This is a genomic window from Cytobacillus sp. EB106-05-05-XG126, assembly GCF_058791715.1.
On record NZ_JBYTDU010000001.1, the window covers coordinates 137,075 to 194,745 of the forward strand.

The 57,671-nt window shown below is 42.3% G+C and carries 56 protein-coding genes (1 of these 56 cut by a window edge); 48 read left to right on the forward strand and 8 right to left on the reverse strand.

Going from position 1 to position 57,671, the window contains the following annotated elements; translation table 11 throughout:
• On the forward strand, positions 1-1,727 hold the 3' portion of the coding sequence (locus AC3WTL_RS00710) for a peptidoglycan D,D-transpeptidase FtsI family protein (protein WP_492368779.1). Its footprint begins 394 nt before the window's first position; 1,727 of the gene's 2,121 nt are visible here — the last part of the coding sequence; its start codon lies off the left edge, out of view; its stop codon occupies positions 1,725-1,727.
• A 39-nt stretch (positions 1,728-1,766) separates the two neighbouring features.
• Here the strand turns inward: AC3WTL_RS00710 and AC3WTL_RS00715 are convergent, their stop codons facing one another.
• A complete protein-coding gene (locus tag AC3WTL_RS00715; protein ID WP_222501399.1) occupies positions 1,767-1,946 on the reverse strand; it encodes a hypothetical protein in 180 nt (59 codons plus the stop codon).
• Between the two features lie 225 nt (positions 1,947-2,171).
• On the opposite strand from AC3WTL_RS00715, the gene AC3WTL_RS00720 reads away from it, so the two are divergent.
• Complete coding sequence (locus AC3WTL_RS00720; protein WP_222501401.1) at positions 2,172-2,453, forward strand: hypothetical protein; 282 nt, start codon at positions 2,172-2,174, stop codon at positions 2,451-2,453.
• Positions 2,454-2,629: 176 nt separating this feature from the next.
• Here the strand turns inward: AC3WTL_RS00720 and AC3WTL_RS00725 are convergent, their stop codons facing one another.
• Positions 2,630-3,142: a DUF3231 family protein gene (locus tag AC3WTL_RS00725; RefSeq protein ID WP_048012065.1), complete on the reverse strand. Its 513-nt coding sequence runs from the start codon at positions 3,140-3,142 to the stop codon at positions 2,630-2,632.
• Positions 3,143-3,298: 156 nt separating this feature from the next.
• On the opposite strand from AC3WTL_RS00725, the gene AC3WTL_RS00730 reads away from it, so the two are divergent.
• Positions 3,299-3,613: a hypothetical protein gene (locus AC3WTL_RS00730; protein WP_061792988.1), complete on the forward strand. Its 315-nt coding sequence runs from the start codon at positions 3,299-3,301 to the stop codon at positions 3,611-3,613.
• 50 nt (positions 3,614-3,663) lie between these two features.
• Here the strand turns inward: AC3WTL_RS00730 and brfA are convergent, their stop codons facing one another.
• Entirely contained in the window at positions 3,664-3,864 is a 201-nt protein-coding gene (gene brfA / locus AC3WTL_RS00735; RefSeq protein WP_222501403.1) for a ribosome rescue factor BrfA, read from the reverse strand.
• A 262-nt stretch (positions 3,865-4,126) separates the two neighbouring features.
• Between brfA and AC3WTL_RS00740 the strand changes: the two genes are divergently transcribed.
• From AC3WTL_RS00740 to AC3WTL_RS00795, 12 genes are all read left to right on the forward strand, one after another.
• Complete coding sequence (locus tag AC3WTL_RS00740) at positions 4,127-5,209, forward strand: hypothetical protein (RefSeq protein ID WP_252219082.1); 1,083 nt, start codon at positions 4,127-4,129, stop codon at positions 5,207-5,209.
• A complete protein-coding gene (locus tag AC3WTL_RS00745) occupies positions 5,196-7,364 on the forward strand; it encodes a molybdopterin oxidoreductase family protein (RefSeq protein ID WP_492368780.1) in 2,169 nt (722 codons plus the stop codon). The genes AC3WTL_RS00740 and AC3WTL_RS00745 overlap by 14 nt, the downstream gene beginning before the upstream one ends.
• Positions 7,365-7,925: a 4Fe-4S dicluster domain-containing protein gene (locus tag AC3WTL_RS00750; RefSeq protein WP_048012011.1), complete on the forward strand. Its 561-nt coding sequence runs from the start codon at positions 7,365-7,367 to the stop codon at positions 7,923-7,925.
• Between the two features lie 12 nt (positions 7,926-7,937).
• Positions 7,938-8,462 (forward strand): Rieske (2Fe-2S) protein, encoded by a 525-nt coding sequence (locus tag AC3WTL_RS00755; RefSeq protein WP_197216964.1) that lies wholly within the window; start codon positions 7,938-7,940, stop codon positions 8,460-8,462.
• Positions 8,452-8,643 (forward strand): hypothetical protein, encoded by a 192-nt coding sequence (locus AC3WTL_RS00760; RefSeq protein ID WP_048012057.1) that lies wholly within the window; start codon positions 8,452-8,454, stop codon positions 8,641-8,643. The genes AC3WTL_RS00755 and AC3WTL_RS00760 overlap by 11 nt, the downstream gene beginning before the upstream one ends.
• Positions 8,644-8,648: 5 nt before the next feature.
• Positions 8,649-8,960 carry a hypothetical protein gene (locus AC3WTL_RS00765; protein WP_048012056.1) on the forward strand — a complete coding sequence of 104 codons (312 nt, stop codon included), beginning with the start codon at positions 8,649-8,651 and terminating at the stop codon, positions 8,958-8,960.
• Positions 8,947-9,222, forward strand: coding sequence for a hypothetical protein (locus tag AC3WTL_RS00770; RefSeq protein WP_197216962.1), 276 nt, complete (start codon positions 8,947-8,949; stop codon positions 9,220-9,222). The genes AC3WTL_RS00765 and AC3WTL_RS00770 overlap by 14 nt, the downstream gene beginning before the upstream one ends.
• A 5-nt stretch (positions 9,223-9,227) precedes the next feature.
• Positions 9,228-10,733 carry a nitrate/nitrite transporter gene (locus AC3WTL_RS00775; RefSeq protein WP_252219080.1) on the forward strand — a complete coding sequence of 502 codons (1,506 nt, stop codon included), beginning with the start codon at positions 9,228-9,230 and terminating at the stop codon, positions 10,731-10,733.
• 39 nt (positions 10,734-10,772) lie between these two features.
• Positions 10,773-11,423, forward strand: a complete 651-nt coding sequence (locus tag AC3WTL_RS00780) for a sensor histidine kinase (protein WP_222501409.1) — start codon at positions 10,773-10,775, stop codon at positions 11,421-11,423.
• Between the two features lie 286 nt (positions 11,424-11,709).
• Positions 11,710-12,363, forward strand: a complete 654-nt coding sequence (locus tag AC3WTL_RS00785; RefSeq protein ID WP_048011333.1) for a response regulator — start codon at positions 11,710-11,712, stop codon at positions 12,361-12,363.
• Entirely contained in the window at positions 12,353-12,805 is a 453-nt protein-coding gene (locus AC3WTL_RS00790; protein ID WP_222501411.1) for a GAF domain-containing protein, read from the forward strand. Before AC3WTL_RS00785 ends, AC3WTL_RS00790 begins: the two co-directional genes overlap by 11 nt.
• A 24-nt stretch (positions 12,806-12,829) precedes the next feature.
• On the forward strand, positions 12,830-14,557 hold the full coding sequence (locus AC3WTL_RS00795) for a PAS domain-containing sensor histidine kinase (protein ID WP_222501413.1): 1,728 nt from the start codon (positions 12,830-12,832) through the stop codon (positions 14,555-14,557).
• Positions 14,558-14,598: 41 nt separating this feature from the next.
• Here AC3WTL_RS00795 and AC3WTL_RS00800 read toward each other — a convergent pair whose 3' ends face one another.
• The 4 genes from AC3WTL_RS00800 to fbpA all read right to left on the reverse strand — a co-directional run bounded on the left by AC3WTL_RS00800 (position 14,599) and on the right by fbpA (position 16,577).
• Positions 14,599-15,795 carry a chromate transporter gene (locus AC3WTL_RS00800; RefSeq protein ID WP_163144449.1) on the reverse strand — a complete coding sequence of 399 codons (1,197 nt, stop codon included), beginning with the start codon at positions 15,793-15,795 and terminating at the stop codon, positions 14,599-14,601.
• Positions 15,796-15,800: 5 nt separating this feature from the next.
• Positions 15,801-16,109, reverse strand: a complete 309-nt coding sequence (locus AC3WTL_RS00805; RefSeq protein WP_048011337.1) for a PadR family transcriptional regulator — start codon at positions 16,107-16,109, stop codon at positions 15,801-15,803.
• A gap of 152 nt (positions 16,110-16,261) precedes the next feature.
• Positions 16,262-16,399: a hypothetical protein gene (locus tag AC3WTL_RS00810; protein WP_197087755.1), complete on the reverse strand. Its 138-nt coding sequence runs from the start codon at positions 16,397-16,399 to the stop codon at positions 16,262-16,264.
• A 13-nt stretch (positions 16,400-16,412) separates the two neighbouring features.
• Positions 16,413-16,577, reverse strand: coding sequence for a Fur-regulated basic protein FbpA (gene fbpA / locus AC3WTL_RS00815; protein WP_082139028.1), 165 nt, complete (start codon positions 16,575-16,577; stop codon positions 16,413-16,415).
• Between the two features lie 180 nt (positions 16,578-16,757).
• Here fbpA and AC3WTL_RS00820 point away from each other — a divergent pair, with 180 nt between their 5' ends.
• The 18 genes from AC3WTL_RS00820 (at position 16,758) to AC3WTL_RS00905 (ending at position 37,880) form a co-directional block, all read left to right on the forward strand.
• On the forward strand, positions 16,758-17,081 hold the full coding sequence (locus AC3WTL_RS00820; protein WP_163144443.1) for a MerR family transcriptional regulator: 324 nt from the start codon (positions 16,758-16,760) through the stop codon (positions 17,079-17,081).
• A 203-nt stretch (positions 17,082-17,284) separates the two neighbouring features.
• Positions 17,285-18,037, forward strand: coding sequence for a threonine/serine exporter family protein (locus tag AC3WTL_RS00825; RefSeq protein WP_222501415.1), 753 nt, complete (start codon positions 17,285-17,287; stop codon positions 18,035-18,037).
• Positions 18,038-18,061: 24 nt separating this feature from the next.
• Positions 18,062-18,505: a threonine/serine exporter family protein gene (locus tag AC3WTL_RS00830; RefSeq protein WP_113881300.1), complete on the forward strand. Its 444-nt coding sequence runs from the start codon at positions 18,062-18,064 to the stop codon at positions 18,503-18,505.
• Between the two features lie 146 nt (positions 18,506-18,651).
• Complete coding sequence (locus AC3WTL_RS00835; RefSeq protein ID WP_222501417.1) at positions 18,652-20,367, forward strand: ABC transporter ATP-binding protein; 1,716 nt, start codon at positions 18,652-18,654, stop codon at positions 20,365-20,367.
• 226 nt (positions 20,368-20,593) lie between these two features.
• Positions 20,594-22,333, forward strand: coding sequence for a serine hydrolase domain-containing protein (locus tag AC3WTL_RS00840; protein ID WP_492368781.1), 1,740 nt, complete (start codon positions 20,594-20,596; stop codon positions 22,331-22,333).
• Positions 22,334-22,393: 60 nt separating this feature from the next.
• Positions 22,394-24,508, forward strand: a complete 2,115-nt coding sequence (locus tag AC3WTL_RS00845; protein ID WP_492368782.1) for a glycoside hydrolase family 3 protein — start codon at positions 22,394-22,396, stop codon at positions 24,506-24,508.
• Between the two features lie 353 nt (positions 24,509-24,861).
• Complete coding sequence (locus AC3WTL_RS00850; RefSeq protein WP_492368783.1) at positions 24,862-26,121, forward strand: exo-beta-N-acetylmuramidase NamZ family protein; 1,260 nt, start codon at positions 24,862-24,864, stop codon at positions 26,119-26,121.
• A gap of 138 nt (positions 26,122-26,259) precedes the next feature.
• On the forward strand, positions 26,260-27,636 hold the full coding sequence (nagE, locus tag AC3WTL_RS00855) for an N-acetylglucosamine-specific PTS transporter subunit IIBC (RefSeq protein ID WP_492368784.1): 1,377 nt from the start codon (positions 26,260-26,262) through the stop codon (positions 27,634-27,636).
• Between the two features lie 308 nt (positions 27,637-27,944).
• The gene (locus AC3WTL_RS00860) at positions 27,945-28,085 is read left to right on the forward strand and encodes a hypothetical protein (protein WP_156185226.1); all 141 of its coding nucleotides are present in this window, start codon (positions 27,945-27,947) and stop codon (positions 28,083-28,085) included.
• A 162-nt stretch (positions 28,086-28,247) separates the two neighbouring features.
• Positions 28,248-28,682 carry a hypothetical protein gene (locus AC3WTL_RS00865; protein WP_248348107.1) on the forward strand — a complete coding sequence of 145 codons (435 nt, stop codon included), beginning with the start codon at positions 28,248-28,250 and terminating at the stop codon, positions 28,680-28,682.
• A gap of 108 nt (positions 28,683-28,790) precedes the next feature.
• On the forward strand, positions 28,791-29,132 hold the full coding sequence (locus AC3WTL_RS00870; RefSeq protein WP_197216942.1) for a nuclear transport factor 2 family protein: 342 nt from the start codon (positions 28,791-28,793) through the stop codon (positions 29,130-29,132).
• Positions 29,133-29,258: 126 nt separating this feature from the next.
• Positions 29,259-30,134 carry a carbon-nitrogen hydrolase family protein gene (locus AC3WTL_RS00875; protein WP_163144428.1) on the forward strand — a complete coding sequence of 292 codons (876 nt, stop codon included), beginning with the start codon at positions 29,259-29,261 and terminating at the stop codon, positions 30,132-30,134.
• A gap of 3 nt (positions 30,135-30,137) precedes the next feature.
• Positions 30,138-30,815, forward strand: a complete 678-nt coding sequence (locus AC3WTL_RS00880) for a GNAT family N-acetyltransferase (RefSeq protein WP_404322275.1) — start codon at positions 30,138-30,140, stop codon at positions 30,813-30,815.
• Positions 30,816-31,272: 457 nt separating this feature from the next.
• On the forward strand, positions 31,273-32,631 hold the full coding sequence (locus AC3WTL_RS00885) for an LVIVD repeat-containing protein (protein ID WP_248348105.1): 1,359 nt from the start codon (positions 31,273-31,275) through the stop codon (positions 32,629-32,631).
• Between the two features lie 258 nt (positions 32,632-32,889).
• Entirely contained in the window at positions 32,890-35,856 is a 2,967-nt protein-coding gene (gene fdhF, locus AC3WTL_RS00890) for a formate dehydrogenase subunit alpha (protein WP_248348103.1), read from the forward strand.
• The gene (locus tag AC3WTL_RS00895) at positions 35,849-36,415 is read left to right on the forward strand and encodes a helical membrane plugin domain-containing protein (protein ID WP_492368785.1); all 567 of its coding nucleotides are present in this window, start codon (positions 35,849-35,851) and stop codon (positions 36,413-36,415) included. Before fdhF ends, AC3WTL_RS00895 begins: the two co-directional genes overlap by 8 nt.
• 225 nt (positions 36,416-36,640) lie before the next feature.
• Complete coding sequence (locus AC3WTL_RS00900) at positions 36,641-37,546, forward strand: HD-GYP domain-containing protein (RefSeq protein ID WP_226617541.1); 906 nt, start codon at positions 36,641-36,643, stop codon at positions 37,544-37,546.
• Positions 37,547-37,559: 13 nt separating this feature from the next.
• Complete coding sequence (locus AC3WTL_RS00905) at positions 37,560-37,880, forward strand: hypothetical protein (RefSeq protein ID WP_048012068.1); 321 nt, start codon at positions 37,560-37,562, stop codon at positions 37,878-37,880.
• Between the two features lie 158 nt (positions 37,881-38,038).
• On the opposite strand, the gene fdhD is transcribed toward AC3WTL_RS00905, so the two are convergent.
• The gene (fdhD, locus tag AC3WTL_RS00910; protein ID WP_163144411.1) at positions 38,039-38,836 is read right to left on the reverse strand and encodes a formate dehydrogenase accessory sulfurtransferase FdhD; all 798 of its coding nucleotides are present in this window, start codon (positions 38,834-38,836) and stop codon (positions 38,039-38,041) included.
• Between the two features lie 175 nt (positions 38,837-39,011).
• Between fdhD and AC3WTL_RS00915 the strand changes: the two genes are divergently transcribed.
• From AC3WTL_RS00915 to AC3WTL_RS00985, 15 genes are all read left to right on the forward strand, one after another.
• Entirely contained in the window at positions 39,012-39,380 is a 369-nt protein-coding gene (locus tag AC3WTL_RS00915; RefSeq protein ID WP_048012041.1) for a Na-translocating system protein MpsC family protein, read from the forward strand.
• A 308-nt stretch (positions 39,381-39,688) separates the two neighbouring features.
• The gene (locus AC3WTL_RS00920; protein ID WP_252219069.1) at positions 39,689-40,996 is read left to right on the forward strand and encodes a C40 family peptidase; all 1,308 of its coding nucleotides are present in this window, start codon (positions 39,689-39,691) and stop codon (positions 40,994-40,996) included.
• A gap of 541 nt (positions 40,997-41,537) precedes the next feature.
• Entirely contained in the window at positions 41,538-42,230 is a 693-nt protein-coding gene (locus tag AC3WTL_RS00925) for a FadR/GntR family transcriptional regulator (RefSeq protein ID WP_048011045.1), read from the forward strand.
• 62 nt (positions 42,231-42,292) lie between these two features.
• Entirely contained in the window at positions 42,293-43,615 is a 1,323-nt protein-coding gene (locus AC3WTL_RS00930) for an FAD-binding oxidoreductase (RefSeq protein ID WP_252222456.1), read from the forward strand.
• Positions 43,616-44,974 carry a (Fe-S)-binding protein gene (locus AC3WTL_RS00935; protein WP_163144403.1) on the forward strand — a complete coding sequence of 453 codons (1,359 nt, stop codon included), beginning with the start codon at positions 43,616-43,618 and terminating at the stop codon, positions 44,972-44,974.
• Entirely contained in the window at positions 44,971-46,431 is a 1,461-nt protein-coding gene (locus AC3WTL_RS00940; protein WP_252219065.1) for an FAD-linked oxidase C-terminal domain-containing protein, read from the forward strand. The genes AC3WTL_RS00935 and AC3WTL_RS00940 overlap by 4 nt, the downstream gene beginning before the upstream one ends.
• A gap of 180 nt (positions 46,432-46,611) precedes the next feature.
• Positions 46,612-48,789 carry a malate synthase G gene (locus AC3WTL_RS00945; protein ID WP_248348097.1) on the forward strand — a complete coding sequence of 726 codons (2,178 nt, stop codon included), beginning with the start codon at positions 46,612-46,614 and terminating at the stop codon, positions 48,787-48,789.
• A 335-nt stretch (positions 48,790-49,124) separates the two neighbouring features.
• Complete coding sequence (locus AC3WTL_RS00950; protein ID WP_492368786.1) at positions 49,125-49,904, forward strand: fumarylacetoacetate hydrolase family protein; 780 nt, start codon at positions 49,125-49,127, stop codon at positions 49,902-49,904.
• Positions 49,905-49,948: 44 nt separating this feature from the next.
• The gene (locus tag AC3WTL_RS00955) at positions 49,949-50,725 is read left to right on the forward strand and encodes an IclR family transcriptional regulator (protein WP_048011067.1); all 777 of its coding nucleotides are present in this window, start codon (positions 49,949-49,951) and stop codon (positions 50,723-50,725) included.
• 253 nt (positions 50,726-50,978) lie between these two features.
• Positions 50,979-52,769, forward strand: coding sequence for an L-lactate permease (locus AC3WTL_RS00960; protein ID WP_248348096.1), 1,791 nt, complete (start codon positions 50,979-50,981; stop codon positions 52,767-52,769).
• A 160-nt stretch (positions 52,770-52,929) separates the two neighbouring features.
• On the forward strand, positions 52,930-53,328 hold the full coding sequence (locus tag AC3WTL_RS00965; protein ID WP_248348095.1) for a GntR family transcriptional regulator: 399 nt from the start codon (positions 52,930-52,932) through the stop codon (positions 53,326-53,328).
• Positions 53,312-54,208, forward strand: coding sequence for an ABC transporter ATP-binding protein (locus AC3WTL_RS00970; protein WP_197249373.1), 897 nt, complete (start codon positions 53,312-53,314; stop codon positions 54,206-54,208). Before AC3WTL_RS00965 ends, AC3WTL_RS00970 begins: the two co-directional genes overlap by 17 nt.
• Positions 54,162-56,138 carry a DUF6449 domain-containing protein gene (locus AC3WTL_RS00975; protein ID WP_492368787.1) on the forward strand — a complete coding sequence of 659 codons (1,977 nt, stop codon included), beginning with the start codon at positions 54,162-54,164 and terminating at the stop codon, positions 56,136-56,138. Before AC3WTL_RS00970 ends, AC3WTL_RS00975 begins: the two co-directional genes overlap by 47 nt.
• Positions 56,139-56,171: 33 nt before the next feature.
• Positions 56,172-56,693: an RNA polymerase sigma factor gene (locus tag AC3WTL_RS00980; RefSeq protein ID WP_226617545.1), complete on the forward strand. Its 522-nt coding sequence runs from the start codon at positions 56,172-56,174 to the stop codon at positions 56,691-56,693.
• Positions 56,694-56,830: 137 nt separating this feature from the next.
• Complete coding sequence (locus AC3WTL_RS00985) at positions 56,831-57,598, forward strand: 3-hydroxyacyl-CoA dehydrogenase (protein WP_248348092.1); 768 nt, start codon at positions 56,831-56,833, stop codon at positions 57,596-57,598.
• Positions 57,599-57,671: the final 73 nt, after the last annotated feature.

A 57,671-nucleotide genomic window follows, 5' to 3' on the forward strand; every position in this document is an offset into this window, starting at 1 on the left:
AAATAACTGATAAGGAATGGAAGCTTTTTAAAGAAAAAAAACTGGATGATAAGCAAATCTATAAGCTGCAGCTAAAAAGAATCACAGAAGAAGACCTGAAGCAGCTGAGCAAGCAGGACCTGGAAGTGCTGGCCATTTTCCGTGAATTTACGAGCGGCTATGCGATGACACCGCAAATTGTTAAGAATGAAGGGGTATCACAAAAAGAATATGCGGCGGTTAGCGAGAATCTTCAATATCTTCCAGGTGTCAATACAACCACTGACTGGGACCGGACTTATGCTTTTGACAGTACGCTGCAGACAGTGCTTGGGAAGGTTACGGATTCCGGTGAAGGACTGCCGCAGGAAAGGCTGGATTATTTCCTGTCCAGAGATTACAGCAGAAATGAACGTGTAGGAAAGAGCTATCTGGAAATGCAATATGAAGATGTTCTGCATGGCCAAAAATCAAAGGAAAAGCTTATTACGAAAAAAGGGGAAATTCTCGGGAGTGAATTGGTTTCTGAAGGCCAAAGAGGTAAAGATCTTGTCCTGACAATTGATATGGATCTTCAGAAGGCTGTGGAAGAAGTTTTGGAAGAGGAAATTTGGGCTGCCAAGCAGACCCGGGGAACTTATTTAATGGATCGTGCGTTTGTCGTCCTAATGGATCCGCATACAGGTGAAGTCCTGACAATGGCAGGAAAGATGATTGGCAAAGATGATAATGGCAAAACCGTTCTGCAGGATTACGCGCTGGGTACCATTTCATCTTCTTACAATGTGGGATCCTCTGTAAAAGGGGCAACTGTTCTAACTGGCTATAAAACGGGTGCAATTACACCCGGAACGACCTTTTTGGATGCACCGATGAAAATTGCAGGAACCCCGCAGGTGAAAAAATCATGGTTTAACTTTCAGGCAATCATGAACGAAACAAGGGCACTGCGTATCTCCTCAAACGTATATATGTTCAAAACAGCCATTGAAATTGCGGATGCACGTTATGCTTATGATCAGCCTCTTGGATTTAAAAATCCTAATGCATTTGAAGATATGAGAGAATCTTTTGGCCAATTTGGCCTTGGTGTCAGAACTGGCATTGATTTGCCGAATGAGGCAATAGGCTATGAAGGTCCTCTCAGATTGCCGGGATTCCTGTTAGACCTTGCAATCGGACAGTATGATACCTATACTCCAATGCAAATGGCCCAGTATATATCAACGATAGCCAATGGAGGATATCGCATTCAGCCGAGGCTTTTAAAAGAAATCCGTGAGCCGGCAACGGAGCAGGAGGAACTTGGCCCAATCTGGAAGGATATCCAGCCGACTGTCTTAAATACGATAGATGTAAGCGAAAGAGAGCTAAGCACTGTTAAAGAGGGACTAAGGCAGGTGATGCAGCATCCTGAAGGAACTGCATATAGAAGGTTCGCAGACGCACCATATTCCCCTGCAGGAAAAACTGGGACAGCGGAAGCATTTTATGACGGCCCGCTCAAAAAAAGGGGTGATAAATTAATAGATGTTATGAACTTGAGCCTTGTTGCCTATGCGCCCCATAATAATCCTGAAATTGCCATGTCAGTCATTGTACCATGGGCATACCAGGGAAGAAGCGGGCATACAGCAAATTATGAAATTGGCAGAAAAGTATTAGATGCCTATTTCGAGCTGAAAAAGAAGCGGATGTCCGGTGCAGAACAGCAGACGCCTGCCGAAGAAGGTTCAGAAGAAACCTGATATTTTTTGGCCTAAGACGGCTGGACAAAAAGCCTTTCCTTATTGGGAATGGCTTTTTTTATACCTGAATTTATTTTTAAAGTGTTTGAATTTTTCCTTAATCAAAATCGGTTTATCATTTTTTCCAAAGACTTTGCGATTAACCATGAATTGAATCGCTTCTTCCAGAATAGCAAGGATGATAATAGGGATGAAGATTACCAGAAACCAAAACCACATTGCTTCTGCTCCTTTCGTCTGATCGCATACAATTTATTTATATTCAGTAATGTACAGATAATGATGCGAATGGAAAAATAAGCCATTCATTATCCTGGCTTAACTATTTCCTGGTTGTTTTGTTAAATAACCTATTTATACTAAAATAAACTTCTGCTTCTTTAAGGTAATGTGTAGTTTAATGAAAGAGCATTCGGGAAAATAAGGTAAAAAGGAGGTCTTGACATGAAAACAATCAATGTAGAGCTTCAATATGATGACCAGGAATTAACTAATAATCATACAAAAGCATTTGATCAATTGAAGAGCCATCTCGAAGGAACAGGATTTAAAGTGGTAACGATTATGGAAAATGATCAATATCTTAAGGAGAATTCCGGCCTTCCTAATCAAAAGAAAAACAAAGTGCTGCCATCCCAGCCTGAAGGAGCAGAACCTGATATTAATTCCAGCGGTGCGGGAGGCATGGTCTCCCCTGATTCCAGTGAAAGCAAATATTCTGAGTAAGTCATGAGCCTTAGTTCTTTGCGGACTAAGGCAATTGGATTGATTGGGGGAGAATTTTTAATGAGGTTTGGGGTCGTAAAAGCAGAAAACTGCTTTCATATCCTTACGAAACAATAAGAGAGCAGACAATGTACTCTGCTCTCTTTTCCATACAGCGATGTTTTATATGCAGCCCATTAGCAATTATCTGATTTGTGAAGGTGAAGCGGCGGTGGTATGAGCCATCCTTTTTCTTTGTTCATTCGAAGAACCTTTAAGCCTAAAGCAGCTTTCTGAGTATGAAATTGGCCAAACATGCCTGCAATGTCTTCACGGATACATTGGCCCATAATTGTACTGCAGCCAACCAACCCTGCAGCCAGGTCTCCTGCTAATTTTGCAGCTACTTCAGGATCCATAAATCTGGCACCGGCAGGAATATCGTTTACACAAGCATCAGGTCTGTCAGGCGGTGCGGGAGGAAGACCAATCCCGTTTTCCTTTAACATCGCTTCGATCTGCTCTTCCTCCTGCTTGCAGAGGCGAATAGCTTCCTGAAGCATTTTCTTTAAGTCCTCATCTCCAGAGTGGCTTACCATTGTCTGGTATGCAGAGGCCATTCCTTTTCCTGCGAGCAAGTAAGACCATGTGCTAAAAACTTCACCATAATGCATAGGCTCGTCCTTTGGATTTCCGCTTAATATACCCATAGTATACCTCCTGATAAAATTCATTAGTGTGCCACCTTCCTTAAAATGCACAGGTATATCATGCCCATCATGAGCATGAAAATGTAATGGATATTAAATGGTTAAACTTCGTCTATTTGTGGTAAATATCGTATAAAAGCAGAGGAGATGAAAATTATGGACCAAACAAAAAATACCTATTATATTGATATTGAAAATGCGCAGATTTACACCGAACCGGTAGAAGCTGCCGAATGGCAGTTTAAAATATTTGCTACTGACGAAGAATTGGCTCAGTTAAATGAATACATTAACGAGAATTATGATGCAGATCTTAAAACATTTGCCCGAGCCCATGTACCATTCCTGGAGTACCACAAAGAATCGAAAAATGATGAGTACGATGCATCCATGGAAGGCATATATAAAATGATTTATGATCTGGGTGATGATGAAGCCAGGAAACATATAAAAGGAATGGGAATATTGTAATCGGAAAAATGCAGCTGGTCTTTAAGCGGACTGGCTGTTTTTAAATAAAATTATCCATAAAAAGAACCGTCTATTCTGCTTTCATCAGAATGACGGTTTTTATATTTGTTCCTGTATAGTTGTTCTTTTTTAGTTTTTGTTTTCCTTGTACGCATGTCACTAAACACAAATGGGCTCCGATTGCATTCAGGGTTTCTTTTTCCCTCACGCACTGCTTTTTCCCTTACCTTCTTAGCAGATGATTTTGCCATATTAACAGCTCCTTTTGTTAGGATTGTATCATTAATTCCTAGATAATTCCATCCCCGGCAGACAGGTTTACTGCCGTTCAAAAAGACCGTGAATGGTCTTTTTTTTGTCAGCAGCTTTGTACTTTGAGTATCTGTCATTTCCCGAATTTTTTAAGATAGGGGAATTTCCACCTCCGAATGGGGAAGTTCCCCGATATGGAAAAACTCCTCCCGCTTATACAATTAGGTTAAGGTAATTGTTTGTGAATGAGGAGGAGTTATTATGCAGGCAAAAGCTGCAGTCAATCAAAAGTCAGGGAACACATTAAACAATGCGTTTGCATCACATTTTGCCAAGTCAATGTTTTTATCTGTAACAGCATTAGCTATTCTATCTTTTATTGGCACAAGAATGTTTACACATGTTGACTTGAACCTGTACGGATATATGGTCGGAACGATCGTGTTTATTGGAGGGTTTTTCTATAGATTCATCGCCTGGGGCGAAAGGCCGCCAACAAAGCTTATCCTGAAAAAAGGATTGAAACTGTTAGTTAGAAAGTCAACGCCAAAGACATCTGTTGAGCATCTGGCAACATACAATTTTATCTGGAATAGGGGAATTTACCGATGGACTCAGCACGTGCTGATCGGCTGGGGCTGTATCTTATCCTGCTTCGTTACATTCCCTCTCGTATTCGGCTGGATGTATTTCACGATGGATGACAATGGCCATTACAACATAATTGCAATGGGCATGAAGGTAATGACTGTCCCGGCGGATGGCATTATCGCCAACCTTTCTTACAACGCACTGAATATTACAGCAGTAATGGTAATCGCCGGCGTTTGCATGGCGCTTTACCGCCGCCTGAAAAATATGCAGGCAAGAGCAGAGCAGAAATTCCTGTATGATTTCTTGCCTTTATATATGCTGCTGCTAGTTAGCATAACAGGGCTGGCTTTAACCTTTATGAATATCTTTTTACACGGGGCGGGACAGCCGGCAATGTCACTGATCCATCAATGGTCAGTTATCATTACACTGATTTACCTGCCATTTGGAAAGCTTGCACATATTCCTTTCCGCCCTATGAGTGTTTTGGCAAGGAACTACCGGGAACATTATGCCGAACGGGGCATGAAGGAATGCAAGGTCTGCGGAGATCAGTTCGTTTCAGTTGAACAATCAAAAGATGTCGTCGATGTACTCGGCGTGAATGCTATTGAATTTAAAGCAAAGGAAGGTCATCATCTTGCAGAAATGTGCCTCCCTTGCCGAAGAAAGTACCGGATTGCACAATTTTCAGGATTCCCTACTCATGAAGTGAAGGTCAAGGAGGCAAACCAGAATGCAAAGGGATAAGTTTTTTAAAGAAATTGAGAATCTAAACCATCCGAATGAAAAATTAATAAAAACACACTGCAGCTATTGCGGTATGCAATGCGGAATGAATTTGAGAGTTAATACACAGACAAACAAAATCATAGGGGTTGAACCCCGTTATGACTGGCCGGTTACTGTCGGGAAAATGTGTCCGAAAGGGGTTACCGCCTACCAGCAGACTAACCACAAAGACCGCCTGCTGAAGCCGCTGATCCGGGATGATGCTTCTTTGAAAGGAACGGCAGAAGGGTTCCGGGAAGCAAGCTGGGAGGAGGCATATGATTTGATCGCAAAGAAATTCAAAGAGCTTCAGACAGACTACGGAAAAGATTCACTCTCCGTCTTCAGCGGAGTTTCCATGACAAATGAAAAATGTTATCTGACAGGCAAGTTTGCCCGTGTTGCTCTGGGAACGCGCTATATAGACTATAACGGCCGTTTCTGTATGTCCAGCGCAGCCGGCGGATTCCTTCGTTCATTCGGGGTAGATAGAGGCTCAACATTGCCTTGGACAGAGATTCATGAAACGGATTGCCTGTTTATCGCTGGAAGCAATACAGCTGAATGCCATCCAACCTCCATGTTCCGTATTTGGAACGTTCAGGAGAGAGGCGGTTATATCATTGTGGTGGATCCCCGTGAAACGCCAATTGCAAGAAGGGCTGATCTTCATCTTGATTTGCAGCCTGGAACAGACCTTGCACTCGCCAACGGGATTGTAAATCAATTGATTGAAATGGGCTATATAGATGAAGAGTTCATTAACAAACATACAAACGGATTTGAAGAAACAAAGGATCTTGTAAAGGATTTTACACCTGAATATACAAGCATGCTGACTGGTGTGGCGCCTGAAAAAATTATTCGCGCTGCTGAAATATACGGAAAAGCTCCAAATGCGGTTGTTATGTTTGCAAGAGGTGTGGAACAGCAGCATAAGGGTGTTGATAATGTTTCCGCCTACACAAACATGGCTCTTGTAACAGGAAAAATCGGCCGCCCTAAAGCCGGAGTAGCTACATTCACCGGACAGGGCAATGGACAGGGCGGAAGAGAGCACGGGCAAAAGTCAGATTTGCTTCCAGGCTACCGGAAAATTACAAATCCAAAACATGTTGAAGAAGTATGCAATGTATGGGGCATTACACCTGAAGAAATGCCGCAGCCTGGTGTATCTGCTTATGAAATGATTGAACTGATGGAGCAAAAGACGATTCGCGGTTTATACCTTCTATGTTCGAATCCGGCTGTATCAGCACCAAATCAAAATTTTGTGAGGAAAGCATTTAAAGCCTTGGATTTCATGGTCTGCTCCGATTTCTATCTTTCTGAATCGGCAGAGTTTGCAGATGTGATCCTGCCGGCAGTTACCTGGTCAGAGGATGAAGGGACAGTAACAAATATTGAAGGACGTATTATAAAAATCAACAAAGCACAGGAGCCTGTTGGTGAATCAAAGCCGGACTGGCAGATTCAAGTGGAGCTGGCTGAGCGGTTAGGCAGAGGAAAATATTTTTCTCACCTGAAAACAGCCAGAGATGTTGCAGATGAGTTCAGGCTGGCAACTAAGGGCGGCTATGCTGATTATTATGGTGCCACATGGGATAAGATCGATAAGCAGGATGGAGTTTTCTGGCCTTGTAAAGACGAAAAAGATGAAGGTACACCACATATGTTCCTTGATAAAAAGTTTTACCATCCAGATGGCAAAGCGAAGATATGCGCCCTGCCATACCGTCCGCCAGCGGAAGAACCGTGTGAAAAATATCCGCTCCGTTTAACAACTGGCCGTGTGGTTTACCATTATCTATCAGGAAATCAGACTAGGAGAATTCCTTTCCTTCACGATATGTGTCCTGAACCATATGTGGAAATCCATCCGGAAACAGCATCAACATATAATATGGAACATGAAGAAAGAGTCCGTCTGTTTACAAGAAGAGGCGAGGCTATCTATAAAGTCAAAATTACGGAAGCCATCCGCAAGGATACAGTCTTTGTTCCATACCATTTTGGACATGAAGACTCTATTAATCTATTAACGATTGCAGCGTTAGATCCAATCTCCCGTATGCCTGAATTCAAGGCATGTGCTGCACAGCTGGAAAAAGTCGAATTAAAGAAGGTGCAATAAATGAAAAAGAGGCTGTATTTGGAACTTGAAAACTGTATAGGATGCCGTTCTTGTCTGGCAGCATGTACACAATGCGGGGGGCACGAGGAGCGCAACAGAAACTATGTGTATGATGTAAATCCACTTGTGAACCGGCAGACGATGCCTCTCATGTGCCTTCACTGTGAAAACCCGGCATGTGCGCGAAGCTGTCCTGCCCAGGCCATTCAGATTCATGAGACAGGCGCTGTGCTGTCTGCACTTGTCGAAAAGTGTATTGGCTGCCAGAACTGTACAATTGCCTGCCCATATGGCATACCAAAGTTTGATCACGAGGAGAACTTAATGTATAAATGCGATCTATGCATTGATCGTACAAAAGATGGAATTCCTCCTATGTGTGCGAGTGTGTGTCCATCCAATACACTTCAATGGCTGACAGATGAAGAAATAGAAAACAAGAAGAAGCAATTTAACCTTGATAACGGCAAATGGGTTACAAGCATGCCATATCTTGAAGGTGAAACAAACGTAAAAGTAAATCTGCCGGGAATCCTGCAGGGGATTACAAAGCTGTTTTAGGAGGGGTTAGGGATGTCTGATAAGAATAACAAGATTCCCTTTAATGAAGATAACTATACGCACAATATCGAACGGAATAACGAAAGAAAACTGGATAGACGGGGATTCATGAAAACTTTGGTTGGTGCGGCCGGTGTATTTGCGGTTTCCTCCCTTCCCTGGGGGGCGGTAGCTGCCAAAGAATTGATGGGGCTTGGCGAAAAGGAATATCCTCATAAGAAAATAACCGAAGTAAGCAAGCTGCCAATCGGCGATGCTGTGGAATTCAAGTTTCCCGGAGATCATGATGATGCAATATTAATCCGCTTATCAGAGAAAAAATATGTTGCCTATCAGAACGCGTGTACACATCTGCGCTGCCCGGTATTCTGGGTGAAGGAGCAGGGTGAAATGATTTGCCCTTGCCACCACGGCAAGTTCGATGTGGAAACTGGTGCGCCGACTGCGGGACCGCCAAGAAGGCCGCTTCCGGAAATACAGGTTAAGGTGGAGAATGGCGCAATTTATGCGGTGAGGGTGAAGCGTTATGAATCGTAGATACCTTGGAGTCATTATTTTGGCAGCGATATTAATGATGAATATTGTCTTTACTCAATATATGGTCCACCAATATTATTACGAAAACTATGAAAATGTACTGATTTTCGGCGGGCTGAATATTGTTCTTTTTCCCCTGGCTGTATTCGCTTATAAAAAGACGATTAACATGAGGGCGTGATTCATATGAACAGTGAAACATATCTTGATTTTTGTTTTGTCAGAGAACGATCCGGGGATTTTGCTCCGGAAGTAGACCAGATTCTCTCCGATCTCTTTAAGGGAGTCCGCCTGAACTGGTACTTGGATGAAAAGTCACATGAAGGCATGGACATTGTTGTAGCAGAGGTAAAAGGCATGAGCAAATGGCAATCGGAAGAGGAAACCATTGAATTTATAGAAGAAAATGCAGGAGAATCTTTCTGGAAATATCTGCAGGGATACCAGATGTATGTTTATCCTGCCAAAAGAGGGTGCGGAAGCTGTGGAACTCATTAAAAAAGAGGATCTGGACGGATTTGTCCGGGAGAAGGTTCAGGTGGCAATCTTAGATGAAGATGGAAGTGACAAAGCACAATTTGTTCCTAAGATAATTGAAAAAACCGGACTTTGTCCTGATGGAACACACTTGCGGATTTATTTTGATCATATGAACTTTTTTGCGGTCCCGCTGACCTCTTCTGCAGAAGCATCTGAGACCCAGTGGGCGGCAATTGATCAGGAAGCCGGATTAAAATATGTAATTAAGAAGAGAGCGTGAACAAAGTGATAAAAAAAATACAGCTTCCATTGCAGACGTTAAACTTAGTGGCCGGATTTATGGTTTGGGTGCTGATATCCTCCCTTATGCCGTTTATAAAGGAAGACATCAATATTCCATCCGATAAGCTTGCCCTTGTAACAGCTGTTCCGGTCATCCTCGGATCGCTGCTTCGGATACCTTTGGGGTATTATGCTAATCAGTTTGGCGCAAGAGTAATCTTTATGCTGAGTTTTGTTCTTCTATTATTTCCAGTCTATTATATCAGCATAGCAGATTCGATTACTGATTTGCTTATCGGGGGATTATTCCTCGGCCTTGGAGGAGCGGTATTCTCTGTTGGGGTTACATCTCTTCCGAAGTATTACCCAAAGGAGCGCCATGGGTTTGTAAATGGCATTTACGGGGCAGGCAATCTTGGAACAGCCATCACTGCCTTTGCAGCACCAGTTGTTGCCACGAAATTTGGATGGTCTCTAACTGTACAAATTTACCTTGTTCTGCTGGGGATTTTTATTGCGGCTAACTTCTTACTGGGTGATAAAAAAGAAGTTAAGGTACAGACTCCGCTTCTTGAGCAAATAAAAGGAGTCTATAAAAATGAAAAACTATGGCTATTGAGCTTATTCTATTTTATTACCTTTGGATCATTTGTGGCGTTTACTATTTATTTGCCAAACTTCCTTGTAGCTCACTTTGAACTTGATAAAGTTGATGCAGGATTAAGAACAGCAGGCTTCATTGTTCTTGCAACTGCCATGAGACCAATAGGCGGCTGGCTGGCTGACCGTTTTCACTCTTTAATTTTGCTGATGTTTGTTTTTGGAGTCTACACCATTTCTGCGGTGATACTATCACTATCTCCTTCAATCACATGGTATACATTCGGATGCTTAAGCATTGCTCTATCAGCAGGAATTGGAAACGGGGTCATATTTAAGCTTGTGCCAATGTACTTCCAGAAGCAGGCCGGTATCGTAAATGGAATTGTGTCTGCGATGGGCGGTCTGGGCGGATTTTTTCCTCCGCTGCTTTTGACTCTCCTATTTAACATTACAGGGCATTATGCAATTGGTTTTATGGCATTGTCTCAGGTCGCGCTTGCCAGCCTGATTCTGGTTGTTTGGATGTATTACCAGGGAAGGATGGAAATTGCGAGCCAGGTTATTGATCATACAATTGAAGGGATTCTGGTTACAGATAAGAACGGAAAAATTATTTCTGTAAACCCTGCTTTCACAGAAATTACGGGTTATAAACAAGAGGAAGTTGTCGGAAAAAATCCGAGTATCCTTAAATCAGGAAAGCAGTCTAAAGGCTTCTACCAGGACTTGTGGACTTCTATAGAAAACAATGGGTTCTGGCAAGGGGAAATATGGAATTCCCGCAAGGATGGGGAAGAATACCTCCAGTGGCTTACCATTAGTGCAATTAAAAATGATGCCGGTGATGTAGTCCAATATGCAGGCATGTTCAGCGATATTTCCAGCCATCGGGTAAAAAAAGCTTAATAAAAGCAAAATAATATATTCAAAAGGAGGAGGGATGAAATGGAAACCCAGCCAGCAAAGAAAAATATCAGTTCATATATTATCCAAACTCAGGAAGATGAGATCAAGCGCATCGCTCTGGAGCTTCATGAAGGGGTAGGGCAGACGCTTTACAGCTTATATACAGGCATGCAGTTCATTCAGACAGCTGTCGATCAGCCTGAGATGAAGGGCCATATAGGGGATATGGCTCAAATGATGGAAAAAACGATTCAGGAAATCAGGCTTCTGGCTGTGGAATTGCATCCCCCTGCTTTAGGAACCCTCGGTCTGTTGCCTGCCCTGAAAAGTTATCTGAAATTATACACTTCCACATATGGAATCATCGTTGATCTTCAAAATGAGGGAAAGGAAGTGCAAATCAGGGAACAGGAAAGGATTACACTGTTCCGTGTTTGCCAGGAAGCCCTGGCTAACATAGCAAGGTATGCTGACACAATGAGTGCAGGCATTATTCTTCGGTGGGAACCGGGAAAGCTTTCAATCACTATTCAAGATAAGGGGAAGGGCTTTGACGTAGATGCCGCGATGAAAAACTCAGCAGGCATTGCGGCCATGATGGAGAGAATGCTGTTAATCAACGGCATATGCGTCATCAGCTCAAAAATCGGTGAAGGGACTTCAATAGATATCACCCTTCCGTTATACTAAGATTATACTTAACAAGGGATCTGCATATAGCGGCTCCCTTGTTGCCTATTTCAGATTTTTATCGCAGTCTTACTGCCCGTAAAGGCCCGATTGGTGAGATACAGTGAAACTTGCCGACGCGCAGGCAGAGGCTTAGTTGAATCAATCGGGTTCGTAGTGTCGATTGATTGAAGCGCTAGCGGAGATCTTAGCGACACTAGAACGCGACTAACAATCAGTGGGGGATAAAGCCCCCACTGATTGAAGTTTCACTTTATATACGGACAAAAGCTAAGGGGGAGCGGGCTTGATCAATATTTTACTTTGCGACGACCACGCGGTGGTCAGGATGGGATTGAAAATGCTTTTAAATAACCATGATGACATGCAGGTGGTTGGTGAAGCTTCTGAAGGCAATGAGGGGATTCAGCAGGCACTGGAATTAAAGCCGGATGTGGTTGTCATGGATTTAAGCATGCCCCATGGGAAAGATGGCATGTCGGCAACCTCAGAATTAAAAAAACTAATGCCTGAAATAGCGATCCTTATTTTAACCATGCATGATGATGAAGAATACTTATTCAGGGCGATTCAAGCGGGCGCTTCCGGGTGTATTTTAAAGAGTGCACCCCATGATGAACTGCTCGCAGCAATCCGGTCTGTTGCAAGCGGGAATGCGTATTTGCATCCTTCTGCAACCAAAAGGCTAATGGAAGAATATATCGGAAGTGTGAAGCAGGGGAACACCGATACATTCAACCTTCTTTCCGACAGGGAGAAAGAAGTTCTTACATTAATAGCCAAAGGGTTTTCCAATAAGGAAATTGCTGAACAGCTTGTGATCAGTGTCAAGACAGTTGAAACACATAAAGGTAATTTAATGGAAAAGCTTCAGATGAAAACCAGGCCGGAGCTCGTTTCTTACGCCTTAAAGAAAGGGCTGCTTGGCTATGGAATATAAGGGGTGCAGTCCCAGAGAAAGCGTCCAAATCGATCAGGCTTGTGAGAAGGTGCTGACTGAGCTTGAATGTGATTTTGTTGGATTGGCACTGCAGAATACGGATGGCCCGGATGTAAAATGGCATTATGCCGCAGGAAACAGCAACGAGAAATATAAGCGGATAACAGTAAGGTACGGCAAAGGCATCGCAGGAAAAGTGATTTCAACTGGAAGGCCGATGTATGTGGACAACTTTCCCGAAAATATTGCCGGGAAAGCATTGGAATACCCGATTATGCTTGCTGAAGGACTGAAGCATGCTTATGCTGTTCCCATTCATTTTAAAGGAATCCCCAAGGGGGTCCTCTTGATCGGGAACCGGTCGGGACAGCCTATAAATGAGATTAGGCAAAGTACAGCAAGGGATGCAGCCAGGACACTTGAAAAAAAGCTGAATGGTTAAAATAATGCAACTGGAGGAACGTAAATGGACAGGAATAATCAGCTGGCGAATAAGAGAGAGATTGCTCCTGATTCCAGTGATGCAACGATTCTTGTAAATAGATTTGGGAACATCTCTTATGCGAACGGGCAGGCACAAGAGCAATTTGGATATAGCGAACAGGAGCTGCAGGGGAAGAGCCTGGAGGAATTGCTTCCTGAGATCACTCTGCTTGAAACAGAAGAGGGCAAAGTGGTTCACCAGTATGGACAGCACCGTAATGGTGGCGTATTTTCCATTTTTTACAGAATTAATTCTTTCAAGCTGGCAGAAGAAAGCTTTTATCTAATCGTTTTTCACTCAGTCAAAGACCGTTCCCGCTTAAAAAAGCAGCAGTCATATCCGTTAAAGGAATTAGTTGACCTGCAATTTGCCCTGGATGAATCAACCATTGTCGCCTTTACAGACAGAAAAGGGAAAATCACCTATGTGAATGAAAAGTTCTGTGAGGTATCGAAATATTCGGCAGAAGAGCTGATAGGCAAGGACCATAGAATTATAAACTCCTCATACCATTCCAAGGATTTTATGGAAAATCTTTGGACTACTATTTCGAGCGGGGAAGTCTGGCGCGGAGAAATTAAAAACAAAGCCAAAGACGGTACTTATTATTGGGTAGATACTACGATCGTTCCTTTTATTGATGAAAAAGGGAAGCCGTATAAATACCTGGCCATCCGGAAGGAAATAACTGAATATAAGCGTGTTGTCGAGGAGCTGAAAAATTCCGTAAACGAGCTAATCGATTTAAAGTTTGCCCTGGATTCTTCATCCATTGTGGCCATTACAGATCAGAAAGGCACGATTACGTATGTGAATGATCAATTCTGCAGCATCTCAAAATATTCAAGGGAAGAATTGCTGGGACAGGATCATAGAATTATAAACTCAGGGTACCATTCCAGAGATTTTTTCAGAGATTTATGGAGGACCATTACTTCCGGGAGGGTATGGAAAGGCGAGATCAAGAACAGAGCTAAGGATGGAACTTATTATTGGGTGGATACCACGATTGTCCCATTCCTTAATGAAAAAGGGAAACCCTATCAGCACCTTGCTATTCGACATGAAGTCACACAGCGAAAAAATGCAGAAGAAGAGCTGCAGAAAATGATGACAAGAATAATAGATGTTCAAGAGGATGAGCGGAAAAGGCTGTCACGGGAACTTCACGACGGAATAGGACAAAATTTGTACAGCCATCTGATTACCATTAATAGGCTTCAGGCCGAAATAAGCCATCCGCTGCTTGATCAAATGCAGGATGAGGCTACTGAAATCATTGAAGAGCTGCGGGATCTTTCATGGGAGCTTCGTCCCTCAGTGCTTGATGACCTGGGTCTGATACCTGCAATCCGGTCCTACCTGGTCCGTTTTTCAGAACATCATAATATCAATGTCCATTTTGATTGTTACCTGGCTTCCCGCCTTAGTTCAAATAAAGAAATCACCATCTATAGAATCATTCAGGAAGCACTGACAAATATAAGAAAATATGCTGAGACAGATGAAGCAGCAGTTACAATCAGGCAAATGGAAACAGAAATCCGCATTGTCATTGAAGATAAAGGCAGAGGGTTCAATGTTAATGAAGTTTCAAGAGGAGTCGGCCTTTTTAGCATGGAAGAGCGGGCAAAAGCTGCAGGCGGTTCCATAAATGTTTATTCAGAAGAAAATAAAGGCACAAAAATTATACTTGAAATTCCGTTATAGAAAAAAGCTGCCGAGTTTTGGCAGCTTTTCTTGATGCGTTTCTAAATTACATATCCTAATAAAGTTCCGCCGATCGCTCCTGTCACAACAATGATCCAAGGCGGCAGTTTCCAATAAACAAGCATGCTGAATAATACTGCGGCAAAGGCAAAATCCGCCGGCTCCAGGATGCTGCTGGTCCATATGGGATGATAAAAGGCAGAGATTAAAATGCCGACAACTGCCGCGTTCACACCCATTAATGCGCCCTTGATGTTAGGATTGCGGCGAAGTGTGTCCCAAAATGGGAGTGTTCCTAAGATCAGCAGAAAAGCAGGCAGGAAGATTGCAGCCGTTGCAAGCAAACCGCCCTGCCAGCCGTTCATCACTGCTCCAAGATATGCAGCGAAAGTAAATAACGGCCCCGGTACTGCTTGAGCTGCACCGTATCCTGCCAGAAAGGCTTCTTCACTTAGCCAGCCTGTTGGGACGAATTCTCGTTCCAGCAAAGGAAGGACAACATGACCGCCGCCGAAAACCAGAGATCCTGAACGATAAAAGCTGTCAAATAAAGCAACCCACTCCACTGCGGTTAGCTCCCTTAAAATAGGAAGCCCTATTAAAAGGCTAAAAAACAACACTAAACAGCCAATGGCAAAGCCTTTGGAGATTGGGAACTCCATCGGTGCATTATCGTTATCTGCATGCTTTTTATAGATTAAAAATCCGATAAAACCAGAGACAAGGATGACCGCAACCTGCGTAATGGCTGTCTGCCATAAAAGTGTTGCAATAATTGCAAGCAGTGCCAGCGTTTTTCGGGGAAGGTCAGGTACAAGCTTTTGTGCCATTCCCAGGACAGCGTGAGCCACTACGGCCACCGCGACAATTTTAAGGCCGTGAATCCAGCCGGCTTCTGCCGGATTAATGCCTTGAAGAAGAATGGCGAAAATGATCAGAGCGATGACCGATGGCAAGGTGAAACCAAGGAAAGCCATTATGCCGCCGGCTGCTCCAGCCCTCATGACACCAATGCCAATTCCGACCTGGCTGCTTGCAGGACCGGGAAGGAACTGACAAAGTGCAACTAAGTCTGCGTAGCTTTTCTCATCCATCCATTTTCTTCTGCGGACATACTCATCGTGGAAATAGCCGAGATGAGCTACAGGTCCCCCGAAAGAGGTTAGTCCAAGCCTTGTTGAAACCATTAATATTTCCAGTAAAGTTTTAAGGCCAGTTTTGTTTTTTTTCATATGCATCTCCTTTAATCCTTAATTTCTTTAAAAAGCTCATAAGCTTTTTTTCTCGCTTCTTCCAGAACCATAATCCCTTTTTCAGTTGCGGTATAATACTTTCTGATTCTGCCATCGACATTTTTCTTTTCCTGTTGAAGGAGCCCGTCTGACTCCATTGAATGCAGGATCGGATACAATGTTCCGGAACTGATGCTGTATCCATGCTCTCTCAGTTCTTCAGCCATCCATGCGCCGAAGACAGGGTGCTCCTTTGCATGATGAAGAATATGGATTTGAATAAACCCCAGAAAAAGTTTTCGCAGTATTTTATCTTCCAAGCAAAAGCCTCCCTTGTTAATTTCGAAAATCGATATCGGATTTCGATAATTGGATGATACCAAAATAAAGGTGACAGGAAAAGGGGAGTAACTAAAATTTACAAAACTTTAACATAGGCATAAAAAAGAACGCTCTTTAAAGCGTTCCATTATCAGCTATTCTGTTCATTTCTTAGAATTTCATAAGCCTGATAACCGGCTTCTGCCGTTAACTTTTCCCACAGCTGATCACGCAGTATATCGAGTTCAATAATCCTTCTCGCCAGATCTATTGTATTTTTTGATTCCATAATGGCCCCCTGATTAATAACGGAATGAATTGCTGTTTTTTTTAAATATATCCTCAAGTTCCGTTAGGGTCAGCTTTTGTAAAGCAGGTTCAGAATGCTGATATTCGCTCCCTGATTTGACCAGAAGATCAATTAGATATTGGCGTTTTTTCTCAATGGCTTTCCGTAAATATTGCATTACTGTCTCCTCTTTTCTTTGAGTTTTTGTTTATTCTAAAATAATTGCAGCTCTAATTCAGTTGTTATGTTAATTTTTCTGACATGGTTTTTACTATTTTGTTAGATTTTCTGACAGTGCAGGTGATAAAGATTGAAAAATTAGTATAATGAAAGAAATTGGTATATAGAGGTGATGTGATTGGATAGAGAAACATCTTACAAAACCAGAAAAGTCATTTCGATTGGGACGGTCAGCGAGCTGACAGGACTTAGTGAACGGCAGATTCGTTACTACGAAGAGAGGAAATTGGTATTCCCTGAAAGGTCAGAAAGAGGGAGCAGAAGATATTCTTTTCTCGATGTGGAGACGCTCATTGACATAGCCAACAAAAGGGAGGAGGGAGTCCGAACAGAAGAAATCCGCTCTGAATTGAAGCGAAAAAAGAAAAAAGACGATAAAGCATCACGGGCAAAAATGATTCAGGGTCAGATTAATGCGCAGTTTGGGATACCGAAGAAATAAATGAGAAAGTGATTATTCTGCAGGCAATAATCGCTTTTTTTTATTCAATTTCTATTCAGGCTTATAAGGTATGCTCCGATCTTAGCGAACATTTTTATATTAAATATTAGACAAAAGGTCTTTCTTTCGTTTACCATTTCCGTTAAGATGTAACCCTATATAAGAGAGTTTTCAATTTTAGTTTTATAAAGCAGGTGGAAATAATGGGGAAAGAATACCCGCCAACAATAGAAGTAATTGAGATATGCTTGCTTGCGGGGAAAATCATGCTCCAGGGCGGGGCAGAAACGTATCGGGTCGAAGACACCATGACAAGGATTGCTGCTTCCCTGGGCATACCGCACTCACATAGCTATGTAACGCCAACCGGTATCATATTTTCAACAGATGGAACTGAACCGGCAAAGCTGATTCGGATCTCAGAACGTTCAACGGATTTGTACAAAGTGACATTGGTGAACGGAGTTTCGCGCAGAATCAGCAGCGGTGAACTGGATGGAAAGGAAGCATTGGCAAGGCTGAAGGAAATTGAAAGTGCCGACTATACCTTCCCTGTATATCAGCAGATTCTTGCAGCCTCAATTGCAAGCGGCTGTTTTTTAATTATGTTCCTTGGAAGCTGGACTGATTTTATTCCAGCCATGATTGCAGGCGGTCTTGGTTTTGTATCATTTTTACACGTACATAGAGTTGTCCAGATCAAATTTTTCTCTGAATTTATTGCTTCATTATTAATTGGCCTTATCGCCTATTTCTTTGTGTACTCAGGAGTGGGCACAGAGCTTGATAAAATTATCATCGGGTCAGTCATGCCGCTCGTTCCGGGTCTATTGATAACAAATGCAGTCAGGGATTTAATGGCCGGGCACCTTGTTTCCGGACTGTCAAAAGGTGCTGAAGCATTTTTGACAGCTTTTGCCATTGGTGCCGGGATTGCTCTGGTTTTCACTTTTTAAATGCAATAGCGGAGGAATATGCCTATGTTTATGTTGACTCATATGATTACAAGCTTTATTGCATCAGCAGGGTTCGGAGTGCTTTTCAATGCTCCGAAAAAATCGCTGCTGAAATGCGGCTTTGTCGGGATGGTCGGCTGGTTCGTTTATATTTGGCTTGTCAATTGGCAGTATGATGCTGTCATTTCTTCATTAATTGCTGCTTTTACGATCGCCGTGATCAGCCAGATTTTTGCCAAAATGTATAAAACACCTATTATTATTTTTAGTGTAGCCGGCATCATTCCACTAGTCCCGGGTGGGATTGCTTATGATGCGATGCGGAATTTTGTTGAAAATGATTATAATACGGCCATTCAGCTCGCTGCAAAAGCATTCATGATTTCCGGAGCCATCGCAGTAGGACTTGTCATTTCAGAAGTAATCAATCAAATGATCCGCAAAGTTCAGTTCAAATCAAGGATTTGAATTTCAGCTGAAGCTTTAACACCAGCCTTATAAAGCGGTACAGTCAGACTCGTTCAGGAAATAAAAGGAACGGGTTTTTCTTGTAATATATTCCTGGTGAATTTATAATCAAATATATTTGATTTTTTCAGAAAAAGGAGAATAAAATGATCCGACGGTTTTTTAGCTACTATAAGCCGCATAAGCGCTTGTTCATTCTTGATTTTAGTTCAGCAGTATTCGTTGCAATCCTTGAATTGGGCTTTCCGCTTGCGGTTCAGTGGTTTATCGACAGCCTGCTTCCAAGCGGGAATTGGTCCATGATTGTTTCTGTCAGTGCCGGCCTGCTTGCTCTTTATGTGACGAGCACACTTCTTCAGTTTGTAGTTAACTATTGGGGCCACAAGCTTGGCATCAACATCGAAACAGATATGCGGCAGCAGCTTTTTCAGCATGTGCAAAGGCAGTCTTTCCGCTTTTTCGATAATACCAAAACAGGGCATATCATGAGCAGGGTGACAAACGATCTTATGGATATCGGAGAGCTTGCCCATCATGGACCGGAGGATTTATTTATAGCGGTCATGACGTTTGTGGGTGCATTCTGGATTATGCTGACGATCAATGTCAAGCTGGCTCTTGTAACCATATTTGTTCTTCCGTTTCTTGTATGGCTGATTACGTTCTGCAATATTAAAATGAACAAAGCATGGAAAAAAATGTACGGTGAAATTGCCGATGTCAACGCACAGGTAGAGGATAGTGTATCTGGTGTTCGTGTGGTTCAGTCTTTTACAAATGAAAGCTATGAGATTAAAAGGTTTAAGGAAAACAATGGCAGATTCCGTCTTGCCAAGCTTGCAGCTTACAAGATTATGAGCTTCAGTGCATCCGGAGTCTACATGCTGACCAGATTAGTTACGCTGATTGTTCTTGTATACGGTTCCTGGCTGAGCTTCAGCGGGCAGCTTTCATACGGTGAATTGGTTGGATTTGTGCTTTATGTGAATGTGCTATTAAAGCCGATTGATAAAATCAGCGCCCTGATGGAACTGTATCCAAAGGGAATGGCTGGTTTCAAACGGTTTTTAGAAATCATTGATACTGAACCGGAAATTGAGGATACGAAAGATGCCATAGAGGTTGTATCCTTAAGGGGTGATATCCGTTTTCAGGATGTATCGTTCAGTTATGACGAACATAAATCGGTGCTTGAAGGAATTGATCTTCAAATAAATGCAGGTGAAACAGTTGCTTTTGTCGGACCTTCCGGAGCCGGTAAGACAACGATTTGTTCTTTGATTCCACGCTTTTATGATGTGAATGGCGGAAGTATTAAGATCGATGGCATGGATATCAGGGACATGACGAAAAAATCACTGAGATCGCATATTGGCATTGTCCAGCAGGATGTCTTCCTGTTTACCGGTACCCTGAAGGAGAATATAGCTTACGGAATGCTTGGAGCTACAGATGAGCAGATTGCGGACGCGGCTAAAAAAGCACACCTGCAGGATTTCATTGCATCTCTTCCAAATGGCTGGGAAACACAAATTGGGGAACGGGGATTAAAACTGTCAGGCGGACAAAAACAACGAATCGCCATTGCGAGAATGTTCCTTAAAAATCCCCCGATCTTAATCCTGGATGAAGCAACCTCTGCGTTGGATACTGAAACCGAACAAATTATTCAAACGGCTTTGAACGAGCTTGCCGTAAACCGCACCACACTAGTCATTGCCCACAGGCTTGCAACCATCCGCAATGCGGACAGAGTAGTCGTTGTCACAGAAGACGGCATTGCTGAAGAAGGCACACATGATGAACTGATCGAAAAGAACGGAATCTTTGCAGGTCTTCATAATGTACAGTTTCAAAGATAAGCAGAATCCATCTGGATTCTGCTTTCTTTTATTACTTCAAAATTTAAAAATTATCTAATAGGTTGCAAATAATTTTCAGAATAGTCAAAAAGAACTATTGGTTTTTCTGTATTATTTGGAAGTTATTAACTAGAACAGGACTTATGTGGTATAGACAACTATACTCTGACTCTATTAATCTTACAATATGTTAACCCTTTCATTAAGAAGAGGAGGTTAAAGGCTGATGAAAATTCATAAAAATAAAGGAGGCACTATGAAAAATAAAACCATGCTTGTTGCGCTATCTGCCGCACTTAGCACATCACTCTTTATTCCGGCAGCAAATCCTGCATCTGCGCAAAGCTCTGAAGGAGTTAAGCCAACGATGGAAATGAATAACAATAAAGATGTGAAACACAAATTTCACCCTATTTTTTCGTGGGATCGTCCTGGGCCGATTTCTCCTATTCTTCATCCTGGTTCTGCAGCGGGAGCTGGGATGGTTCAGCAGCCGCTGGATGAAATCGATCCATTAATGGAGGAGATGATTTCAGAAGGCGTCATGCCGGGTGCTGTCACTTTTGTGGCAAGGCGAGGCCATATCGTCAAGCATGATGCATATGGATATTCCTACCGCTACACGGATGATAAATTTACTGAAGCTCAGAACCCGATTGAAATGACCGAAAATACCATCTTTGACCTGGCTTCAATCAGTAAAATCTTCACCACAACTGCCGCAATGATATTGTATGATGAAGGACGCTTTCAGCTGGATGATCCTGTTGCTGAATATATTCCCGAGTTTGCCGAAAACGGAAAGGAAAATGTAACGATACGCCAGCTGATGACACATACTTCAGGCTTTACTGCATGGATTCCGTTATATTCGCAAGGGAGCAGCAGAGAGGAACGGATGCAAATCGTTTTTAAACATCCATTGGCCAATGAGCCGGGCGAAGCGTATACATACAGCGATTTGAATATGATTACGCTCGGTGCAATAATCGAACGCCTTTCAGGACAAAGCCTGGATGAGTTTGTGGAAAAACGTATAACCAAACCCCTCGGTATGAAGGATACGATGTATAATCCGCCTGAATCTTTGAAGCATAGGATTGCAGCCACGGAATATCAGCCTGCTATCAATAGGGGGCTTGTGTGGGGAGAGGTTCACGATGAAAATGCCTGGTCGCTTGATGGAGTTGCCGGACATGCGGGTGTCTTTTCCACTGCCTCCGATCTTGCCAAGTTTGCCCATATGTATGTAAATGACGGGCGGTATGGCGGCAAGCGGATATTAAAAGAAGAGACAGTGAAAATGCTGATTCAAAATCAAATCCCTCAATTTCCAGGTGATGATCATGGCCTGGGCTGGGAGCTTGGCCAGGGATGGTTCATGGATGCCTTATCAGAGGGGACTTCGCTTGGGCATACAGGGTACACTGGAACATCCATTGTCATAAACCGAAATAATGGCACGATTGCAATTCTCTTAACAAACCGTGTGCATCCTTCAAGAAATACGGTTACAACGAATATTGCAAGGCGTGCATTTGCAAGACAGGTGGCGGACTCAATTCCTTTAGCCATTCCGGGAAAAGGGCCGGCGTGGTTCTCAGGGTATGGGGATAAAGTTCAGCATGAGTTAACCGCTAAAATAGATCTAAAAGAAGAGGCGGTCCTGTCGTTCGATACCTGGTACAGAACTGAAACAAATGCAGATATGGGTTTTGTTGAGTTCTCAGAAGATGGCGTTAATTGGAAACAGGCAGCACAGCCATATACAGGCAGCAGCATCGACTGGAAAAAGGAAAAGCTGACGATTCCGGCAGGAACATCCCACATCCGATTCCGTTACGTGACAGATAGTACAGTAAACGGCAGAGGCTGGTATGTTGATAATGTAAAACTCCAGCTTTCAGATGGACAAAAAGTGACGCCAGCCCTCTCAGGAAACGGCTGGGAAAAAAGAAATTACTAGTATTCGATTTTTTAGTAAAAAGTAAGCTCATATGAAAAAGCAGTAAGGACGGTGAAAGAAATGGGTAAAGTCAGCAAAGTTATGTTTATTTTCCTTCTCACAATTACACTTGCCGTTTCGCAATTATGGATGGTAGGAACCTTGAAAAACGCAGCGGCAGAAAGTACAGCAAAGGATTTAATACTCCTGGAGAATGTACCCCAGGCCAGCACGGAAATCAGTGGAGATGCATTCCAATTAAAAGCGCTTCATGTATATAAAGAGGGGCATTTCATGGGAGTATCTGAAGGGCTGAAATGGAATTCCAGCAATAAAACTGCTGCAGCAGTTGATCAGTCAGGGAATATTACTTTAAGAGGGAAGCCGGGAAAAACCTTTATCAGTGTAACAGACGGAGTATATAAGGACCGTATCGCACTTCAAATAAAACCTAACCATAAAAAGGGCAGCAAAGACAAGCCTGCTTTTAAAGTGAAAATTATAAAAGAGCATGGGAAACGGTATGACCTCATCGGCAGGGCAGTGAAAAATATGTCTATTGAAGAGAAGGTAGGCCAGATGCTGATGCCGGATTTCCGCACCTGGAAGGGACAAAATGTCACTAAAATGCTGCCGGAAATAGAGAAGCTGGTAAAAGATTATCATCTTGGCGGGGTAATATTATTCCGTGAAAATGTGGTGACAACCGAACAGACTGCCACATTGGTTTCAGATTATCAGAAAGCTGCCGATAAATTCGGCTTATTGATGACGATTGACCAGGAAGGCGGAATTGTTACACGTCTTCAATCAGGAACTGACATGCCTGGCAATATGGCGTTAGGGGCTGCCCGTTCTGAAGAAATTTCCCGCAAGGTCGGAAAGGCGATTGGGGAGGAGCTTTCATCACTCGGAATTAATATGAACTTTGCACCTGTCATGGATGTAAATAATAATGCCGACAATCCTGTAATTGGTGTTCGTTCATTTGGGGAGGACCCGCAGCTTGTCGCTGACTTGGGTGTTGCTTATACTGAAGGATTGCAATCAGCAGGTGTTGCTGCTACTGCAAAGCATTTTCCCGGACATGGAGATACAGCAGTAGACTCACATCTTGGATTGCCTGAAGTGCCTCATGATAAAGAACGTCTAAAGGAAGTTGAATTGTATCCTTTCCAAAAGGGAATGGAAGCAGGAGTGGATGCCATCATGACTGCCCATGTTACCTTCCCTAAGATTGATGACACGAAAGCAATTTCGAAAAAAACAGGTGAAGAAATTGCCGTCCCGGCCACTCTTTCCCATAAAGTGCTGACAGAACTTATGCGTGAAGAAATGGGATATGAAGGGGTCATTACAACAGATGCAATGAATATGAATGCCATCGCTGAACATTTTGGACCAGTTGACGCAGCCGTTCGTGCTGTCAAAGCAGGAACTGATATTGTGTTAATGCCTGTTGGCCTTCAAGAAGTTGCAGAAGGGCTATTGAATGCTGTGGAGAATGGAGAAATCTCGGAAAAACGCATAGAATCATCAGTTGAGCGGATTTTAACACTGAAAATAAAGCGGGGAATTGTGAAAGAAGAGACACCGCAGCCGATTGATGAAAAAATTGCAAACGCTCTTAACGTAGTTGGATCAGAAGAACATAAACAAATAGAAAAAGAAGCAGCAGAACGTTCTATCACATTGGTGAAAAATGAAGGAGATGCACTGCCATTACAAGTATCTCCTGAGGATAATATTGTCGTTGTCGGCAATACGTATATTACAGACTTAAAGAACGCAGTGGGCAAGTTTCATGCAAACACAACGGTCATCCAGACCTCAAGCTATGCATTAACGGAAGAGCAGAAGGAACAAATCAGGAATGCCAGTGCAGTTATTGTGGGCTCCTATACGTTTAATGTATCAGGACGCTCGCCAGATAGCGCCCAGATGAAAATGATTAATTCCATCATTGCTGAATCAGAAGCTCCAGTCATTTCGGTTGGCATCCGTAATCCATATGACATCATGGCCTATCCGGAAGTTGATGCTTACATTGCACAATATGGCTTCAGAACGGCGAGCTTTGATGCAGCAGCAGGTGTTATCTTTGGCCAGATTAATCCTTCAGGTAAATTGCCTGTAACAATTCCGGGTACAGATGGCAATGTACTATATGAATTTGGGCATGGATTGAGCTATTAAGAAAAAACTGAAATTTTTAAAAGGCTGTTTTCTTATATTTAATTTGCTGAGTTGATTGGAGCGGAGGGCACTTGATCCTCGAAAATGCTGACGCATTTCCTTCGTGCGGTGTTCATTCGAGGAAGCTTATTCAATGTCCTGCGGGAAGAGAGGGAAGTGTGAGACCCTGCAGGCGAAGCCGAGGAGGCTCGCATTCCTCCCCGCGGGTTCGCTGCGTGCCTGGAGCGGAAATCAACGGGCTGAATTCAAAACAAAAAACAACAATCTTTGGGAAAAGTGCCTTTAAAAAGGAAGGATACATGCAGATCTGGTTCTTGTATGTATCTCATCCTTAAACAGGGAGGGGAAAAATAATGAAGAAATGGTTTATGGGTTTTTTGACAATGATTCTCGTACTCTCTTCTTTAACTGTTGTGCTAGCAGATAACGGCAATGGCAAAGGAAAAGGCAAGAAAAAGAAATTCGAGCTTGGTGTTGAAGTCCTTTTAGAAGAAAAGAAGGACCTCATAGAAGGAAAAAGAGTTGGCTTAATTACAAACCCGACTGGGGTCGACTCAAATTTAAACAGCATTGTTGATATTCTGCACAATGATCCGGACGTGGAGTTAACTGCGTTATATGGTCCGGAGCATGGAGTCCGCGGGAGTGCGCAAGCGGGAGAATATGTTGAGTATTATATCGATGAAAAGACAGGGCTTCCTGTTTACAGCTTATATGGAAAAACCAAAAAGCCTACCCCTGAAATGCTTGAAAATATTGACGTGCTTCTGTTTGATATCCAGGATGTCGGAACACGTTTTTACACATACATTTACACAATGGCTTACGCGATGGAAGCAGCAAAAGAAAACAATATCCCTTTCATCGTGCTGGACAGGCCTAATCCTCAAGGTGGCACAAAGGTTGAAGGACCGGTGCTTGATATGGAGTATTCCTCCTTTGTGGGGAATTACCCGATTCCGCTTCGCCATGGGATGACTGTAGGTGAACTGGCCGAATTGTTTAATGAAGAGTTTGAAATAGGTGCAGATTTAACTGTTGTCAAGATGAATGGATGGAAGCACAATATGTATTACGATGACACCAGACTTCCGTTTGTCATGCCGTCTCCTAATATGCCAACACTCGAAACAGCGTTAGTATATCCGGGAGCGGCATTGATTGAAGGAACGAATGTTTCTGAGGGGCGAGGCACAACAAAGCCGTTTGAACTGATTGGTGCTCCATTTATCAACGCTGATGATTTGGCTGGACATTTGAACGGTCTAGATCTTCCCGGGGTAACTTTTAGAGCTGCTTCATTTACACCAAGCTTCTCCAAGCATGCAGGACAGCTTTCCCACGGGATTCAGATTCATGTTACACATCGCGATGCATTCAAGCCTGTCGAGACCGGACTTCACATTGTGAAGGCGATCCATGATATGTATCCGGAAGACTTCGAATTCCGTGCAGAGAACAGTGCTGGAATTTCATTCTTTGACAACCTGATGGGCAATGGCTGGGTACGTGAAGCCATTGAGGAAGGAAAAACTGTTGAAGAAATCTCCTCCAAATGGGAAAAGAAATTAAAACAATTCAAAATGACACGCGAAGAATATTTACTCTATTAAATTTGCAGGAAAGACCTGGCGGCATTATGCTCCAGGTTCTTTTTTTTGCGGGTCAGCGCAGCACTGATGGTCCCTGGTACTGAATTATAAAGCCTGTTCATATTATGTAATAATCCATGGAGAAAGAGGTGTGTGAAAATGCTGGGGTTTTTACAAAAGATTGGCAAGTCTTTAATGCTGCCGATTGCAGTTATGCCTGCTGCTGCACTTTTGCTGAGGCTGGGACAGGATGACCTTTTAGGGATACCATTTATATCTGCAGCCGGAAATGCTGTATTTGGACATTTGGCTCTCTTGTTTGCCATTGGAATTGCCATCGGTTTTTCTAAGGATGGCAGCGGGGCAGCTGCCCTTGCTGGTGCAGTGGGTTATTTTGTACTGACTGAAGGTGCCGCAGCGATAAACGATACGGTCAATATGGGCGTTTTTGGAGGGATCATTTCCGGTATAATTGCAGGGCTATTATACAATAAATATCATGATATTAAACTGCCGGAATGGCTTGGTTTCTTTGGGGGAAAACGGTTTGTGCCGATTATCACTTCACTCGTTATGATCGTCATTGCCTTTTTGTTCGGCTATGTGTGGCCGCCGGTCCAGGCAGGCATTAACAGTGTCGGAGATTGGATAATCGGTGCAGGTGCAGCAGGTGTCGGGGTCTTTGGATTCCTGAACCGTCTATTAATTCCGGTTGGTCTCCATCATATACTGAACACACTTGTCTGGTTTGAGTTCGGCGAGTTCACCAATGCAGCAGGGGATGTCATCAAAGGAGATTTATGGCGCTTCCTTGCCAAGGATCCATCTGCAGGTATCTTTATGACAGGCTTCTTTCCTATCATGATGTTCGGGCTGCCTGGTGCAGCATTGGCCATGGTTGCGGCTGCAAAGAAGGAAAGAAGGAAAGCAGTGGCAGGGGCGATGGCCGGACTCGCATTTACATCCTTCCTGACAGGTATTACAGAGCCGATTGAATTCCTGTTTATGTTCTTATCACCGGTTCTATATTTAATTCACGCTGCTTTGACAGGTCTGGCTATGTCCATTACCTATGTCCTGGATATTCATCATGGTTTCGGGTTCTCTGCAGGCGCCCTCGATTATATTCTGAACTTCGGCATTGCCCAGAAGCCGGTTCTGCTGGCAGGGATAGGTCTCCTATATGCCCTGCTGTATTTTGCGGTTTTTTATTTCCTGATCAAGAAACTTGATTTGAAAACACCTGGAAGAGAAGATGAGGTTGAAGGTGAATTTGAAGGAAATTCCTCTTTAAAGGGCAATTATGCTGAAGCAGCAGTTGCTTATCTGGAGGCTTTGGGCGGTAAAGAAAACCTTGAAGAAATCGATAATTGTGTAACCCGCCTTCGTTTAAGGGTAAAAGATATGTCTCTTGTCGATGAAGGGGGATTAAAACAGCTGGGAGCAAAAGGGGTAATTAAGCTAAGCAAGAATAGTCTGCAGGTTATTGTTGGAACTAATGTAGAATTTCTGGCAAATGAATTGAAAAAGAAGTAAATGATAAGCTGGCTCTCCGTCATGGGGGCCAGTTTTTCTCACGGATAGTTTACATGGATACCTCTATTTTCCCTGCTTCCTCACATATTGAATAATTAAGGAACTTTAATAGTTTTATCACACCAAAATAACTTTTCGTTAAAAACCTAAAAAATCTGAATGATGGTCCTTTTCATGAAGTTATCCCCAATGGACAAGCGCCCTTTTTTTTTAGTATAGGATAGTAGTTTATGCATGTCCAAATTTTAAACATAACATGTCTACGTAAGGGTTCCCTTGCTATATGATTTTAAAGGGGGGATATCATCATGGTAGAACCATTAACGGTGTTAATTGTCATTCTTTTAGCCGTTGTATTACTATTGGCAAGTATTCTTGTACCATCAGCAGAAGGTGCCATCGTAGAGGCTATTTGCAGTCTATTGGGATGCTCTGCATCTGACGCTTAAATCAAATTACAAAAACCCTGGTATCCTTCCAGGGTTTTTCGTATGCAGAAAATCATCAAATATTTTTGAACCTGTATGTTTGTCCATTTCATAAATATTGCAGTTTCATAGAATAGTGAATGAAAACGAAGTAGGACGGGATAGATATGGAGGAAAATAAACATGAACAATTCATCAGAAAAACCTGAAAATAATAAAAATCGGTATAACTCTGAGGCTGTAGAGAAACTTGCAGCTAACTTGCTGAAGGATGAAAAAAATATCAATTTCGGATCTTTATTTAAAATGGCCAATAAGATATTAAAGGATGATTCCCTTATGGGACTGGTCGAAGAAATCTCCCAAAAGCCGTCTGAAGATAAAGATGGAGCAGCAATCGAAGAGGCTCAACACACCGAAAATAGAGAACTTCTTTCCTTGCAGAAAGAAATGAAAGCAATAAAGTCCGAGTTGAAAGCAACTCGAAAAGAGGTGGCGGAATTAAAGAAACAAAACGCTTCCCTTTTAAGTCTATATTTAAAAGTACTCAATGCAGCAAACAATGATTTTAAAAAAGGTATTGATGTTATTACAGGAATAAGCAAATTGTTAAAATAGCGACTTTATGCATTACTTTTTAGGTGTAATGCTTTTTTTTGTACAAACCTAGACTGGCATGCCATAAATCTTTAGGATAGAAAGAAAACATGGAAAGATGGTGACCATTTGGATGTAATAACAGAAAGGCTTGCTCAGCAGCAGCTAGATGCTTATAACCAGCAGAACATTGATGAATTTCTGGGAGTATACAGTGATAGTGTTATAGTAATGACATTCCCAGGGGACGAAGTTATATATAGGGGAAAAGAAAAAATGAGGGAGAGGTACAGTCAGCTTTTTAGAAACAATCCGAATCAGCACGCTGAGCTGATTTCCAGAATGGTGAAAGAAAATATAGTTATTGATTATGAGTATGTAACTGGAAGAGCGGACGGCCAATCTATTTATGCGATAGCTATGTATGAAATTAAAGAGAAAAAAATTCAAAAAGTCTGGTTTGTAAAATAAAATAGTGTTAATTAAAAAATTTCGTATACCTATAAAAAAGTATTGTGCTCTGCAGGAAAATCATTGATAATCTTTTAAAGATAGAGTGATACTCATCTATACATTTTTCTGATGAGGGGGAGTACATTGAAAATTCGTGTATCCGCTGTGCAGTATCATCTGCACACCATTCGTTCATTTGAAGAGTTTGCCAGCCAATGTGAGCATTATATTAAAACTGCCCAGGAGTTTGGGTCTGAGTTTGTTTTATTTCCTGAATTTTTCACCACACAGCTTTTATCAATAGGAAGCGAGCAGGGAACAAGTCTGACCATTAATGAGCTGCCTGGTTTTACTGAACAATATAAAAACCTATTTTCCAATTTTGCTAAACAAACCAACATGCATATAATCGGCGGTACACACGTAATTAACAGAGATGGACGCCTATATAATGTGGCACATTTATTTTATCCGGATGGGCGGATTGAAGAACAGGCAAAACTGCATATCACGCCTACTGAAGTCCATGAGTGGAATATGTCACCTGGTGAAGGCCTTCGTGTATTCGATACAGATAAAGGCAGAATAGCCATTCTGACGTGCTATGACATTGAGTTTCCGGAAATAGTCCGTATGGCTAAAGCCCAGGGAGCAGATGTTATTTTCTGCCCTTCCTGTACAGACGACCGTCATGGGTTCCACCGTGTCCGCTATACAAGCCATGCAAGAGCGATTGAGAATCAGGTGTATGTTGTGGTTACAGGGACAATTGGCTCCCTGCCTACTGTCGATTTTATGCGTGCCAATTTCGGGCAGGCAGCCGTCATTACACCGAATGATATTCCATTTCCGCCTAAGGGGATTATGGTGGAAGGCGAGCTGAATGACGATATGATTGTGACTGCCGATCTTGACCTTAGCCTTTTATATGAAGTCCGTGAGCGCGGTTCGGTTACGACCTGGCGGGATCGCAGAACAGATTTGTATGTAGACTGGGAAAAAGAAAATATCGAAGGATAGCATATGGCATATCGAAGCGAATTTTTTGTGTTTGACGGGGATAAGCCGGTGCCGGCTGTAATCAGAAATTATACGAAAGAAGATTTCGATCAGTTAATAGACATTCAGGCAGAATGCTTTCCGCCGCCATTTCCTTCAGATTTATGGTGGAATCGTGAGCAGCTGGCAAATCATGTAGAACTCTTTCCGGAGGGTGCACTCTGTATTGAGGCTGATGGAGTATTGGCAGGGTCCTTAACCGGGCTGATTGCTGATTTTGATCCTTCACACCCACAGCATACATGGGAAGAAATAACTGACAGCGGCTATATACGCAATCATAAACCTCAAGGGAATACATTATATATTGTCGATATAAGTGTACGGCCTGGTTTCCGTAATCTAGGTCTTGGCAAACTTTTGATGCAGTCTATGTATCAGACTGTCATAAACTTAGGACTTGATCGATTGCTAGGTGGAGGACGGATGCCCGGCTATCATAAATGCGCCCATGAATTGTCCGCCGAAGACTATCTCCAGCAACTGATCGAGGGGAAAAAGAAGGATCCGGTCATTACATTTTTGCTGAGGTGCGGCAGGACACCTCTTTGTGTTGCAGAAAATTATTTAGAAGATGAAGAGTCCCTTAATTATGGCGCCTTGATGGAATGGAAGAATCCTTTTAAAGATATGCGTTTATAATTCGGCAAGAAGCCCTTTTTTTAAGGGCTTTTTAATTTGAAGTTTAGCGGGCACACTGAAAAGGTAAAGGATATCATAATGATGTTCAAACCGAAATGAGGGATCCGTTCATGGTTGTAAAAAGAATAATTAAAGCTTTTATAGTAAAACAAGGTGCAACTATAGTAAAAAAGTATGTTGTTCCGGCAGTAAAAAGAAAGCTGAAAAGCAGGAAATAGATTTATGCAGGCATCTTCCATTGGGAGGTGTTTTTTTTGGGACAAAAGAAATATATAATCCCTTGTAATCTAGTGATATAGGAGGGAGCATTATTTGTCTAATTATGTAGAAATAATAGGAAAAATTGTAGATATTAAAAATTCTGAATTTTCTTTAATATAGAAACTGCAGTATTTCGGGACGCTTAAATTCTAATGTGTACCGATTACATAGGCACCACAAATAAGGAGGAATTAATTTGAAGAAGAAAATCCTGATTAAAACAGCATTGGCAGGAGCGCTTGTACTCTCAGCTGGAGGCACGACAGCTCTTGCGCATGACGAATTCAGCGGAGGTATAGAAAAAGGCGATAGTCTGGCCGGTGTTGAATTAGCGGTTCCATTGCTAGAAGGCAGCAAGAATACAGGTAATCTTCAAGAAGTGGCTGCTGTTCCTCTAAAAGAAGTTAAAGAGGGGGTACAAAATTCATCGGGTGATGTTTATGCGCATAAAGGCTTTGCTTATGTAGGCACACATACAAAAAATGGCGGAGAAGGCGGTGTCCGTGTATTTGATATGAAAGATCCTTCAAATCCAGTAGAAGTGTCGTCATTCGCTCACCTTCCAGGGACTTGGCAGGAAAAAGTGATCGTGAAAACGGTGAATACAAAGCATTTCAAAGGAGACTTAGCTGCAGTCAGCGTTCAAAAGGTCGACCGCACCAACCCTAATGCAAAAGGAGGATTTGTATTATATGATGTAACAAATCCTAGAGAACCGAAAGAGCTGGGTTTCTGGGAAGATACATCGGGTGCGAGAGGAACACATGAACTTTACCTTACAGTCCAGGGGAATAATGTTTATGTGCTGACGGCAAATTGCTATGCAGATCTATACTCTCATGGGGAGAAGATGGATGTTAATATTGTAGACGTTTCAAAACCATCGTCACCTGAAACCATTTATGAATTTAATCCGCGCAATTATATTCCTGAAGTGAGTGATGAGAATTATGACGGGTATAATTGGACTGATGAAGAAGGAGTTAAAAGGGCAGCATTTGCACATAGCGTCAAAACAGATGGAACCGGGAATACAGCCTTCCTCTCCTACTGGGATTTAGGAACAATCATGCTTGATATCAGTGATGCCAAAAATCCGGTATACCTTGGCAGAACTGATTTTGCCAACGATGTTCAGGGAGCTGCCCATTCAATGGATTTAGCTAAAGGCGGGAATGTCCTTATTGAAACAAGGGAGGTATTCGGACCTAATAGAGAGGGCTTTGAGAGTGCCTATGGGTACACAATGATTTATGATATTAAAGATAAAGCGAATCCAAAGCTGCTAAGTACCTTTAGAACGGATTTCACTGAGAAGATTCCTGGTGGTGCGACAGTTCATGATCCTAAGGTCCAGGGGAACACATTGTACCTCTCCCATTATGCTGGCGGAGTGAGGACAGTAGACATTACTGATCCATCTAATCCCGAGGAAATTGGTGTCTATATTCCAAGCAAATCTAATATTTGGGGTGTATTCGTAGATCGCAATTATGTGCTTGCATCTGATATGGGTTCCGGCCTTAAAGTTCTGCAGAAGAACGGCAGCCACTAATAACTGAGATACGGAAATTCTCTCCATGCTGTGATGAAGTCTGATTTTTATACTGAAAGTAAAATGAAAGAGATTCTTAGATCTTACTTGTTCTCATTATGTTAAAAATGAATCCGATAAAAACAGCTGAAAATTTCAGCTGTTTTTTCTGTTGTCTTTTTTTTAGAATGCAAGGGCAAGTCAGCCAATATCATTTACTAAACGTTTAACTTTTTTCAGCAAGGGTACTGAAAACCAAGAAACTGATTCATTGAAAGGATGATAGATTTGCCGCCATCACTCAATATAAAGATAAATGGGATAGAAATGAAGGCAGAACAGGATCAAACCGTTTTGCAGTTATTAAATGACAGCTCGATCGAAATTCCTCAGGTCTGCTTCCATCCCAGCCTGGGAGCAATAGAAACCTGTGATACCTGCATTGTTTCCGTGAATGGAGAACTTGTGCGGTCATGCTCCACGAAAATTAAAGATGGAGACATAATCGATACGGTGGAACCTGATGTAAAACAGGCACAGACTATTGCCATGGATAAAATTCTCTTTAATCATGAGCTGTATTGTACGGTTTGTGACTATAACAACGGGGGATGTGAAGTACATAATACGGTTAAGGCGATGAAAATCAATCATCAAAGCATCCCGTTTGATCATAAGCCATATGAAAAGGATGAATCTCACCCATTTTACAGATATGATCCGGATCAGTGCATTCTTTGCGGCAGATGTGTGGAAGCCTGTCAGGATGTCCAAGTTACTGAAACCCTAACAATTGATTGGGAGAGACAGAGACCAAGAGTTATCTGGGATAATGATGTGCCCATTAACGAGTCCTCCTGTGTTTCCTGTGGACACTGCTCCACTGTTTGTCCGTGTAATGCCATGATGGAAAAGGGGATGGAAGGCGAAGCAGGGTTTCTGACTGGCATAGCCAAAAACACCCTTCGTCCAATGATCGAAATCACTAAAAATGTTGAAACAGGATATGGCTCCATTCTGGCGATATCCGATATGGAAGCTGCTATGCGGGAAGAGAAAATTAAAAAGACCAAAACCGTCTGCACATATTGCGGGGTCGGCTGCAGCTTTGACGTATGGACAAAAGGCCGCGAAATATTGAAGGTTGAACCTCAGGCAGAAGCGCCCGCCAATGGCATTTCTACATGTGTAAAAGGGAAATTTGGCTGGGACTTTGTAAATAGTGAGGAACGTTTAACCAAACCGCTAATCAGGGAAGGCGATTCATTTCGTGAAGCAGAATGGGACGAAGCTCTAAATCTAATTGCCCGGAAATTTACAGAAATCAAAGAAAAGCATGGCCCGGATGCGCTTAGCTTTATTACCTCCTCTAAATGCACCAATGAAGAATCGTATCTCATGCAGAAGCTTGGCAGGGCAGTTGTAGGAACGAACAATATTGATAACTGTTCAAGGTATTGCCAGACTCCGGCAACGGTAGGCTTATTCCGAACTGTTGGATATGGCGGTGATGCAGGTTCTATAGAAGATATTAAAAACGCCGAATTAGTGCTGATAATCGGCTCCAATACATCGGAATCCCACCCGGTTCTTTCCACCAGGGTGAAACGATCCCAGAAGCTTAACGGCCAGAAAGTAATCGTGGCTGACTTGAGGGAACACGAAATGGCAGAGCGTTCGGATCTGTTTGTGCGTCCTAGAGCCGGTACTGATATGGTATGGCTTTCTGCCATTACGAAATACATTATCGATCAGGGCTGGGCGGATGAGAAGTTTCTTCAGGAAAAAGTAAACGGACTGGAGGAGTTTGTATCAAATCTGGAGAAATATACGCTGGAATTTGCAGAAGAAACAACCGGTATCTCCAGAGACAATCTAATCAAAATGGCTGAAATGATTCATGAAGCCGAAAGTGTTTCTGCATTATGGGCAATGGGTGTCACGCAGCATCTAGGAGGCAGTGATACAAGCACAGCCATTTCAAATCTCCTGCTAGTAACCGGCAATTACGCTAAGCCTGGTGCAGGTGCATATCCATTAAGGGGCCATAATAATGTACAGGGGGCAGGAGATTTCGGAAGCAGTCCTGATAATTTGCCTGGTTACCAAAAGGTGTCAGATCCTGATGTGAGGAGGAAGTTCGAAAATGCCTGGGGTGTAAAGCTTCCTGAAAAAGCCGGATTGAATAATCATGAGATGGTAGAGGGAGTTCATGAGGGGCAACTGAAAGCAATGTATTTAAAGGGCGAAGATATGGGGCTTGTGGATTCCAACATCAATTATGTGCAGGCAGCATTTGAGAAGCTTGATTTCTTTGTCGTACAGGATATTTTTCTATCCCGTACTGCTGAGTTTGCAGATGTTGTTCTCCCGGCAAGCCCAAGTCTGGAAAAGGAAGGGACATTTACGAACACAGAAAGAAGAATCCAGCGTCTGTACAAGGCGTTTGAGCCCCTTGGAGATTCAAAGCCGGATTGGCAGATTATTACTGAAGTTGCGAATCGCCTAGGAGCAGGCTGGACGTATACACATCCAAGCGAAGTAATGGCCGAAGCAGCAAAGCTTATGCCTCTATACGCTGGCGTTACCTATGATAGATTGGAAGGATACAATAGTCTGCAATGGCCTGTCGCTGAGGACGGAACTGACACTCCACTCCTCTATACGGATGGCTTCCCGTTCCCGGATGGCAAGGCAAGACTTTATCCGGTAGATTGGACTCCTGCTCTAGAATTCCCGGCGGAATATGATATCCATGTCAATAATGGCCGTCTCCTGGAGCATTTCCATGAAGGGAATATGACATATAAGTCAAAAGGAATCAGCTCTAAAACACCGGAAGTGTTCCTTGAGGTATCACCGGAGCTGGCAAAGGAGCGAGGCTTGAAAGACGGCACGCTTGTTCGACTGACTTCACCGTATGGCAATGTTAAAGTTAAATGCCATATAACCGACAGGGTAAAAGAAAAGGAAGTTTACCTTCCTATGAATGATAGAGGAGACGCGGCCATAAATTTATTAACAAGCAGCTATGCCGACAAGGATACTGATACACCGGCATATAAGGAAACAAAGGTAAAGCTTGAAATTCTGAGAGAAGAAGGCAGCAATCCACTTCCTAGAATTAATCACCGCTATGGCAATCCGCAGCCGCAAATAGGTGTAAATGTCCAAAAGAAATGGGCAAGGAAAGATTATATTTTCCCGGGAGAATTGGTGAAAAAGGAGCGGAAGCAGCATGGCTAAAGCGATTAATAACATCAAGCGTTTTGAATTGTCACCCGAGGATAAACGAAAAAAAGACCTGGAACAAGTGGAGAATGCCCTCATAGAAAATAAGGAACCTATACTTGAGCTTCTGACAGCGGTCGGACATATGCATGATCGGGGAGTTCTCTCATTATTGAATGGCCTGTTTGGACAGGGAGATAAAGTTTTGAATGTCCTTGTTAAAGCATTAGACAAACCGGAAGCTACAAATACAATAAAAAACCTGCTTCTTATGGTTGGAACCCTCGGTACTATAAATGTCCAGCAGCTTGAACCCTTGCTGTTAAAATTAAATTCAGGTATTGCAAGAGTGGCGGAATACAAAGATACTGATGAAAAAACAAGCTATTTTGATCTTGTTAAGGCATTGAAAGATCCGGAAGTCAATCGGGCAGTTACCCTCCTGATCACCTTTTTAAAAGGAATGGGCGAAGATACAAGCGCCATGGAAAGGAACACCCAGCTTCCAGAAGAACAGAAATTGCACAAAATGGAAAATAACGAAAGTGATGTTCCTCCAAACAAGAGAGAATGAAAGCAAGCCAGTGACCGCTAATCAGGTCACTGGCTTTTTATTATATAACATAATAAAAATAGGTATATAGACTCAAATTTTTACAATATTATCTTATAAATCAAAAATATAGCAGAATTTTGTGGAAAAATGGAAAACCATATACTAGAATTGCAATAAGGATAGATAAATAGGTATACCCAATACATACATCATTTGAGAAGGTATTAGAAAGAGGGTAATGAAGTGGGCATCATAAATGAAGGTAGTTTCATTGAAACAGTCCACATGAAAGGGTTGCAAATCTCCCTGATTGCTTCGGGGGATGGGACAGAGGTTATTTATCATAGGCTGGAGCCAGATGCAAGGTGGGGACTGGAACCGTTAGAAGGCGGTGAAACGCTGGAATATCTTCATATGCTTTCCGGTGAACTGCTATTAAAAGATTCTAATGGAGAAAAAACGCTAAGACCCGGTGATTCGTTCCAAAGATGTCCTGTAACTGAACATCATATTTTTCAATCAATAGGTCAATCTGAATTTTTATATGTAACCTCTAATCCAGTATTTCATTACTATAGCAAAGTGACAAATGAATTAAGAGATTTGGTCATATCAATTGAAGAAAAAGATGGATATACAAGTGACCATTGCGATCGAATTACAAAAATGTCAATGCTCATGGCTGACGCGCTTGATTTAAATTCCCGGCAAATTTTAAAACTTAATCTAGCTGCATTCTTGCATGATATAGGAAAAGTAAAGGTGCCAGTTGAGATTCTTCAAAAACCGGGTAAATTAACCTCTGATGAGTGGGAGTTAATGAAACAGCATTCGACGTTTGGACGCGAAATATTGCAAGAAACAGGTCTGCCGAGTTTAATAGAAGCAGGCGAAGTGGTAGAGCAGCATCATGAAAGATTTGATGGCACAGGATATCCCAAAGGTCTTAAAGGGGATGAAATTGCTATAGAGGCTGCCATTATTTCTGTTGTAGACTCATTTGATGCAATGACTACTGATCGTGTTTATCAGAAAGGCAGAAGTGTACTTGAAGCAATAGATGAACTTATACAAAATCGGGGTACCATGTACAATCCAGAGATCGTTGATACATTTATTAAAATAAAAGAAAAATTAGTGAAAATTTAAAGGGGGAATAATAATGAAGAAAGCAGCAATTGTTCTATTAAGTTTGATGTTAGTACTTGTTTTCAACGCGAAGACGTCAGAGGCTGCATATTTACCTGAATATGATAAATATGTAGAAGTATCGTATCAAGAAGCTAGGTATATAGCTGATTTAATGGGGTTACAGGGCTATGAATTAGGTGAAGAAACAGCAAGATTGTCATTTGAATTGCAGGAAGGATTAATAGCAAAGATCGAGAAAGTCCTCAGAACGGAAATTGACCATTATTACATCTGGTTAACCGTGGATGGCGAAACGGTTCTGGGTATAGATCCTCCACATCCAATGTTTTAAGAGAGGGCAAGTCAAAGAACAGCTTTGACTTGCCTTTTTTTAAAGGATTTCTAACACATATATACGCTTAATACATTTGCATATTCAAATTTTCAGCATAAATGTGAACTGAATTTAGATCCTTTTTAAATGAAAAAGAGGGTGTCAGCCCCCTCTTTTTAATCTTCCTCCCCTGAAACGATCCTTTCAGAATGAGAATAAACATTAAAAGCCTGACCTCGAATAAAGCCAACCGCTGTAATATTTAGGTCTTCAGCCAGCTTGATGGCTAAATCAGTCGGTGCTGATTTTGATAGGATGATGCCAACTCCAATTTTGGCGGCTTTTAGCAGGACTTCCGAAGAGATTCTGCCGCTGAATGCAATGACTTTATCTCTTACAGAAATCCTGTTTTCAATGCAATAACCAAGGATTTTATCCAGTGCATTATGCCGGCCAATGTCTGTTCTGCTGACAATCATTTCATCTGCAGAAAATAAGGCGGCATTATGTACTCCTCCGGTTTCTTGAAAAATCAGACTGCCATCCTGAAGCTGTTTCATAAAAGAGATGCACTGGCTGGGAGACAAGGTCAGCTTTGATGTAGAAGTTCTGGCTGTCCTGGCATCATTGTGAAAATAAAATTGCCTGCTCTTTCCGCAGCATGAACCAATAAACCGCTTGGAGTGGAATTCATGGCTTGCTGTAGAAGTTTGGGTATGCAGCTCTACATATGCAAAACCTTTGCTTTCATCTATTTGAATATCCTTGATTTCTTCAAATCTCCTGATAAAGCCTTCAGAAGCCAAAAAGCCGATTGTTAATTCCCGAATATTCTCTGGGCTGCAGACCATTGTTGCGAACTCTTCTCCATTTAGGTGAATGGTGAGAGGGTGTTCAGAAACAATTGAATCTTCTGCTTCCTGCAAAACTCCATTCTGAAATCTGACAATTTTTCTGCTGCTTTGAATATCCATTAATTTTCCCCCTAAAACCTTTCGACTAACAAAATATTAGCATAAAATTTCAGTTAACAAGAAATTTAGATTGTTTAGTTTGACAATAATTGTATTAATTGATTAACTTATTAAAGTGTATACAGACTTGTATAAATGAGATTATACATGAAATTAGAGTTTTGAGGGCTGGAATATGAACAAATATGAAGCTGAATTCAGTAACTTAGTGCGCTCCTTCCGGAAAAAGCATATGGGCAAAGGACCAAGCAAGGTTAGGACCACGTTCTGCAAAAATTGGGCTATTTGTGAAATGGAAGGGAATTTATCTCCTGTAGAAAAGTTTATAGCGAGTGCAGACGAAGGGAAACAAATGCTTCGGGCTGCCAGAACAGAAATGGTCAAGGAAATGTATAAAAAGAATCGGCCGGCAGAAATGGAAGATTTTTTGCAGGCAAGGCTAATAGACCTTTTTGTGGACATTGATATAGAACGGGATTTTGGAATGTCAGTTTTTGTATTCGATCAGGACATTCAAAGCAAGTTTATGGAATTAAAAGACTGAAATCTGGAAGATATATTCTGGATTCCAGTCTTTTTTATTTTTTTTGGTATCCTTCTTACAACTCACGTTGGATACCTTTATATGTGTAAAATAAGGAATTATGTCATATAAGAATGGCGAAAAAAGGGGTTTAATGTCACGTTTGAAATATTTTTGTAATATTACTCTAACAAGTCTGTCAAATAAGGATGGTATAATCCTCCATGGAAAGACAAATTTACTAGAGACAAAGCTGAAAAGATATACATAGATAAATAGTTTGATATACGGCTGTTTAATAGACCGAGTACATATTAGAAAGCAGGGTAATGACTTTGAAAAAAAGACTCCTCGTTTTAAATACGACAATTATTCTTGGGCTTGGAAGTGCTTTTTCAATCCCGGGAGTAAATGCTGAATCAATTAATAAGCTCGAGAATCAAAAAAGCCAAATCCAGCAGCAGCGTTCCAATTTGCAGGCTACATTGGCTGAAGCTGATAAGGAACTGGTAAGTGTACTTAAAGAAATTGCAGAGTTAAATGCTAAAATTACTAAAGTTGAAAAAGCAATTGAAGATAATAATAAATTAATAGCAGAAACGGAAACTAATATTACTGATACAAAAGCCGAAGTAGAAAAATTGAAGGAAGAAATGGCGATCATCGAGGATAGAATTGAAAAGAGAAGTGCTATACTGAAGCAGCGTGCACAATCTTTCCAGGAAAGCGGCGGATCGGTTGCATACCTGGATGTTCTTCTTGGTGCTTCCAGTTTCAGTGATTTCGTTGACCGTGTCGGAGCAGTAACTACATTTGTTCAGGCAGACAAACAATTACTGGAAGAACAGGAACAGGATAAAAAAGCTTTTGAAGAAAAGAAGGCTGCAGTAGAAGAAGAGCTTGCGGGATTAACAAGCATGATGACTGAGTTAAAGGGCATGCAGACTACTATGGAAGAACAAAAACAGCAAAATAGCTCATTAATCCAGCAGTTAAAAGAAAAAGAAAACTCTATTGCTGATAAAAAGGCAAAGCTGCAGAGTGAAGATGTTAAATATGCATCATTGATTGCTGAAATCGAACAAAGCATTGCTGCCCAGACAGCACCGGCAGCTCAATCTGTACCGGCAGCCCAGTCAGTGGCTTCAGCACCATCAGACTCAGCTGCAGTGAATAAGCAAAAACCTGCTGCCCAAAAAACAAAAGGTTCCAGCACGTCTGCTCCAAAGCCAAGCGTTAATGGCGGAAGCGCAATCAGCATTGTTACCACTGCAGGCAATAAATATATCGGTAATTCTGTTTATGTGTTTGGCGGCGGAAGAAATGCTTATGATATCGCAAATGGAAGATTTGATTGCTCAGGCTTTGTACACTGGTCATTCTCCCAGGCAGGAATCAGTGTCGGAGCTAGCACAGATTCTCTTAAATTTGCCGGACGCCAGGTTTCAGCAAGCGAGATGAGAGCGGGAGATCTTGTTTTCTTTGATACCTACAAAAGGGATGGCCATGTAGGCATTTACCTTGGCGGCGGTAAATTTATCGGTTCCCAAAGCTCTACGGGAGTTGCAATTGCAAATATGTCAAGCGGCTATTGGAAAACTAAGTTTAACGGCCGTGTTGTACGCATTATAGAATAGTGAAATGAACCTGACTTCCATGTGAAATTTGGAAGTCAGGTTTTTTTTGATCCTATCTGAGTTAGAGGTAGAAACAGGTTCGGACTCAAGTTATCGAATTTGCAGCTCCTGAGTCCGAAGTAGAACCAAGTTCAGACTTAAATTTCAAGATTTGACCTGTCAGAGTCAGAAGTTACTCCAAGTTCGGACTCAGTTTACAAGATTTCCTCCATCTGAGTCAGAAGTTACTCCAAGTTCGGACTCAGTTTACAAGATTTCCTCCATCTGAGTCAGAAGTTACTCCAAGTTCGCACTCAATCTCCTATATTCCCTCTATTTGAGTCAGAAGCTACGCCAGGTTCGGCCCTCATCTCCTAGATTTCCTCCACATGAGTCCGAATTTGCCCCCAGCACCCGAACAAAAACCCTATCCATAAAAAACTCGCAAATTTTTAATAAATTCAAAATATTTTATTGATTATTACAATTAAGCATGATTAAATAGTAAATAACAAACAACTTATCAGATATGTGATGTCTGCAAAGAAAGGGGGGCGTGAGGATGAATGTGAAAAAGATTTCAACACGCAAAATTTCTGAGATTGCTGCTGAGCAAATTGAAGATATGATTGCCAAAGGATCCTTTAAACCTGGGGATAAGCTTCCTTCAGTAAGAGAGCTGTGCGAATTATTCGGCGTAGGACGGTCAGCTGTAAGAGACGCCCTAACCTCTTTGCAGGGCAAAGGAATTGTGCAGGTTAAGCAGGGAGAAGGCACTTATATAACCAGGTTTGATTCTTCTAAGCTGTTTATCAATCCGCATTTGCATCCGGACATAAAAGACATCCAGGAGTTGTTCCAGGCAAGAAAAATGGTGGAAACAGGGCTTGCTGAAATGGCAGCTGCAAATCGGTCGGATAAAGATTTGGCAATGATGAAGACGCTGATTTCCGATGCAGCCATACATGGATGGGAGGAGGATTACCAGTTTCATATGGCGATTGCCCGTGCAGCAGGTAATGATATTCTTATCCAATTTGTGCAGTTCATTTCTGAAACATTAAAAAAGTCCATGATTGATTTTCACCATTACCTCGAAACACGGGCTGACATTGCGAGGAAAATTGAAGAGCAGCATTTGGAGATCTATTTGTCTATTAAAAATCAGCAGCCGGATCAGGCACATAAGAACATGGTTGACCATTTAGAATTGGTTGAGAAACTATTGCAGATGAGTATCCTTCAGGAGCAATGATGTTTTTTTGATTAATATTAGAAACACTGTTTGTTATTACGAAACAAAAGGCGGTGGATAGTTTGATTGCAGCAGAATCAATAAGTGAGTTAAAGGCTTCTTTAAGGGAAGACCAGATTAGTAAAAATGAAGCTTCAAGCCCATTTGGCAATTCCGGAGATATGGTTGTTTTTCCGGAAACAGAAGAGGAAATTGCAGCTGTACTTAAGCATTCAGATTCGAATGGTTTAACCATCAACATTATGGGCGGAGGCACAAAGCGGGGGTTCGGTGGCTTAACCGAAAAAACGGATATTCTTCTATCGCTTGAAAAATATACAGGGATTGTGGAACATACGCCCGGAGATATGACGTTAACAGTAAAAGCCGGAACTCGCTTTAAAGATCTTCAGGATTATCTGGCACAGCATAATCAAAAAATATCACTCGATCCTTATTGGCCTGAAAATGCCACAATAGGCGGGATCATTGCAGCAAATGAAAGCGGACCCAAAAGATTGGGCTACGGTTCAGCCCGTGATGCAGTCATTGGTTTAAGGACTGTTTACCCTGATGGAAAAGTAATCCGATCCGGTGGAAGAGTCGTAAAAAATGTGGCCGGCTATGATATGAATAAACTATTTATTGGGGCGATGGGCACACTTGGTGTCATTTCTGAGGTCACCTTAAAGCTTCGCCCTATACCTAAGTGCGAGAGCCTGGTTCTTGTTTCGTTTCCACAAGGAAACCTGGAGGGAATTAAAGCTTTTGCTGTGAAGGTTTTGGACTCTATGATTGAACCTGTCTCACTTGAACTCCTGAATCCGGCACTTTCTGATAAGCTAGCCGGAATAAACGCCTACACTATAGCGATGGGTTTTGAAGATGTGGAAAGCTCAGTCCGCTATCAGGAAGAATTCGTGAGGAATATGTTGCCTGATGATGCGGAATTGTTTATAAATCCAAAAGAAAAAGCCGATTTGTTTTGGCACCGGTTTTACAGGCACATCCCCAATGGATTGGATGGGGAATTGCCAATCCAAACCGAAGCCACCCTTAAAATTGGAACTGTAAATCTTGAAGCGTTGAACTTGTTAAAGGAAACGGAACTGCTGAAGGACCGATTTAATGTAAGTATCGAGTCACATGGAGGACTTGGGCATGGGTTGAGTCAAGTGACCATTAGAGGAGCAGAGTCAGATGTCGCCAATGCAGCTGTACACGTAAGGCAGTCCGCTGAAAGAGCAGGAGGATATGCGATTGCAAAACACCTGCCATTTGAGCTTCGGAAAAAAGTGGATGTTTGGGGAAGTAAACCTTCTTATTTCTTTTTGCTCCATGGGATTAAAACAAAGGTTGACCCAAATATAACATTAAGCCCAAACAGATTCATAGGAGGGATTTAAATGAGTGTCCGGGAACTCGATTTAAAGCAAGAACCGCCATGTACCTCAGGATTGGGAAATTATTTATGGAGCGATCCGCCCGATGAAAAGAAATGGGCTGACTGTGTCCATTGCGGCATGTGTTTGGAATCTTGCCCGACATATGAACAGACAGGCCAGGAACAGCATTCTCCAAGGGGCCGGGTTCACTTAATTAAATCAGTCGCAGAAGGAAAGCTTCAAGTAAATGAGCAATTCATGGACCCGGTGTTTCAATGTCTGGATTGCCGCGCCTGTACAACTGCATGCCCGGCTGATGTCGATGTGGGCGGTTTGATTGAGGAAGCACGGGGCCAGATTCGTCAGGCAATGCCATTAACAGGTGTAAAAGGAGCCATCAGCAAATTTTTTCTTCATGATCTATTCCCGCACCAGAATCGCTTAAATACGCTCGGCAGCCTTCTGAGATTCTATCAAAAGAGCGGCATGCAAAAAGCTGTCCGGAAAACTAAATTAATCAATGTCATGCCGCAGCACCTCGTAGATATGGAATCTATCATGCCTGAAGTGAAAGAGCCTGTTAAAAAGAAATATAAAGACGTAAAAGTAATAAAAGCAACAGGGGAGACAAAGCAGGAAGTTGCCATGCTGACCGGCTGTGTAATGGATGTCATGTTCAGTGATATTAATGAATCCACCATCAACGTACTGACCAGGAATGGAAATGATGTTGTCATTCCACAAAACCAGACTTGCTGCGGAGCCCTGCATGTTCACGCTGGAGACCGTGATATGGGCAGGAAGCTGGCAAAGCAGAATATGGAGGCATTCAAGGACTTTGATAAAGTGATTGTTAATGCTGCCGGGTGTGGGTGCATGATGAAGGAATACGCAGAATTATTTAAGGAAGACCCGGAAATGCATGCAAAAGCGGAAGAGTTTTCTGAAAAGGTAGAGGATATTTCAAAATTTCTTCATGAAACAGGCTATGAAAAGCCAAAGGCTGAGATGAACACTAGAATTACTTATCATGATGCCTGTCATTTAGCGCATGGACAGGGGATCCGGCAGCAGCCGCGCGATATTCTCCTTGATATTCCCGGTGTAGACATGGTTCATATGCCTAATTCAGACCGCTGCTGCGGAAGTGCAGGTATCTACAATATTACCAATCCTGAAATGGCCAATGCGGTCCTTGAAAGCAAAATGGAGAATGTGCCCGATGATGTGGAAATGATCTCGATGGGTAATCCCGGCTGTATGCTGCAGATGGCAATGGGAGTTCAAAAATACGGCAGAAACCAGAAAATCGTCCATACAGTCCAGCTTCTGGACTGGGCTTATCAAAAGGAAGACCGTATGCGGGAGGGAGAAGAGTGAAAGCAAAAGACCGGGTTAAAACAAAGGATAAACACATCTTAAATTTGGCTGATATTGTTGGCGGTGCCCGTTCCATTCTTTACCTGAAAGAAGATCTTGTTGCCTATGACTGTGACGGCTTTACGATTCATAAACATCTGCCGAAGGCAGTCGTTTTTCCTAAAAACACACAAGAAGTGGCGGAGATTGTTAAATATTGCTCTGAAAACGATCTTCCCTTCCTTGCAAGGGGAGCAGGAACAGGGCTTAGCGGCGGAGCCATACCGCTTAATGGAGAAATCATTATCAGTATGGTCAGGATGAAAAAGCTTATTAGCGTAGATCTGGAAAATCGCCGTGCCGTTGTAGAGCCTGGATTTGTCAATCTGAAACTCACCAATTCCATATCTGATAAAGGATATTATTACGCACCGGATCCATCCAGCCAATATTGCTGTACAATTGGGGGCAATGTCGCAGAAAATGCCGGCGGTGCTCATTGTCTGAAATACGGAGTTACGACAAACCATATACTGGGACTTGAAGTGGTCATGCCTAATGGCGAAATAGTGGAAATTGGTAAAGACGGTATTCCGGATGCTCCGGGATATGATTTGCTTGGTCTGATCACAGGTTCTGAAGGAACCCTTGGCATTGTGACAAAGATAACAGTCAGAGTTCTGAAAAATCCTGAAGGAAAACAGACCGTACTTGCCTACTTTGATCGGGTTGATGATGGCAGCCAGGCTGTATCGGACATAATTTCTGCAGGTATAGTGCCGGCAGCCCTTGAAATGATGGATAAAACTGCGATTGAAGGGGTGGAAGCTGCTGCTTTTCCGGTAGGCCATCCAAAAGATATCGAAGCAGTGCTCCTGATTGAAGTGGATGGGATTGCTGCGGGAATTCAGGAACAGATTGACCAGATCCTCGAGGTATGCCGAAAGAGGAATGTCCGTGAAGTCCGGGCGGCCGGAAGTGAAGAGGAAAGAGCCAGATGGTGGGCGAACCGGAAGACGGGCTTTGGTGCAATGGGAGCCATCTCTCCTGATTATCTGGTTCAGGATGGGGTTATTCCCCGAAGCAGGCTGCCTGAGGTTTTAAGCAGAATCAATCAGATCAGCAGTGAATCGGGTTTGAGGATTGCGAATATTTTTCATGCAGGAGACGGAAATCTTCACCCCCTTGTTCTTTTTGATGCACGGGTACCAGGAGAATCAGAGAAAGCGCTTGAAGCTGGAAGCCAATGTCTGAAGGTATGCGCGGATGTTGGAGGGACCATTACTGGAGAACATGGCGTCGGCATTGAGAAGCGGGAAGAAATGCGCTTTGTTTTCACAGAAGAGGAAATTGCTGCCCAGACAGAGATCCGGGAAGTCTTTAATCCCCATAATCTTTTAAATGCAGGAAAGCTGTTCCCATCGCCAGGCAGATGTGCGGAAGTTAAAAAAGAGATGAAGGCCCAGGCAATTTCATAAATTGCCAGCCTTTCCTGGTGAAAGGCTGGCATTGAAAACAGAGAAGAATAAAATTGTGTGAAAATTATTGAAAATACTTTTGAAAACATGCTATTATTTTTTTAAGAGAAAGTTAGAAACGCTGTTTCGTAATAAGAAACAAATGAAATTAAAAGCAGCAATCAAAGGAGGAAATGAATAATGGAGAACTATGTGAAAACAGGAAGTCTGCAGGTTGCAAGGGAGCTCTATGAATTTATCAATTCCGAGGCTTTGCCGGGAAGCTTCGTTGATCAGGAGCAATTCTGGTCCGGTTTGGAAGCGCTTATAAATGATCTGACCCCTAAGAATAAAGCATTGCTTGCAAAGCGTGATGAAATTCAGCATAAGCTGAACACATGGCACAGGGAAAACAAGGATTTTGATTTTAATAGCTATAAGTCATTTTTGGAAGAGATCGGCTATCTTGAGCCAAAAGCCGAGGATTTTAAAATTACTACAGAAAATGTGGATGAAGAAGTAGCTGTGAAGGCCGGACCGCAATTGGTCGTTCCAGTTAATAACGGGAGATATGCGATCAATGCAGCAAATGCCCGGTGGGGAAGCTTGTACGATGCACTTTATGGAACCGATGCAATCAGTGAAGAAAATGGGGCAAATAGGGACGGCGGATATAATCCTGTAAGGGGAGAAAAGGTTATTGCATTTGCCAGGGAATTCCTTGACCAAACTGTTCCTCTCTCAAGCGGTTCGCATAAAGACGCTGTACAATACAAGGTTGATGAAGGGAAACTGGCAGTTGTGCTGGGCAATGGGGAAACTGCAAAACTAAAAGAAGAAGCAAAGTTTGCCGGATACCAGGGAGAGCAGAATCAGCCTTCTGCGGTACTCTTAAAGAATAATGGACTTTATTTTGAGATTCAGTTTGACAGAAGCCACCCAATTGGAAAAACGGATGATGCCGGGGTGAAGGATGTTTTACTTGAAGCTGCAATTACCACAATTATGGACTGTGAGGATTCAGTAACCGCAGTTGATGCTGAAGACAAGGTCCTTGTATATCGCAACTGGCTCGGTTTAATGAAAGGTGACCTTTCCGCAGCCTTCACAAAGGGCTCTAAATCAATGACACGTAAATTGAATCCTGACCGTTCATATGTGTCTGCTGAAGGGAAGGAGTTTTCATTACCTGGACGCTCATTAATGTTTGTCAGGAATGTCGGACATTTAATGTCCATTAACGCTATTTTGGATGCAGAAGGAAATGAAGTGCAGGAAGGGATCCTCGATACGGTAGTTACTTCCCTGATCGGGAAGCATACATTGCTTGGAAATGGACCATACCAAAACACATCTGAGGGATCCATTTATATCGTTAAGCCAAAAATGCACGGTTCCAAAGAGGTTGCTTTTGCAAACGAGTTATTTGACCGGACGGAAGATCTGCTTGGACTGGAGCGGAACACACTGAAAATTGGTGTAATGGATGAGGAGCGCCGTACTTCCTTGAATCTTGCAGCCTGCATCCGTGAAGTAAAGGAGCGCATTGTTTTCATAAACACCGGATTCCTTGACCGTACAGGGGATGAGATGCACACTTCCATGGAAGCTGGCCCGATGATCCGCAAGAATGATATGAAAGCAACAGCCTGGCTAAAAGGCTATGAAAAATCCAATGTCAATACAGGCCTTGAAACAGGCTTCCAGGGACGTGCGCAAATTGGAAAAGGCATGTGGGCTATGCCTGATATGATGGCAGATATGATGGAGCAAAAGATCGGCCATTTGAACGCCGGCGCCAATACTGCCTGGGTACCGTCTCCAACTGCAGCCACCCTTCATGCATTGCATTACCATCAGGTAGAAGTTCAGAAGGTGCAAAACAAGCTGCTGGAGGAAGTTACAGATCTTCGTGACGAAATTCTGCAGATACCGGTTGCAGAAAATCCGCAATGGACTCAAGAGGAGATCCAGGAAGAACTGGAAAACAACGCACAGGGTATCCTCGGATATGTGGTACGCTGGGTTGAGCAGGGCATCGGCTGTTCCAAAGTTCCTGATATCAATAATATTGGTTTAATGGAGGACCGTGCGACATTAAGGATTTCGAGCCAGCATGTTGCAAATTGGCTTCACCATGGCATCTGCACGAAGGAACAAGTGCTTGAGACACTTAAGAAAATGGCTAAGGTAGTAGATGAACAAAACAGTGGAGATACCGCATACCGCCCAATGGCAGCTGATTTCGATCAATCGGTTGCATTCCAGGCAGCATGTGACCTTGTTTTCGAAGGCTATGATCAGCCAAACGGCTATACAGAACCAATCCTGCACCGCCGCCGTCTTGAAGCGAAATCCAAGTATGCAGTAAAACAGTAATAGTGTAGAACAGGGCATGAATGTGCCCTGTTTTTCTAAGACTGATTTCGCAAGGTTTGTTCCTTTATATATATTGTTGCAGTGTTGATTGGAGCGGAAGGTGCGATCCTCAAAAATGCATTCGCATTTTCTTGGTGCGGTGTTTATTCAAGGAAGCTTATTCAAAGTCCTGAGGGAGCAGCGGGACAGGTGAGAACCCGCAGACGCGCAGCGCTGAGCCTCCTGGAGCGGAAATCAACGGACAACATTGTTGGTGTTAAATACAACATTTTATACGAAAAGAGCCTTTTCTAAAGATCTGCAGGCTTAAAGTTACCGAGGGGAGAGGAAGAAAAATGAAGTTTACAAGATATGAAGTTAATGGAGCAGTACATGAAGGAGTATTAGAAGAGGGTATTTATAAAGAAATTAAAGGGGATATTTTTGGAGATTGGGAGTATACAGGCCAGAGCTTTTCGCAGAATGAAGCAAAACAGCTTGCACCCCTGGTTCCTAATCAGATCATTGGAATTGGAGCCAACTATGTGTCCGAAAAATCGGATTTGCCTGAGACACTCCCTGAAATTCCTGTATTCTTCTTCAAGCCTGTATCTTCTGTTATTGGACCAGATGAGGATATTATCATTCCTGCAGGCATTGAAGAGGTGAAATTCGAATCAGAACTGGCTGTCGTTATTGGCAGAGAAGCAAAAAATGTAGCAGAGTCAGATGTGCTTGATTATGTTTTCGGCTACACAGTGGGGAATGATGTTACTGCTCCGCAATTTTTCCATAATGATGGACATTGGACAATTGGCAAATCTTTTGACAGTTTTACTCCGCTGGGTCCCGTAATCGAAACTGAACTGGATCCGTTTGAGGTAAAGGTTGAAGCAAAATTAAACGGCACAGAAAAGCAGAACAGCAGCACAGATCTAATGATTATTCCAATTCGTAAAATGATTTCATACCTGTCTAATGTCATGACACTGAAGCCGGGTGACGTAATCCTTACAGGAAGTCCTGTTGGAGCTGAGATGGTCAGGTCAGGTGATGTTATCGAATGTGAAATCAAAGAGATTGGAACACTGCGCAATACATTTGCAGTGGCACGTGAAAGCGCAAAAACGGTATAATTCAAGTAAATTGAATTATGGCATTTGCACCTGGGGTGAATATTGTGGAAAGAGAAAATATGGTCAAGTCCGTCAGCAGGGCGCTGGATATAATTACATTGATCAGCCTGAAAAAAACCGGTCTTGGCGTAACGGAAATTGCCAATCAGATAGACATCAACAAAAGCTCTGTTTACCGTATTCTATCTACTCTGGTCCAGTACGGATATATAGAGCAGGACGCCGAAACCGGCAAGTACAAATTAGGGTATAAATTCCTCGAGATCAGTTCAAAGCTGCTTGAATCAATCGATTTGCGTGCAGAAGCAAGGCCTTTTCTGCAGGAGCTTGAAAATGAAACAAATGAAGTCATTCATTTAGTCGTTTACGATCAGGGAGAGGTTGTGTACATCGAGAAGCTTGAGGGCAATGAAACATTAAGAATGCATTCGAAAGTCGGGAAACGCGCTCCCATGCATTGCACATCTGTCGGCAAGGCCATTCTGGCACACCTGCCTTCAAGCATTGTGTCTGATATTCTTGAAAGAAAAGGGATGCCGGTCCATACAGATAAAACCATAACGGATAAAGAAGAATTCATGAAAGAATTGGGTCAGGTAAGGCAAAAAGGATTTGCTCTTGATCTGGAAGAAAATGAATATGGAATTACGTGTGTTGCCGTTCCTATTTTTGACCACCTTGGCAAGGTTATTGCTGCAGTCAGTATTTCAGGACCGACCATGAGAATGACAGATGATCGGCTTGATGCATTAAAATCCAAAATGGTAAAGACAGGACAAGGAATTTCAGCACGTCTTGGTCATGTAAGCCGAATCAATTAGTAATTAGCTCGATATATCTCGATAAAAAGATATATTGAGCTAATTTTTTTGTATATACATACAAATTTTTTTGTGTAAATACATAGATTAAATTTTCCAAATATTATTGAAATTGTGAAAAATGTTTGTATAATGTAAATAAGCCTAGTGCCATGTTGTATAACAAAACCATTATAGTTATATAACATGTTTTGCTATCCGCAACAAAGTGCAATCATTGTTCGTTATTACAAAACAAAGGAGGAAATGTAATTTGAGTACAGGAATGTTAGCTTTACTATCTTTATTGCCAATTATTGCAGTTGCAGTATTTCTTGTCGGATTGAGATGGCCGGCAAGTAAGGCGATGCCAATCTCATACCTTGTAGCAGTAGTTCTTGCTCTATTTGTTTGGAAAGTTTCAGGGGCAAAAGTTGCCGCTGCATCCATCAATGGCCTGGTTGTTGCCGGAACACTTCTTTATATTATTTTCGGCGCTATTCTGCTTCTAAACACCCTTCAGGAAAGCGGCGGTTTAAAAACCATTCGTCAGGGATTCACAGATATATCGCCTGACCGCCGAATACAAGTAATTATCATAGCCTGGCTGTTTGGTTCTTTTATTGAAGGAGCGTCCGGGTTTGGTACTCCAGCCGCTGTAGCAGTCCCGCTATTAGTGGGCCTTGGCTTTCCGGCTATGGCCGCAGTTATTGCCGGGATGGTCATTCAAAGTACACCGGTGTCATTCGGTGCTGTAGGGACACCGATGCTTGTCGGCGTTCAGACCGGTTTATCGGGCAATGCGAGTCTTACCGATAACCTGCTTGGACTGGTAACTCAAATTGCAGGACAAGTAGCCATTCTCCATATGATTGCCGGCACATTGATTCCTTTATTTGTAGTAGCTTTAATGACAAGATTTTTCGGCAAAAATAAATCATTTACTGAAGGAATAAAAATCTGGAAGTTTGCACTATTTGCTGCATTTGCCATGACGATCCCTTATGTTATTGTAGCGAATGTCCTTGGACCTGAATTCCCATCAATGATCGGGGGATTAGCTGGTTTAGCAATTGTTGTTTTTGCAGCTAAAAAAGGCTTTCTTATGCCGCCAAAGGATCAGGTTTGGGATTTTGAAGAGAAATCCAAGTGGGATCCTGAATGGACTGGCAAGCTGGAAATCAAAGCTGTTGCCCATAAGAGCGGAAGCATGAGCATGATGCGTGCCTGGACTCCTTATGTTTTAGTTGGCCTATTCTTAGTATTGTCAAGGTTGAAATCGCTTCCATTTTTAGAGTTGCTTCAGGCGTGGACGGTCAAATTTGAAAACATTTTTGATTCCGGTATCACTTCAAGCTTCCAGCCGCTGTATTTGCCGGGAACGATTTTTATTCTTGTATCTGTTATCACTTATTTTATCCATGGAATGAATTCCAGTTCATACAAAAAAGCCTGGGCAGATTCGGGAAAGACAACTGTAGCTGCTTCAACAGCTTTAATTTTCACGGTTCCGATGGTACAGGTATTTATCAACACCGGCGGGGGAGAAGCGGGCTATAATCAGATGCCGATCGAGCTTGCGAACGGTGCTGCAGCTCTTGCTGGAGAATTCTGGCCGTTCTTTGCCACCTTCATCGGGGGTCTAGGAGCCTTTATTGCAGGAAGTAATACCGTCAGTAATATGATGTTTGCATTATTCCAATATGACGTCGGCTCACAGATCGGGGTGGATGCAACCTGGATTGTAGCCCTTCAGGCAGTCGGAGGAGCAGCTGGAAACATGATTTGTGTGCATAACGTCGTTGCTGCATCAGCTGTTGTGGGACTTGTTGGAAAAGAAGGCGCTGTCATCCGCAAAACGTTATTCCCATTCTTCTACTATGCCCTGCTGGCAGGATCTGTAGGTTACTCGATTGTCTGGTATTCGCAAAAAGGGATTTTCAATATCGGTTCCTTCATTGCAGTTGCCATCGCAGTCGCAGCTGTTTATATAATTGCAACAAATAACAAGCGTTCCAACATGATTTTGCCTCCGCCACCGGTGAATGTGAAATCTGCTAAATAAGAACACTTTTGACTGGTTTAGCCCTTTGGCTGAACCAGTTTTTTTCTTTTTATAAAAAGTTTAATTTTCCCCTTCTCTTTTCCAATTACTTGTAATATAATCTAACTGTGTCAACTGTACTAGGAATCATAGTACACTGCATACAGATGGGAGGGCAAGCATGTTTGAATTGGATGTAAGGAGCCGAAAACCTATATATGAACAGCTGGTTGAGCGGCTTAAAGAGCTGATCATCACAGAGGTCTTTACTGCGGATGAACAGCTGCCTTCCGTTCGAACGCTGGCCCAGCAGCTGACGATCAATCCTAATACCATTCAGAAGGCATATAGGGAGCTTGAGTCCCAGGGCTATATTTATTCCATAAAAGGGAAAGGCAGTTTTGTCAGTGCAGCGACACCCAATCTGAACAGCGAAAAAATAGAAAAAGTGAAAAATGAACTTTCAAAGCTTTTATCAGAGGCTTTATACCTTGGAATCACAAAAAATGAATTATACAAGCTCATACAGGAAATAGAAGCAGCTATAGGGGGAGGGATAGAAGATGATCAAAATCCGTAATGTGCGCAAATCTTTCGAGGAGATGGATGCTGTCGAAAATGTCTGCATTGAAGTGAATAAAGGGTCCATATACGGCTTGCTTGGTTCCAATGGAGCCGGAAAAACAACACTTTTAAAGCTGTTGGCAGGCATCTATGCAGAGGATGAAGGAAGCATTGCCATTGACGGCCAGCCGGTGTTCGAGAACCCGCAAATGAAAGATAAGATCTTTTTTATTCAGGATCATCCCTATTTTCTGCCTCAATATACAGTTAAGCAGATGGCGCAATTCTATAAAAATATTTACAGCATGTGGGATGAAGAACGATTTGAAGAACTGGCTGCTATTTTTGAAATGGATATACATAAAAAGATTCATAGATTCTCCAAAGGCATTCAGAGGCAGGCTGCTTTTATCCTTGCTTTGTCTGCCAGGCCGGAAGTGTTAATTTTGGATGAGCCTATGGACGGGCTTGATCCCGTAATGAGGAAGAAAGTGAAAAGCCTGCTGATCGATGAGGTTGCTGAAAGAGAAATGACAATTCTTATTTCCTCTCATAATCTGCGCGAAGTGGAAGACCTATGTGATTTTATAGGCATTATGCATAATGGGCGCATGATTCTTGAAAAAGATCTTGATGACCTTAAAACAGATACACATAAAATTCAGGTTGCCTTTAAAGGATCTGTACCAGCCATTTTCGATTCGCTGAAGATCCTTCATAAAGAAAAAAGAGGCAGCATTGTGATCTGCATTGTAAAGGGAGATGCAAAGGAAATATCGTCATATGTAGAACAATTTAAACCTGTGATTTTCGATATGCTTCCCCTGACATTAGAGGAGATTTTCATTTATGAAATGGGGGACATTGGATATGCAGTCCAAAACATCCTTGATTAAAAGGGAAATTTTAAAAACGATTTTCAGAAGTGTCGGCTGGGTCTCCATTGTGTATTTTCTCGGCCTGTTCTTTGCCATTCCTCTTGATATCATAATGAATTCTTCAGAGGAACAGCGGAAATTCCTGGACATTGACAATCTGTTTCAATACAACTTCCAGCTCCAATTTATTTTTAGTATATCAGTACCGGTGGCCTTGTCTGTGTTCTTATTCAGGTATACACAGGTAAAGCAATATAGCGATTTGATGCACAGCCTCCCGGTTAAAAGGAAATCCATTTTCCATCAATATGCTTTAACAGGAATCATGCTATTAATTTTGCCGGTATTACTCATTGCTTTGATTATCCTGGTTCTTTACCACCCCATGAATTTGCAGGATTTTTATTCAATGGGGGAGATCCTCAATTGGGTGGGCATCACGCTTTTATTTAATATTGTAATTTATCTGACAGGTGTTTCTGTAGGAATGCTGTCGGGATTATCGGCGGTACAGGGTGTGTTAACGTATATTTTTCTCCTGCTCCCTGTAGGTCTGATCATTTTAGTTTCTATTAATTTGCCTTTCTATTTATTCGGTTTTCCAGGCCAATACTATATGACAAGCAAATTTGAAAAGTTCTCTCCTTTGATTGCATTTACTCAGATGAATATGCGTACACCGTCAAGTGTGGAGGCTGCCGTTTATCTCTTACTTATTGTATCTCTGTATTTTCTTGGCTTGCAGATTTATAAAAGGAGAAGAATGGAGGCAGTCTCCCACGCGCTTGTTTTTCCGATAACAAAGCCCATTTTTAAATTTGGTGTGACGTTTTGCACGATGCTTCTTGGAGGGGGTTATTTCGGTGAGATGCAGGGCGGCACGAGCTGGATTATCGCGGGATATGTTTTTGGAGCACTGATTGGATATGCGGCGGCCGAAATGGTTCTCCAGAAATCATGGCGAGTGACTATTCATGTAAAAGGATTGATGGTCTATACAGCCATAATGGCGGCTTTATTCCTCTTATTCCAAATTGACTTGACTCAGTATGAAAAAAGCATACCGCAGAGCAATGAAATTGAGCGGGTCCATTTCAGCGAGAGTTTTCACCTTTATAATGATATTGATCATGAGGAACCGCTATATTTAAAAGAATACGAGAATATTGACTTGGTCAGAAGGTTTCATGAAAAGATTGTAAAGGATGAAAACAGAAAGGCTCAGGATTCAGGACGCGGTTCCGTTTTTATTGTGTATGAACTAAAGAATGGCGAAAAGCTGGTCCGCGATTACAGCATTAACAAAAGGGAATATAAGCCATATCTTAAGCTGATTTATGAATCGAATGAATATAAAATGGCAACAAATGAAATCTATCAGGTACCGGAAGATGAAACTACGAAAATCACGATTACCCCATCAGGGCCAGTTACAAAGCGGGCGGTCATTACAGACAAAGAAGAACTTAAAGAAGCTGTTCAGATATTGACTGAGGAAGTGGATACTGCTTCATATGAGGAGCTTCAGGGAATTGATGAGCCATATGCTCATATTGAGATTTATTATAATGACAGCAAAAAAGCCTATATGACCTGGAATCCTTCTTATACGAGGTTTGAGGAATGGCTGAAAGAAAAGTCATTGCTGAATGATGCAAAAGTGAATAGCAATGATATTTCTTATGCACTGGCTGCAAAAGCGGAGGATATCGATATTAACTTTGCTGCAGGGTACTCTTATGAGGAAGTTTTTGAAAAGATGAGTGACAGTAAATCATCAATCAAAATTACAGATAAAGAACAAATAGAAAGCAGTTTGAGTAATTCAAATGGGTACATTGAAGAAGAATATATAATTGCATTCTATTTTGATGAACAAAGGACAATGGATATTAAGAGCTTTACTGAAAAAACAGTGCCTGAATTTATAAAGGAACGGCTTCAATAATACGGGAGAAATTTACAGGAGAGGGGGATTACAGTGATAAAACCTTCAATGGATATGAGAGAAATCTGCAGACTATACAATAAGCGGCTCTATCATATTGCTTACAGCATTACCCGGGATCATTATCTTGCGCAGGATGTTGTTCAGGAAACACTGATCAAGGCTTATAAAAAAATGGACAGCATAGATGATCAGGATAAGCTGGGAGCATGGTTATCATCAATTGCGACCAGAACTGCAATTGATTTTGTGCGAAAAGAAAGAAGGACTAATGAGAGGATACAGGATTCCGTTGATTTTGAAAACTGCATGGAAAGCAGGTACAGCGATACCGGGCAGGAAGCAGAGATTAATATGCTTCAGGAGCAGATATACGCATATGTGGATTCCCTCTCCTATGAACAGAAAAGGGTGTTCCTGCTTAAAACAAAGCATGGACTGAAGGAAAGAGAAATAGCGGACATTCTTCATCTCAACCCAAACACTGTCAAAACAAAATTATATCGGGTCAGACAGCATCTGAGAGAAATCCTTGCTGACCGGAATTTGGCATAGAAAAACAGCTTCTGAAAAGGAGCTGTTTTTTTTTGCAATAACAAGAATTGATAATTAATCAGCCATTCAGCAGGAAAATCACCTTTCCAAATGGAAATGACTTCATAGAGAACCTGACTAATAAAAGGAGGATCATTATGGAAGTGAAAGAATGCAGAGCCATAATCACAGGCGGTGCATCAGGGCTTGGAGAGGCGACAGTGAGAAAAATAGCCGGATGCGGAGGGAAGGTCCTAATTGCAGATTTGGCGGAAGATCGGGCAGCTCACCTTATCATGGAACTGGGTGAAAATGTTCTTTTTATGAAAACGGATGTTACAAAAGAAGAAGACGTACAGAGGGCAGTGGGATTTGCTTCTGAACAATTTGGCAGCATCAATACTGCAGTTAACTGCGCCGGCATCGGAATTGCCGCGAAGCTTTTAGGCCGAAAAGGCGTCCATTCTCTGGGCATGTTCCAAAAGGTCATAATGATAAATCTGGTCGGGACTTTTAATGTCATTCGTCTGGCTGCTGAACAAATGGCAAAGAATGATCCGAATGATCAAGGTGAAAGAGGTGTGATTATTAATACGGCTTCAGTCGCAGCCTTTGAAGGACAAATTGGCCAGGCAGCATATAGTGCATCCAAAGGCGGAGTGGTTACCATGACCCTGCCGATCGCCAGAGAGCTGGCGGGTTATGGGATTCGTGTAATGACAATTGCCCCCGGGTTGTTTAACACTCCAATGTTTGAATCACTGCCTCAGGAGGCAAGGGATTCATTGGGGAAAATGGTGCCTTTTCCTTCAAGACTGGGTTATCCTGAGGAGTATGCCAGGCTGGCTGAAAGTATTTTAGTGAATCCGATGCTGAATGGAGAAACGATCCGTCTGGATGGCGGCATCCGCATGCAGCCGAAGTAAATAAGGGTACCGTCCTTCTTACAAAGGCTGTCTTCGCAGGCTTTGTTGCTTTTTGTATATTATTTACTGAGTT

What these genes read in the sequence shown, in the direction of transcription:
- AC3WTL_RS00715 (WP_222501399.1), bottom strand. Translation starts at nt 1,946, where the DNA reads ATGTGGTTTTGGTTTCTGGTAATCTTCATCCCTATTATCATCCTTGCT.
- AC3WTL_RS00720 (WP_222501401.1), top strand. Translation starts at nt 2,172, where the DNA reads ATGAAAACAATCAATGTAGAGCTTCAATATGATGACCAGGAATTAACT.
- AC3WTL_RS00725 (WP_048012065.1), bottom strand. Translation starts at nt 3,142, where the DNA reads ATGGGTATATTAAGCGGAAATCCAAAGGACGAGCCTATGCATTATGGT.
- AC3WTL_RS00730 (WP_061792988.1), top strand. Translation starts at nt 3,299, where the DNA reads ATGGACCAAACAAAAAATACCTATTATATTGATATTGAAAATGCGCAG.
- brfA (WP_222501403.1), bottom strand. Translation starts at nt 3,864, where the DNA reads ATGGCAAAATCATCTGCTAAGAAGGTAAGGGAAAAAGCAGTGCGTGAG.
- AC3WTL_RS00740 (WP_252219082.1), top strand. Translation starts at nt 4,127, where the DNA reads ATGCAGGCAAAAGCTGCAGTCAATCAAAAGTCAGGGAACACATTAAAC.
- AC3WTL_RS00745 (WP_492368780.1), top strand. Translation starts at nt 5,196, where the DNA reads ATGCAAAGGGATAAGTTTTTTAAAGAAATTGAGAATCTAAACCATCCG.
- AC3WTL_RS00750 (WP_048012011.1), top strand. Translation starts at nt 7,365, where the DNA reads ATGAAAAAGAGGCTGTATTTGGAACTTGAAAACTGTATAGGATGCCGT.
- AC3WTL_RS00755 (WP_197216964.1), top strand. Translation starts at nt 7,938, where the DNA reads ATGTCTGATAAGAATAACAAGATTCCCTTTAATGAAGATAACTATACG.
- AC3WTL_RS00760 (WP_048012057.1), top strand. Translation starts at nt 8,452, where the DNA reads ATGAATCGTAGATACCTTGGAGTCATTATTTTGGCAGCGATATTAATG.
- AC3WTL_RS00765 (WP_048012056.1), top strand. Translation starts at nt 8,649, where the DNA reads ATGAACAGTGAAACATATCTTGATTTTTGTTTTGTCAGAGAACGATCC.
- AC3WTL_RS00780 (WP_222501409.1), top strand. Translation starts at nt 10,773, where the DNA reads ATGGAAACCCAGCCAGCAAAGAAAAATATCAGTTCATATATTATCCAA.
- AC3WTL_RS00790 (WP_222501411.1), top strand. Translation starts at nt 12,353, where the DNA reads ATGGAATATAAGGGGTGCAGTCCCAGAGAAAGCGTCCAAATCGATCAG.
- AC3WTL_RS00795 (WP_222501413.1), top strand. Translation starts at nt 12,830, where the DNA reads ATGGACAGGAATAATCAGCTGGCGAATAAGAGAGAGATTGCTCCTGAT.
- AC3WTL_RS00800 (WP_163144449.1), bottom strand. Translation starts at nt 15,795, where the DNA reads ATGCATATGAAAAAAAACAAAACTGGCCTTAAAACTTTACTGGAAATA.
- AC3WTL_RS00810 (WP_197087755.1), bottom strand. Translation starts at nt 16,399, where the DNA reads ATGGAATCAAAAAATACAATAGATCTGGCGAGAAGGATTATTGAACTC.
- fbpA (WP_082139028.1), bottom strand. Translation starts at nt 16,577, where the DNA reads ATGCAATATTTACGGAAAGCCATTGAGAAAAAACGCCAATATCTAATT.
- AC3WTL_RS00825 (WP_222501415.1), top strand. Translation starts at nt 17,285, where the DNA reads ATGGGGAAAGAATACCCGCCAACAATAGAAGTAATTGAGATATGCTTG.
- AC3WTL_RS00830 (WP_113881300.1), top strand. Translation starts at nt 18,062, where the DNA reads ATGTTTATGTTGACTCATATGATTACAAGCTTTATTGCATCAGCAGGG.
- AC3WTL_RS00835 (WP_222501417.1), top strand. Translation starts at nt 18,652, where the DNA reads ATGATCCGACGGTTTTTTAGCTACTATAAGCCGCATAAGCGCTTGTTC.
- AC3WTL_RS00840 (WP_492368781.1), top strand. Translation starts at nt 20,594, where the DNA reads ATGAAAATTCATAAAAATAAAGGAGGCACTATGAAAAATAAAACCATG.
- AC3WTL_RS00845 (WP_492368782.1), top strand. Translation starts at nt 22,394, where the DNA reads ATGGGTAAAGTCAGCAAAGTTATGTTTATTTTCCTTCTCACAATTACA.
- AC3WTL_RS00850 (WP_492368783.1), top strand. Translation starts at nt 24,862, where the DNA reads ATGAAGAAATGGTTTATGGGTTTTTTGACAATGATTCTCGTACTCTCT.
- nagE (WP_492368784.1), top strand. Translation starts at nt 26,260, where the DNA reads ATGCTGGGGTTTTTACAAAAGATTGGCAAGTCTTTAATGCTGCCGATT.
- AC3WTL_RS00860 (WP_156185226.1), top strand. Translation starts at nt 27,945, where the DNA reads ATGGTAGAACCATTAACGGTGTTAATTGTCATTCTTTTAGCCGTTGTA.
- AC3WTL_RS00865 (WP_248348107.1), top strand. Translation starts at nt 28,248, where the DNA reads ATGAACAATTCATCAGAAAAACCTGAAAATAATAAAAATCGGTATAAC.
- AC3WTL_RS00880 (WP_404322275.1), top strand. Translation starts at nt 30,138, where the DNA reads ATGGCATATCGAAGCGAATTTTTTGTGTTTGACGGGGATAAGCCGGTG.
- fdhF (WP_248348103.1), top strand. Translation starts at nt 32,890, where the DNA reads ATGATAGATTTGCCGCCATCACTCAATATAAAGATAAATGGGATAGAA.
- AC3WTL_RS00895 (WP_492368785.1), top strand. Translation starts at nt 35,849, where the DNA reads ATGGCTAAAGCGATTAATAACATCAAGCGTTTTGAATTGTCACCCGAG.
- AC3WTL_RS00905 (WP_048012068.1), top strand. Translation starts at nt 37,560, where the DNA reads ATGAAGAAAGCAGCAATTGTTCTATTAAGTTTGATGTTAGTACTTGTT.
- fdhD (WP_163144411.1), bottom strand. Translation starts at nt 38,836, where the DNA reads ATGGATATTCAAAGCAGCAGAAAAATTGTCAGATTTCAGAATGGAGTT.
- AC3WTL_RS00915 (WP_048012041.1), top strand. Translation starts at nt 39,012, where the DNA reads ATGAACAAATATGAAGCTGAATTCAGTAACTTAGTGCGCTCCTTCCGG.
- AC3WTL_RS00920 (WP_252219069.1), top strand. Translation starts at nt 39,689, where the DNA reads ATGACTTTGAAAAAAAGACTCCTCGTTTTAAATACGACAATTATTCTT.
- AC3WTL_RS00925 (WP_048011045.1), top strand. Translation starts at nt 41,538, where the DNA reads ATGAATGTGAAAAAGATTTCAACACGCAAAATTTCTGAGATTGCTGCT.
- AC3WTL_RS00935 (WP_163144403.1), top strand. Translation starts at nt 43,616, where the DNA reads ATGAGTGTCCGGGAACTCGATTTAAAGCAAGAACCGCCATGTACCTCA.
- AC3WTL_RS00945 (WP_248348097.1), top strand. Translation starts at nt 46,612, where the DNA reads ATGGAGAACTATGTGAAAACAGGAAGTCTGCAGGTTGCAAGGGAGCTC.
- AC3WTL_RS00950 (WP_492368786.1), top strand. Translation starts at nt 49,125, where the DNA reads ATGAAGTTTACAAGATATGAAGTTAATGGAGCAGTACATGAAGGAGTA.
- AC3WTL_RS00965 (WP_248348095.1), top strand. Translation starts at nt 52,930, where the DNA reads ATGTTTGAATTGGATGTAAGGAGCCGAAAACCTATATATGAACAGCTG.
- AC3WTL_RS00970 (WP_197249373.1), top strand. Translation starts at nt 53,312, where the DNA reads ATGATCAAAATCCGTAATGTGCGCAAATCTTTCGAGGAGATGGATGCT.
- AC3WTL_RS00975 (WP_492368787.1), top strand. Translation starts at nt 54,162, where the DNA reads ATGAAATGGGGGACATTGGATATGCAGTCCAAAACATCCTTGATTAAA.
- AC3WTL_RS00985 (WP_248348092.1), top strand. Translation starts at nt 56,831, where the DNA reads ATGGAAGTGAAAGAATGCAGAGCCATAATCACAGGCGGTGCATCAGGG.